Below are 44,942 nucleotides of genomic sequence, written 5' to 3' on the forward strand. Positions count from 1 at the left end.
GCCCCAGCGCCCCCCCGGCCAGACCGCCCAACCCCGCCACCAGCGCCGCCTCCATCAGGAACTGCCGCTCGATGTCGGCGGCGCGGGCGCCGACGGCCATGCGGATGCCGATCTCGCGGGTCCGCTCGGTCACGCTGACCAGCATGATGTTCATGACCCCGATGCCGCCGACCAGCAGCGTGATGACCGCGGCGCAGCCGAGCAGCAGCGTCATGGTGTCCTGGGTCTCCGCCGCCGCCTGGATGCGCGCGGTCCCGTCGTGGATCTGGAAATCCTCCTGGCCGTGACGCCCGGCGATCAGGGCGTGGATGGCGTCGCGGGTCTGCGCGATCCGCCCCACGTCGTGCACCGAGACGAGGATCAACTCCAGGTCCGGCTTGCCGATCAGCCGTTGCACGCCGGTGGACAGCGGCACGAACACCCAGTCGTCGGTGCTCTGGTTGCCGGTCAGGTCGCCCTTCTGCGCCATCACGCCGGTGACCAGGAAGGGAATGTTGTTCACCAGCACATGCTTGCCCAGCGGCGACTCCCCGCGCGGGAACAGCCGTTCGGCGACGCGGTGGCCGAGAACCGCCACCGCCGCCCCGGCCCGCTCGTCGGCGCGGGTGAAGAAGGCCCCTTGGGCGACTGGCCAGCGGTGGGTCAGCGGCAGCGACGCCGAGGTCGCCAGCACTTCGGTGCGGTGGTCGATGTTGCCGTGGCGGGCCATCACCGGCGCGGCGAGGAAGGGCATCACGCTCTCGACGTTGGGCAAGTCCAGGATGGCCTCGCCGTCCGCCTCGGTCAGCGGCGTGGCCGGCAGGCGGGGGTCGCCGCTGCCCGCCACGACATAGACCAGATTGACCCCCAGCGCGCCGACCCGCGCCATCACCGCCTGCTTGGCGCCCTCACCGATGGCGAGCAGGGCGATCACCGAGGCCACGCCGATGACGATGCCGAGCAGGGTCAGCGCCGTGCGGAAGCCGTTGGCGCCCAGCGACCGCAGCGCCGCCGACAGGGCTTCCGCCGCGTCGGTCCACAGGGAGGCGCCGGCGTCCGGGCGCTCCGCCGGGGCGGGGGAGGGGGCCGCCGGCGACGGGGCCGCCAGTGACGGGGGTGGGCGACCGCTGTCGGCGACGATGCGGCCGTCGCGCATTTCGATCACCCGGCCGGCGGCCTCCGCCACCTTGCGGTCGTGGGTGATGAGGATCACCGTGCGCCCGGCGGCGGACAGCTCGCGCAGCAGCGCCACCACCTCCGCCCCGCTGGCGCTGTCCAAGGCACCGGTCGGCTCGTCGGCCAGGATCACCGGGGCGTCGTTCATCAGCGCCCGCGCGATCGACACGCGCTGTTGCTGGCCGCCCGAAAGCTGGTTGGGGCGGTGATGGCGCCGCTCCTCCAGCCCCAGGCGGCCGAGCAACTCCACGGCGCGGCCTTCGCGCAGCGCGGCGGGCAGGCCCGCGTAGCGGCCCGGCATCTCGACATTCTCCTGCGCCGTCGTGCCGGGGATCAGATGGTAGTGCTGGAAGACGAAGCCGAAGCCGTCCCGCCGCAGCGCCGCCCGCTCGTCGCCCTCCAGCGCCGTCACGTCGCGCCCGTCGACGCGGTAGCGTCCGGAGGTCGGGCGGTCGAGCCCGCCGAGAATGTTCATCAGCGTCGACTTGCCGGAGCCGGAACTGCCGACGATGGCGACGAACTCCCCCGCCTCGACGGTCAGGGAAACGCCGCGCAGCACCTCGACGGCCAAGCCGCCGCCGCCGGGGCCGCCGCTGGTGTAGGTCTTGCGGATGTCCTCCAGGACGAGAAGCGGGCCGCTCACAGCCGGAACCCGATCTTGGGCGGGCGGCCGTCGTCGGTTTTCCAGCCGACCACGATTCGCTCGCCTTCGGCCAGCCCATCCAGGATCTGGGCGTTGAAGCGGTCGCGCACCCCGACGCGGACCTCGCGGGTCTCGATGGCGCCGCCGCTGCCGATCAGCGTCACGCGGTGCCGCTCCGCCGCCTCGTCGGACGGTGTCAAGGCGGCCGGGGGCGGGGCAACCGGGTTCAGGGCGGCGACCGGCACCGTGACGGCGTCCTTGGCCGCGGCGGCCACGAAGAAGACCTGGGCGGTCATGTCCGGGCGCAGCTCCCCCCGGTCGTTGGCGATTTCGAACAGCGCGGTGTAGAGCACGACGCTGTTGGCGGAGCCGCCGCCTCCGGTGGCGGACGAACCGCCGTTGGCCGAGGCGGGCGGCTTCGGCGGGGCGGGCAGGATCTCCTGCAGGCGCGCGGTCCAGCGCCGTCCGGGATGGCCGAGCGTCGTGAAGTAGAGCGGCATGCCGTCCCTCAGCCGTGTCACGTCGGCCTCCGACACCTGGGTCCACACGGTCATCGCCGACAGGTCGGCGATCCTCATCAGCACCGGTGCCTCGTAGGCGGAGTTGATGGTCTGGCCCTGGCGGGCGTCCACCGCGATCAGCGTGCCGCTCATCGGCGCGTAGATGCGGGTGTAGCCGAGCTGCGCCTCGTCGGCCTGGAGGGTCGAGTCCGTCTGGCGGATCTGAGCCTGGGTGGCCTCGACCTGGGCGGCGGCGATGCGCGCCTCCATGCGGGCCTGGTCGTACGCCTCGCCGCGCCCCGACCCGCTGCGCCGCAGCGCCGCCTGACGGGCGAGCTGGGCCTCGGCGAAGTCGGCGCGCGCCCGCTGCTCGGCCAGCAGGGCGGTCAGGCGGGCGCGTTCCGCGCGCCCGGCCTCGACCTTGGCCTGTTGAAGGGCGGGGTCGATCTCGGCCAGCAGATCGCCCTCGCGGACCATCTGCCCGACCGTCACGTGCAGCCGGGTCAACTGGCCGGACACCTGAGCGCCGACATCGACGTAGGCGCGCGGCTGGATCTTGCCGAGCGCGGTCACCGTGTCCTCGACCGTGCCGCGGCCGACCACCGCCACCTCCGCCAAGGCGGCGGGATCGGCCGGGCGCAGCAGGGCGGCGGAGGCCAGCCCGCCGAGCACCAGCGCGGCGGCGGCGAGGCCGCGGCGGACACCGCGCCGGGAACCGGAAGCCGCCGCCGACCGCCGCGCCGTCATCACCACGTCGCCCGCAGGGACAGCAGGACGTTGCGCGGCTCGCCGTAATAGCCGGAGACGTCGATGTTGCTCAGATACTTCTTGTCGAACAGGTTGTTGACGTTCAGCGTGGCCGACACCTTGTCGGTGATCTGGTAGCGGGCCATCAGATCGACCACCGCGTAGCCGTCGCGGTCGTAGCGCTCGGCGCCGGTCCCGGCGTAGACGTCGCCTTCCCACCGGAGATTGCCGCCCACCGTCAGGCGGTCCCAGGCGCCCGACAGGCGGTAGGTGGTGAACAGCTTGACGCTGTCGCGCGGCACATAGGTCATGATCCGCTGGCCGTCGGCGTTCTTGACCGCGCTGTGGCTGTAGCCGCCGCCGACCTGCCAGCCGGCCATCACCTCGCCGGCGATCTCCAGGTCGAAGCCCTTGCTTTCCGCGCCCTTCACCGCTCGGTAGGCCTGCGTGCCGTCCGGGGCGAAGCGGCCGGGATCGACCTCGCCCAGGTTGTTCTGCTTGATCAGGAACACGGCGGCGCTGGCGTTCAGGGCGCCGCCGAAGAACTCGGCCTTCACGCCGGCCTCGTAGGCGTCGCCGTCCAGCGGGTCGAGGGACCGGCCGCTGGCGTCCTTGTAGTTCTGCGGCTTGAAGATGCTGGTGTAGCTGGCGTAGACCGACCAGATGTCGGTCAGGTCGAGCACGACGCCGGCGTAGGGCGTGAACACGCCGTTCTCCGCCCGCTTGCTGTAGCTTCCCGCTCCCGCGTTCGGGCTGCTCTTCTCGATCTGCTCCCACCGGCTGATGCGGCTGCCGAGGATGACCGACAGCGCGTCGAGCGGGCGCAGGCGGGTCGCGGCGTAGGCGGCCATCTGCCGCTCGTCGGTCTGCGACCGGCCGGTCGGGTTGAGCGTCGGCTGGGCGATGCTGCCGTTCCAGGTGAAGTAGTTGGAGATCGAAGGATCGTAGCCGGGAATGTACCAGAGCGGATGGCTGAGCCCCTCGCGCTTGGCGTAATAGCCGCTCACGCCGGCCATCAGGTCGTGCCGCCGCCCGAACAGGTCGAAGCCGCCGTTCAGGTCGGCGCTGACGGAAGTCTGCTCCAGGTCCGAATTCCAGCGGCCCGCCCAGACGCCCATGCCGGTGCCGTCGCGGTTCAGGTCGCCGCGGGTGCCGAAGCCGAGCAGGCTGTCGTACTCGCGGTTGTTGCGCTCCACGTTCAGCGTCGCCGTCCAGCCGTCCCCGAAGCGGTGCTTCAGCTCGCTGAAGATCGTCAGGTTGTCGTGCATGTGGTAGGCCCAGCGGGCGCCGCTGTTGTAGGAGCGGGGAAGGTCCGTCTTCGTCCCGTCGCTGTAGAACAGCGGGAAACCGGCGTTGGAGGCGTTGTCGGAGCGGTGTTTCTGGTACTCGACGCCGACCGTCCAGGTGGTGTCGTCGGTGACGTCGGCCTCCAGGACTCCGTAGAGCACCTTCTTGCGCCCGTGCAGGCGGTCGATGAAGCTCTCGTTGTCCTGATAGGCGCCGACGACGCGCCCGCGCAGGCGGCCGTTCCCGGTCAGCGGACCCGACAGGTCGGCCTCGCCGCGGTAGCGCTCCCAGGACCCGATCTGCCCCTCGGCGTAGCCCTGGAGGGTCGGGGTCGGGCGCTTGCGGACCAGATTGACCGAGGCCGACGGCTCGCCGATGCCGTTCAGCAGGCCGGAGGCGCCGCGCACAACCTCGACCCGGTCGAACACCGCCATGTCGGAGATGGAGTCGTCGAACCCGTACACGGTCGAGCGCGGGATGCCGTTCACCTGATAATTCGTCACCGGGAAGCCGCGGGCGTAGACCTCGTCCCCGTCGCTGCCCATCGCGCCGCGCTGCATCCGCGTCACGCCCACCGTCTGGTTGAGCACGTCGCGGATCTCGTTCAGGCCCTGGTCCTCCATGCGCTGGCGGGTCATCACGCTGACCGACTGCGGCGTTTCGCGCGGGGACAGGTTCAGCTTGGTGGCGCTGTTGGTCGATCCGATGGTGTAGGACCCGGTTCCCTCGCTGCGGCCGGGGTCGCCGGACAGCCCGCCCTGGACCGTCACCGGGTCGAGCACCGCCGCTCCCCCGGACTGGGCCGGCAGCTTCTCCAGCGTCACCGTGTCGGGATCGACGAAGCGGGCGATCAGGCCGGTGCCGGCCAGCAGGCGGATCAGCGCGTCCTGCGGCGCCAGGGTGCCGGTCACCCCCGGCGAGGACACGCCCTGCGCGATGTCGGAGGGGTAGAGGACCTGGAAGCCGGTGGCCTGCCCATAGGCGGCGAGCACGCCGGGCAGCGGGCCGGCGGCGATGGCGAAGCTGACGGTCCGGCCTTGCTGGGCCACCTGCGCGGGCGCCTCATGGGATGTCACGGGCGCCGCCAGGGCGCCGTGCAGCGCGGTCGACGCCAGCAGCATGCCCAACAGCGCCGGAGTCCAACCGCCCCGCAGCGTGTTCCCCCGCACCGTGTTCCCGCGCGCCGTCTGCCCCCGCAGCCGGCGTCCCCCAACATCAATCATCACCAAGACCCCGTCATTTTGCGAATGAGTTGCATTTTCGTGTATGCAAGTCACGACGTTGTCCGGCGGGAACCACCTCACCTTGATTTTGAAAAAATTTGATGCGGACCGGCTAGATGGAACGGATGATGACCAGACCGGGAACGGGGCGCAGCGTGCGCAAGGGAAGCGTGCGGAGGATGGCGTTCAGGGCGGCGTCCGGCCGGCTGATGTCCACGCTGCCGTCGAAGCGCAGGCCGGCGAGCGGGCGGTCCCACAGCACGATGCGGGCGGGGTGATAGCGGTTGAGATCGGCGATCACCGCGTCGAGCGGCTGCCCCTGGAAGACCAGCCGGCCGTGCCGCCATGCGTTCTCCACCGCCACGCCCTGGCTCAGCAGCGGGCCGGGACCATCGGGGCCATAGGACCGGCTTTGTCCGGCGGCGATGGGAAGGGGGGGCGCCATCCCGGTGGTCAGGCTGGCCGTTCCGGACTCCACCGCCACCACCACGGAGTCCAGGCAGCGGTGCACCACGAAGCGGGCGTCGGCGGTGGCGATCCGCCCGTCGGCGCAGGTGACGACGAAGGGGCGCCCCGGGTCGGGAGCGGTGACGAAATGCGCCCGCCCCCCGGTCAGACGGACGCGCCGTTCCGCGGGGGTGAAGGCGACGGACAGCGCGCTGTCGGCGTCCAGGGTGAGGACCGAGCCGTCGTCCAGCGCCACCGTCCGCCGCTCGCCGATTCCGGTCCTCAGATCGCCCGGCCAGCCGGTCAGGACGGTCACGCCGCCCAGCGCCGCGGCGCAGGCGGCGGCACCGCCGACGGCGCCGAACGCCAGGAAGCGGCGGCGCGTCGGCGCGGCGCGGCGGTCCTTGCGCGGATCGGGCACCCGGTCCAGATCGCCCCACAGCCCGGCCAGCCGGTCGTATTCGCGGCGGTGGGCCGGATCCCGCGCCAGCCAGGCGTGAAAGGACCGGCGGTCCGCCGCGTCGGCGTCGCCGGACTCCAGGCGCACGAACCACGCCAGGGCGGCGTCCCGCGGGGTGTCCGGTAAGTCCGGCTGGTCGCGATCGCGCTCCATCACAGCGCCAGCCGGTCGCGGCAATGGGCCAGGGCCTTCATGACATGCTTCTCCACCATGCTGCGCGAGATGCCGAGGCGGGCGGCGATGTCGGCATGGCTCAAGCCATCGAATTTGTGAAGCAGAAACACCTCCCGGCAGCGCGGCGGCAGTTCGGCCATGGCCTGGCTCAGCCGCTCCAGCCGCTGCTTGTGCTCCAGCGTCGCCTCGGCGTCCGGCTCGTCCAGCGGCCGGTCGAGACCCAGCTCCGCCGGGGCGAAGCGGCGCCCCCGACGGGCTTCCGCGCGCATCCGGTCCAGCGCGATGTTGTCGGCCATGCGGTACAGGTAGGAGCGCGGGTTGTCGATCTCCGGCAGGGCGGTCAGGCTGCGCAGGCGCAGGTAGGTGTCCTGCACGACGTCCTCGGCCAGGCACAGCGACCCCAGGCGCCGGGCCAGATGGCCCGTCATCTCCTCGTAATGGTCGAGCAGCAGACCCAGCAGGGAAGACCGGTCTCGTTCAGCCATGACCTCGGCAACACCCGTTCCCAGAACCGTGAAGGCCACTCCTAATCATGAATGCGAATCATTCGCAATCGATAGATCGATGGGAGGACAAATCTTTGCCATGAGACGGTGAGGGGGTGGCGGCCGGCGAACGTCCTGTTGTCGAGGGGCGTTGCGCCGTCGTTGACCTACCCCTCCGGCTTGACGGTCAGCAGATAGCCGAGCCCATGGACGGTGACGATCTCCACCGCGCTTCCCGCCAGCCGGCGGCGAAGGCGCGACACCAGCACGTCGGCGGTGCGGTCCCCATACACCCACTCCCGCCCGCAGATCGCCTTGCTGATCTCCAGCCGGTCCGACGGCCGGTCGAGCGTGTGGATCAGATGGACGAGCAGCCGGCTTTCGGCCGGGGACAGGACCTCGGTCCGCCCGTCGACCGACAGCCGCCGGGTCTGGGTGTTGAGCTGAAGGGCCGTGCCGACGGTCACGACCCTGTCCTCGGGCGCTTCGCGCGGCGCGTCGATGTGTTTGGCGATGCGCGCCCGCAGCAGGGCCGGCTCGACCGGCTTGCAGATGTAGTCGAGGGCTCCCAGCCCCAGGCCGAGCAGCTGGTCGTGCGAGGCCGACAGGCTGGACAGCACGATGAAGGGCGCCCTGGCGTCGGCCTGGATGGTCTGGGCGAGCAGGAGGCCGTCGGTGTCCGGCAGCCGGCGGTCCAGGATCACCAGATCGAACCGCTGCCGTTTCAGCGCGGCCCGCGCCTGGGCGCCGTCGGCGGCGCAATGGAAGCGGTGCCCCATCTGCGCGACCACATCCTCGACCATCAGCTGGATCAGGACGTCGTCGTCGACGAGGAGAATGTCGGCGGTCTCGGTCACGCTGAGGCGTCCTCCGCGAAGCGGTCCCGCCAATCCGGCGGCAGGGAGCATGCGAGCAGGGCGCCATGCTCGTTCGCCCGCGTCGCCGCGTCGACGGCGCCATCCTCGTGCGCCGCTTCGATCCGGCGCAGCCGGCCGGCGATTGCGTCCAGGCCGAAGGTCGCCGCTCCGCTCGCCAGCTTGTGGGCGAGGGCGGCGAGGGCGGCGTTCCGTTCCGCCGGGTCCGCAGCCTCCAGCATCGTCCGGAACTCCGTCCATCCGCGGGTGAACGCCTCCGCCATCCGCCGCCGGGCGGTCGGCGACAGGCCGTCGAGCAGCCCGCCGCCCGCGCCCGCCGCCGGGCGCGCCGTCTTGCCGTGGATGGCTTTTCCCAGCGCGGTCGCGTCCAGCGGCTTCTCCAGGATGGCCTGGAACAGCCCGGCGTCCTCGGGTGAGGCGCGGACCCAATCGGCGTTGGCGCTCAACAGGATGATCGAGGCCTCCGCCAACGCCGGATCGCGGCGGATCTCGCGGGCGAAGTCCGGTCCGGTGCCGTCGGGCAACCGGTAATCGAGGAGGAAGACGCCATAGGCGTCCGGGGCCGCCAGCAGCAGGGCGCGCGCCTGCTCCAGGGTCTGGGCGTGGTCCACCGACAGGCCCATGCGCTCCAGCATGGCGGCGGTGACCTGGGCGTTGATCGGGTCGTCGTCGACCAAGAGGCAGTTCTGGTGGAGACGGTCCTCCGGCGCGCCGGGGCGGGCGGGCCGCTCCGCCGGGGATGCCGCGGCCAGCGGCAGGCGCACCTCGACGGCGGCGCCCTCCGCCGGGTCGAGGACGGCGATGCGGCCCCCGAGAGCCAGCGTCATCCGCTGCGCGATGGCCAGGCCGAGCCCGCACCCGTTCTGTCCCGTCCGGCGCGGCCGCAACCCGGCGGGCTCGTGCGCCAGCATGTCGCGGATCTCCTCGGGCATGCCCGGCCCATGGTCGGCGACCTGGAAGACCAGCGTGCCGTCCTCCGCCCGCAGGCCGACCAGAACCCCGCGGCCGTCGTCGTGGCGCAGGGCGTTCTGGATCAGGTTGCCCAGGACCTGCTGGGTCATCGACCAGTCCAGCCGGACATGCTCCGGCAGGTCGGGCGACATCTCCAGCCGCAGGGGCACGCCCTGCCGGCGGGCGGGAATGTCCTTGATCCGCACCAGATCGCCCAGGGCCTCGCGCAGGCACACCGCGACCGGGCGCGGTTGCGGCGCCTGATGCTCGAAGCGCGAGAAGCTCAGCACATTCTCCAGGGTCGTGTTCAGCGACCGCGCCGCGATGTCCAGCAGCCCGACCAGCTCCTCCTGCTTGTCCGGGCTGGCCCCTTTCATCAGGCTTGCCGCGCCCAGGACGCTGTGGAGCGGCGCGCGGATCTCATGGGACATCGCCGCGAGGAAAAGCGACATGGTGCGCTCCGCCTCGCGCGCCCGGCCGATCGCCTGATGATGCTCGGTCACGTCGTGCAGAAGCATGATCTGCCAGCGTTCCAGCTTGTGCACCGTGTCCTCGACGGTCCGCAGGCGGATGTCGAAGCAGCGGCTGCCCTGGCGGGTCTGCATCCAGATCGAACGCCATTCCGTGCCGGGGGTGGCGACGATCTGGTCCACCACCGCCTGGAGTTCGCTGCGGTGCGGTTGCAGGGCCAGACGGTAGGTCAGGGCGCCGGCCTCCGACATGTCCAGGAAGAATTGCAGGGCCGCCTGGTTGGCGGTCAGCAGCTCGCCGTCCTCCTCCAGGATGAACACCGGGTTGCGCAGGCTTTCCAGCGCGGCGAAATACTGGTCGCGCTCGCGGGTCAGCCGGCGCAGGCTGTCGCTCAACGCCGCCTCTTGCGGCGCGACGACCGCCCAGGGGGCCAACATCGCCAGCTCGACCTCGTCGAAGAAATCGTCGAGCCTCGCCCGGAAGGCGCCGTCGCTGTCGCCGTCGCCGCCGAACTCCCGCGCGCCGTCCGGCAGGTCGCCCAGCCGGTTGCGATAGGCGCGCCGGTACAGCTTGAGCAAGCCGTTGTTCAGTTCCAGCGGGATTCCCGCGTCGTGGTGCGCCTGCGCGATGTGGCGGAGCCGGTCGAAACGCGGGTCGGTGCGATAGTTGTTGTGGCCGCTGTGCCCATCCCGGCGCAACGGATCGGACAGATAGGCGGCAAGGCTGTCGTTGAGCGCCACGGTGGCTTCGGTCCAGGCCGCCCGCATGGAGCTGGTCTGGTCGGCATAGCCCTTCTGCTTGGCCAGCCGGATGATCTCATCGACCAGCGCGTCGCATTCGGCCCGAAGGGCGTCGGCCAACCACTCGACCCGCCGGTTCATCCGCACCCATCCCTCGGCCGTTGCAGCGTCCGAGGCTCCCGACCCCGGCTCCAGACGGCCAGCTTACGGCCGGTGCGGCCGGTGTAAAGGGCGTCGTCGTTTACATCGCGTTTACATCTTGCTCACAGGCGTGACGCCTATGGGGCCTCCCCCGTCGCTACGCTGCTTCCATCGGTCGGTACCATTCGAAGGAAGCACACGACATGGCACTTCATCGCAGGACCCTTTACCGTCTCACCGGGGGCGCGGCGCTGCTGGGCGTGCTGGGCTTCGTGGTGCTGACCTCGCCGTGGACATGGTCCGCCACCCATCCGGGCCGGACCCTGCCGGACGAGGGCGGAGCCGACCTCGCCAACGGGCGCAAGGTCTTCGTCGCCTCCGACTGCGCGACCTGCCACAAGACCCCCGGCCAGGAGGACGACACCGTCCTCGGCGGCGGCTGGGCGCTCGACACGCAGTTCGGCGTGTTCCACATGCCCAACATCTCCCCCGACCCGCAGACCGGGATCGGCGGCTGGACGCTGGCGCAGTTCGACCGCGCGCTGCGCGAGGGCGTCGGACCGGGCGGCGCCTGGCCGGATGGGCGGAACCTGTATCCGGCCTTTCCCTACACGTCGTACCAGCGGATGACCGGCACCGACGTGCGCGATCTCTACGCCTATCTGCGCAGCCTCCAGCCGGTCGACAACAAGGTGCAGGACCACGAGCTGAAATTCCCCTATGCCATGCGGCGCGGCGTCGGCGTCTGGCGGCTGGCCTTCCTCGACGGCAAGCGCGGCGAGGAAAGCCCGGTTCCGGCCGGTGTCGACGCGGCCCAGTACCGGCGCGGCGAATATCTGGTGGAGGGGCCGGGCCATTGCGCGGAATGCCATTCGTCGCGCGGCCTGATGGGGAACGTGATCGGAAGCCAGCGCTACGGCGGCGGCAAGTCCCCCGACGGCGTCGACTACTTCCCCAACATCTCCCCCGACGAGACGGGGATCGGCTTCTGGTCGGTCAACGCCATCGCCAACTACCTGCACACCGGCGTCAGCCCCATCGGCCGCACGGCGGCGGGCGACATGGCGGAGGTCGTCAAGAACACCGCGCAGCTTCCGCGCGAGGACCTGCTGGCGATGGCCGTCTACCTGAAGCATCTGCCCGCCGTCCACAAGCCCGCGCCCGGCATGCCGGAACCCAACCGGACCGACACGCTGGTGATGCTCCGCAACGCCGTCGTCGCCGCGCCGACGCTGCCGACCACGCCGGAGCAGGCCATCGCCCAGGGCGGCGACGCCTGGGTGGTGGGGACCAAGCCGGTGTGGCTCGATCAGGCCGGTGTCGGCGGGTCGGCCCCGGAACAGGGCAAGCTGCTGGGCGGCGCGCCGGTGCATGTCGCCGCCCGCAACGCCGACCGGCTGGAGCTGGTGCTGAAGGGCTGGCAGATGGCGGAGGCGCCGTCGGTCGTCTATCAGTCGAAGGGGCATCGCGTGATGCTCGCCGTGCTCGACGGGGCGGCGGCGTCGGCCGTGAAGCGCGGCAAGCCGGAAACCGACGCCGACACCGGCCAGTCCTGGGTCCCGGTCGAGGTCACCCTGTGGTCCGACGCCGCCAACCTGAACGCGGACCGCAAGGCGCTGTGGGATTACAGCCAGGCGACCTACCAGAAGGCGTGCTCCGCCTGCCACGTGCTGCCGGACAAGCAGCACTTCACCGCCAACCAGTGGGTCGGCACGCTGAAGGCGATGAAGCGCTTCACCTCCTTCAACGACGACCAGTACCGGCTGATCCTCACCTACCTGCAGAACCACTCGAAGGATCTGCGTCCGAACGGCAAGGAGGCGGCGAAATGAGCGGAGCCACGACGCACGCCGTTTCCGGGGGGCCGGACCTCGCTCCGGTCGCCGACTGGCTGGCCCGGCAGTTCCTGTCGCCCCCCACCATCGAGCAGGTCGAGGCGGCGCGCACGGTGCCGGGGCAGATCGCCCTGCGCCGGTTCGGCGAGGAGCTCGGCCAGCCCGCCGCGGCGGACGCCCTCTGCCAGCTGCTTGCCGCCGGTCCGGCCGCGGAGGTGACCCTGGCGGTGCAGCGGCGGCACACCGCCCTGTTCGAAGGCATCTTCCGCCAGCGGTCCGTTCCGCCCTACGCCAGCCTGTGGGACGGCACCGGGCGGCTCTGCGGCCCGGCCGTCGACCGCATGCGGGCGGCGCTGCGCGATCTCGACATGCGGGTCGGGGCGGACTGCGCCGAACCGCCCGACCATGTGGCGATCCAGCTGGCGGCGCTGGCGGAGGCGATGCGGCAGCGGCGGACCGCGACGGTCGCCGATCTGCTGGACCAGATGCGGGTCTGGACCGGCCGCTTCGCCGGGGCGCTCATCAGGGCCGACGGCGTCGGCTATTACGGCAATCTCGCGCGCTTCCTGCTCTCACTGCTCGACCGGGCCGCGGACGGCTCCGCGACGGTCGCCCATGACGGTGCAGCCGCAGCGATCTGAAAGGTCAGACCATGAACACGACAAAGAACTTGACGATGACCGGCGGTCCGCGGCTTTCCAAACGGACGTTCCTCAAGGGTTCGGCGGCGGCGCTGGGCCTCTCCGGCCTGCCGCTGCTCGCCCGCGGCGCCCTCGCGCAGGCGGCGCCGCGCAAAATCCTGTCCGGCTGCCACTGGGGCGTCTTCTACGGACAGGTCGCGGACGGCCGCGTGACCGAATTCATCCCGTGGGAAGGCGATCCGGCGCCGTCGCCGCAGCTGCCCGGCGTGATGGACTCGATCTATTCGGAATCGCGCATCCGTTACCCGATGGTGCGCCGCGCCTGGCTGGAACAGGGCCCCGGCGCCGATCCGGACGGGCGCGGCAGCGGCGATTTCGTCCGCGTGAGCTGGGACAAGGCCATCGAACTCGTCGCCGGGGAGATCACCCGCGTCCGCGCCCAACACGGCCAACAGGCGGTGTTCGCCGGCTCCTATGGCTGGAAGAGCCCCGGCAAGCTGCACAATTGCCAGACGCTGCTGCGCCGCATGCTGAACCTGACCGGCAGCTACACCAACAGCTCCGGCGACTATTCGACCGGCGCCGCGCAGGTGATCCTGCCCTACGTGTCAGGCTCGATCGAGGTGTATGAGCAGTGCACCACCTGGAAGAACCTCGCCGAACATTGCGAGCTGATGGTCTTCTGGGGTTGCAACCCGCTCAACAGCTCGCAAATCTCCTGGCAGGTCGCCGACCATGGCGCCTGGCCCGGCATCGCGCTGATGAAGGCGGCCAAGACCAAGGTCCTGTGCATCGACCCGATCCGCACCGAGACCTGCCAGGAGCTGAACGGCGAATGGCTGGCGCCGCGTCCGCAGACCGACGTGGCGATGATGCTCGGCATCGCCCACACCCTCTACACCGAGAAGCTGCACAATCAGGACTTCCTCGACCGCTACACCAACGGCTTCGACAAGTTCCTGCCCTATCTGCTGGGCAAGACCGACGGGACGCCGAAGAGCGCCGACTGGGCCGCCGGCATCTGCGGCCTGCCCGCCGACACGCTGCGCGATCTGGCCCGCCGGTTCGCCGCCAAGCGGACCATGCTGGCGCTCGGCTATTCGACGCAGCGCCAGCATCATGGCGAACAGATCCATTGGATGCTGATCACGCTGGCCGCCATGCTGGGCCAGATCGGCCTGCCGGGCGGCGGCTACGGCCTCAGCTATCACTACGCCTCCGGCGGAGCGCCGACCCACACGACGCCGATCCTCAAGGCGATCGACGATGCCTCCGGTCAGGCGAGCGACGGGGCGGCCTGGCTGTCGCAGAGCGGAGCGGTGTCGATCCCGGTCTCGCGTCTGGTCGAGACCCTGCTGAATCCCGGCAAGACGATGGCGTTCAACGGGCATGAGATCACGCTCCCGCTGATCAAGCTCGCCTACTGGGCCGGCGGCAACCCGTTCTCCCACCAGCAGGACCGCAACGAGATGCTGCGCGCGTGGCGCCAGCTCGACACCTTCATCGTGCAGGATGTGCAATGGACCGCGTCGGCCCGCCACGCCGACATCGTGCTGCCGGCGACCACGTCCTACGAACGCAACGACATCGAGCAGGTCGGGGACTACGCCCTGAGCCACATCGTCCCGATGAAGAAGATCGTCGACCCGGTGTTCGAGGCGCGCAGCGATTTCGACATCTTCGCCGCCATCGCCGACAAGCTGGGCAAGGGCTACGCCTTCACCCAGGGCCTCAGCGAGATGGACTGGATCCGCGGGATCTACGAATCGGCCAAGATCGAATCCCGCGCCAAGGGCATGGAGATGCCGGTCTTCGACGTCTTCTGGAACAGCAACAAGCCGCTGGCCTTCCCGCTCGGCAAGGAGCAGGCCGACTTCGTGCGCCATGCCGACTTCCGCGCCGATCCGCTGCTGAACGCGCTGGGAACGGCGTCGGGCAAGTTCGAGCTGTATTCGACGGCCATCGAGAAGTACGGCTACGACGATTGCCCGCCGCACGCCACCTGGATGGAGCCGGTCGAGCGGCTGGACGGACCGACGACCCGCTATCCCCTGCATGTGGCCGCCAACCACCCGCAGATGCGCCTGCACTCCCAGCTCTGCGGCACCGTCAATCGGCAGAGCTACGCCATCGCAGGCCGTGAGCCTTGCTGGATGAATCCGGAGGACGCACGGGCGCGCGGGTTGTCGGACGGTGACGTGGTGCGTGTCTTCAACGACCGTGGCCAGATCCTCGCCGGTCTGAAGATCACCGACGACATCTGCCGCGGCGTGATCCGCATCAACGAAGGGGGCTGGTTCGACCCGGCGAACGCGCGGGAAATCGGCAGCCTGTGCCGGTACGGCGACGTCAACAACCTGACGACCGGGCTGTCGACCTCGAAGCTGGCGCAGGCCAACTGCGGGCACACCGGGGTCGCCGAGGTGGAGCGGTTCAAAGGAAGCCTGCCGCCCGTTGTGGTCTTCAGCCAGCCGGCGTGAGGACCGGGGCGTTTCCAAACGGTCTCTGAGACCGACCCGGGATCACGAGGCGGCAACCCACATGTCCGTCTCACGGAGTGGGGCCCGCCGCCGATCCCGGGTCGCCGCCCTTGTCCAGCCTCAGGCCGCTTCGCCGATGGTCAGCGCGATGGTGCCGACCTGGGCGATCGAGCCTTCGATCCGGTTGCCGGGCCGGACCGGGCCGACGCCCTCCGGGGTGCCCGTGTAGATCAGGTCGCCCGGTTGCAGGTGGTAGAGGGTGGACAGGTGGGCGATCAGCTCCGGGATCGACCAGATCAACAGGGTCAGGTCGGAGGACTGCTTGGTCTCGCCATCGACCCGCAGTTCGAGCGTGCCGCTGGTCGGGTGGCCGCACGCCGCCACCGGGACGATCTCCGACAGCACGGCGGAGTCTTCGAAATCCTTGCCGATGTCCCAGGGCCGCTGCTTGGCGCGGGCGGCGAGCTGCAGGTCGCGCCGGGTCATGTCGAGGCCGCAGGCATAGCCGTAGACCACCTCCAGCGCCTGTTCCCGCGCGACGCGGAAGGCCGGCTTCCCGATGGCGACGACCAACTCCATCTCGTAATGGTAGTTCTCGGTGGCCGGCGGGTAGGCGATGGCCGCCCCGCTCGGGACGTAGGTGCCGGGGGACTTGGTGAAGTAGAAGGGCGCCTCGCGGTCGACCGGCACGCCCATCTCGCGGGCATGGGCCTCGTAATTGCGGCCGACGCAGAAGATGCGGTTGATCGGGAAGCGGGCGTCGGTGCCGCGGACCGGGGCGGCGGGAAGCGGCGCTGGATCGATGACATAGCGGGTCAAGTCGGTTCGTCCTTGGATGGGGTTCACGTTACTCGGCGTCGGGCTGGCGGCCGGGCTCCGCGGCCTGGAAGGCGGGCAGGGCGCGCGCCGCTGCGGCGACGCGGCGGATGGTGGGATAGGCGTCGAGCGGGCAGTTCATCCGCTCGGCGTTGAAGACCTGCGGGACGAGGCAGGCGTCGGCCAGCGTCGGCTCGTCGCCGAAGCAGAAGGCGCCGGGCTGCGGGCTGGCCGCCAGCATCGCCTCCAACCCGCGGAAGCCTTCCGCCACCCAATGGGCGTACCAGGCGTCGCGCGCCTGCTCGTCCAGGCCAAGATCGTCGCGCAGGTGGTTCAGGACGCGCAGGTTGTTGACCGGGTGGATGTCGCAGGCGATGGCCAGCGCCACCGACCGCACCCAGGCGCGGGCGAACGGGTCGCGCGGCAGCAGGGCCGGGGTGGGATGGGTCTCGTCGAGATACTCGATGATGGCGAGCGACTGGGTCAGCGCTCGGCCGTCCTCGACCAGCGCCGGCACCAGCCCCATCGGGTTGACGGCGAGATAGCCGGCTGCGCGTTGCTCCTTCCGGCGCAGGTGGATGAAATGCTGCTCCGCCGTCAGTCCCTTCAGGTTGAGCGCGATGCGCAGCCGGTAGGCCGCGGACGACCGGAAATAGCCGTAGACTTCCATCGCCATGCTCCTCAGTCCTTCACCCGGTTGCCGCGGTCTTCGCGCCACAGCCCGAGCTTCTGTTGGGCGATGCGGTCGGAATAGCTGAAGATCACCGCATCCTCGTCGGCGTGGTGGCTCACCCATTTCCAGCTCGGCACCACGAACACGTCCTTCGGCCCCCAGGCGAAGGGCTGGCCGTCGATGGTCGTGGTGCCGCGGCCCTCGACCACCGCGAAGATGGTGGCGTCGGTGCTGCGATAGGCGCTGCTTGCGAAATCCTTGGGCAGGAGCTGCATGAAGGCCGACATGGTCGGCATCGGCGAGCCGCCGTCCACCGGATTGACGAACCGCATCTTCAGCCCGTGGCACGGGTCCCAGTCCTGCTGGCGGCGCATCGTCTCCAGCGCCTCGCGGGTGCGGTCATAGGGATAGTTGAAGATGGGGGAGGAGGGCTGCGTTGCCTCGTAATCCACCGGCAGCATGTTGGCGCCGAATTGCGCCATCGAGTGGCCGACCGGGCGGGTCACCGGTCGTTCGTCCTCCGGCGAGGATTCGGCGAAGGAGGCGTCGTAGAAGGAGACGGTCGGGATGTCGAGCCCGTCGAGCCAGATCATCGGCTCGTCGCTGTGGTTGCCGTGGTCGTGCCAGGCGCGCGGCGGGGTGATGACGAAATCACCGACTTGCATGATGGTGCGCTCGCCGTCCACCGAGGTGTGAGCCCCGGCGCCGTCCAGCACGAAGCGCACCGCCGACTGGCTGTGGCGGTGGGCCGGCGCCACCTCGCCCGGCAACACCAATTGAAGCCCGGCGTAGAGCGAGGTGGTGATGCGGTTCTGGCCGGGCATGCCCGGATTCTCCAGCATCAGCACGCGGCGCTCCGCCTCCTTGGCGGTGATGAGGGAGCCCGCTTCCAGCAGCAGCTCCTTCATCTCGGCGAAGTTCCACAGATGGGGCACGCAGGCGCTGCGCGGCTCGCGGGTGATGATGGCGCCCATCACCGACCACAGAGGGTTCAGGTTGCGTTTGCTGATCTTGTCGTAATAGGCCTGCCGCTCGGGCGTGTCGGCGGGCGGTCCGGAGATGGACATGTCCTCTGTTCCTTTCTGTCATACCGGCGGCGCATGAACACTTCCAGTGCGCGCCGCCGGTAAAACCCGACAGATCAATGCCATGGCATTGATCGAGAGGGTGATACGGACGACGCCTTCAGGCGCCGTCCGTATCAGATGGCCGCACCCAGGCCGGTCACGCCGTAGAGCCAGGCGACGCGGTCGTAATGCTGCTCGCGGCTCGAATTGCCGAGAACGGCGTTGCGCAGCGCCGCCTGGCCGCCCGCCGGGTGGTAGACATATTCGCCCATGAGGCGGGAATTGAGCTGGACCCGGCCGGTGCGGGCGAAGCGGTCGCGGTTGTAGGCGGCGAAGGCGGCGTCCAGGTCGCCCTCCGCCTCCGCCATGTGGTGCGACAGGTTGACCGCGTCCTCCAGCGCCATGCAGGCGCCCTGCGCCAGATATTGCAGCATCGGGTGGGCGGCGTCGCCCAGCAGAACGGCACGGCCGTCCACCCAGCCGGGCGTCGGATCGCGGTCGCACAGCACCCACAGCTTCCAGTTCTCGCCGCGCTCGATGATCCGCTTGGGCCGGTCGGCGATGTGGCCGAAGCCCTCGTACACCACCTCCCTGGTCACCGGCACGCCGGCCACCGCCTCGGCGGCGTCGTTGTGGCAGGTGACGACGAGGTTGAAGACCTTGCCGCCCTTCAGCGGGTAATGGACGATGTGGCATTTCGGGCCGGCCCACAGCGTCGCCGCGTTCCAGCGCAGATCCTCCGGCATCTGCTCGGTCGGGATGACCGAGCGGAAGGTGGTGTGTCCCGACACGCGCGGCTGGGCGTCGCCGACCACCTGGGCCCGCACTTTGGAGCGCAGCCCGTCGGCGCCGATCAGCGCCGAGCCGGTCAGCCGCCCGCCGTCGCCCAGCGTCACGGTGATCGACGCGCCGTCCTGTTCGTAGCGCTCCACCGACGAACTGGTGCGCAGCTCGATCAGGTCGCTGGTCCGGCAGGCGTCGAGCAGCACCATGTGCAGGTCGGCGCGGTGGACGACGGCGTAGGGATTCTTGAAGCGCCGGCGGAACGGCTCGTCGAGCGGGATGGCGGCGATGCGCTCGTCGCGGACGGCGTCCATCAGCACAAGATGGTCGATGTAGACGGCCTTGGCCCGCGCGGCGTCGCCGACGCCGAGATAGTCGAAGGCGTGGAAGGCGTTGGGGCCGATCTGGATGCCGGCGCCGATCTCCCCCAACGCGGGGGCCTGTTCGAGCACGATCGAGCGGAAGCCCTTGCGGGCCAGCCCCAGCGCGGCGGCCAAACCGCCGATGCCGCCTCCGGCGATCAGGATGGGACGGTCGGGCATGTGTGTGTTCCTCTGCGTGATCTCTGGTCTTTCACAGCGTGGCGAGCAGCCCGCCGTCCACGGGGATGACCTGTCCGTTGATGAAGCCGCTGGCCGGGCCGGCGAGGAAGACCGCCACCCCGGCGATGTCGTCGGGCGTTCCCCAGCGCCGCGCCGGCACGTCGCTCTCGATGTAGCTCTGGAAGGCCGCGTTCTCCTGCATCGCCACGGTGAAGCCGGTGGCGACGAAGCCGGGGGCGATGGCGTTGCAGGCGATGCCGAGCGGCCCGTATTCCACCGCCAGCGCCCGCGTCATGGCGGCCAGCCCGCCCTTGGCGGTGGCGTAGGGGCTGATGGTGCCGCGCGCGCCGAAGGCCGCGACCGACGCCATCAGCACGATGCGCCCGCCGCGCCGCTCCACCATCGACGGCAGCACCGCCTGGCAGAGGTTGAAGGCGCCGTCGACATGGGTCCGCCACAGCGACGCCCACTCCTCCGGCCGGTAGTCCAGGAACGGCTTGCGGATCTGGTTGCCGGCGTTGCTGAACAAGCTGTCGACGCGGCCCCAGCGGTCGAGCACCGCGGCGACGCCGGCCCGCACCGCCGCCGGGTCGGTGACGCTGAAGGGCACGGCCATCGCCTCCAGCCCGTCGTCGCGCAGGCTCGCGGCGGCCTGCTCCGCGCGGTCCGCGTCGAGGTCGTTGACGGCGACGCGGGCACCGGCCTGCGCGGCGGCGCGGGCGGCGGCGAAGCCGATGCCGCCGGCCCCGCCGGTGACGAGGAAGACGGAGCCGCCGAGCCCGAAGCGGTTTTCCAGAAAGGCCTGAGCGGACATGCGCCGGCTCCTGTCGGTGGAGAGGGGAGGGAAGGGAGGATCAGAGCTTCTGCAGCTTGCAGGCGCCCGACGGGGCGGGGGTCGCCTGCTCGGCCGGGAAGGACATCGTCACGACCGGGCGCAGCTTGCCGCCCGTCTCGGCGACATGGCCGAAATAGTTGGGCAGGATCAGCTGGTTGTCCTCGGGCCGGAAGGCGACCCGGCCGAGGATGGTGTCGAAGCTGCCGCCGCTCATCGCGCGGGCGATGTCGATCGGCTTGACGCTCTTGGCCTTTTCGACCGCCTGGAAGATGACCTGCATGCCGAGATAGGTCTCGCCCTCGAAGTTGGAGGGCTGGTCGCCGTTGTAGTGCTTGGCCCAGGCGGCGACGAAGCTCTTGTTCTCCGGCGTGTCGAGGGTCGCGCTGTAGTTGATGATGCCGTGGATGCCCTTGGCGGTTTCGCCCATCGCCTGCACGGTGTTGTCGGTGACGAAGCTGACCCCGGCGGTGAAGACGCTGTCGAGCAGGCCGAACTGGCGGGCCTGGGTGGCGAAGCTGACGGCGTCGCGCCCGGCCAGCGCCACCCACAGCCCTTCGGCGCCCGACGCCTTGATCTGCTGGATGTAGGCGGCGTAATCGGTGGCGCCGAGCGGCGGGTAGAGTTCGGCGACGACCGATTTGCCGTTGGCGGTGGCGGCCTCCTTGAAGCCGGTACCGGAGCCGCGGCCCCAGGCGCCGTCCATGCCGATGATCGCCCATTTCTGTTCCTTGCGGCCGGCAAGCCAGGGATTGACCACCGCCGCGTCCTGCGCGTCCTGGTGGTTGACCCGGAAGGCGCGGCGGACGCAGGAATCGCCGGTGATCTTGTCGCTCTTGGTCACGGTGGCGACATAGAGCGCGTCCCAGCGGTCGAGCATCGGCGCGATGGCCAGCGCCTCGCCGGACGCGATGACCCCGGTCAGCACCTTGTAGCCTTCCAGCGCCAGCCGTTCGGACTGCTTGCGGGCGAGGTCGGGCTTGGCCTCGGTGTCGAGGATCTTGGCCTCGACCTTGTGGCCGGCGACGCCGCCCTTGGCGTTGACCTCGGCGATAGCGAACTCGACGGCACGCTTGGCCTGGTTGCCGAGGTCGGCGTAGGTGCCGGACATGGCGGTCGGCACGCCGATCTTCAGCATGTCCTGGGCGTGTGCGGTGCCGGAAAGGGTCAGCGCCAGCGCGCTGGCGGCGCCGAGGGCGCGAAGCTTGAGGCTGTTCGTCCGGGTCATCGTTTCCTCCATGATTTTGTTTTCTTCCGTCTCCCGCTCCGGGAGAGGGCATTCACACCGCGATGTGCTTCTTCAGGCTTTCCTTGGTCAGGCCGGCCATGGCGCCCTGTTCCGCCACCTCGCCCTTGGACAGCACGTAGTAGCGTTCGGCCACCCGGCGGACGAGGCTGTAGTTCTGCTCGATGATCAGCAGGCCCGTGCCGCCGTCGGCGACGTGGCGCAGGTTGTCGGCCAGCTCGTCGACGATCACCGGGGCCAGCCCCTCGCTCGGTTCGTCGAGCACCAGCAGATGCGGGTTGGCCATCAGGGCGCGGCCGATCGCCAGCATCTGCTGCTGCCCGCCCGACAGCGCCGTCCCCGGCGTATCGGCCCGCTCCTTGAGGATCGGGAACATCGCGAAGACCCGCTCGACGGTCCAGGCGCCCTTGCGGCGGACGGCGGCGCCCAGGATCAGGTTCTCGCGCACCGTCAGGTTGGGGATGATGCAGCGCCCCTGCGGCACGACCGAGATGCCGGCGCGAGCGGCCGTGAAGTGGCGGATGTCTCCCACCGCCTTGCCGGCCAGCCGGATTTCCCCCTGCATGCGCCGGGCGATGCCGAGGAAGGCGTTGACGATGGTCGTCTTGCCGACCCCGTTGCGGCCCAGCACGGCGACCCGCTCGCCGGCGTCGATGCGCAAATCCAGGTCGTGCAGGATGCGGGCGCCGCCATAGCCGGCGACGACGTTGCTGAAGGCCAGAAGCTCGCTCATGCCGCGCTCCCGAGATAGGCGGTGACGACCTCGGGCGAGCGCCGGATCTCGTCCGGCGTGCCTTCGGCCAGGACGCGGCCCAGTTGCAGGACGGTGATGCGGTCGCAGATGGAGAAGACCACCTCCATGTCGTGCTCGACGATCAGGACGGTCACCTTCCAGCGCTGCGCCAGATCGCGCAGCAGGGTGGCGAGCCCCAGCGATTCCCGCATCGACAGCCCGGCCGCCGGCTCGTCGAGCAGCAGCACGCGCGGGCGTCCGATCAGCGCCAGCGCCAGATCGAGCCGGCGCTGCTCGCCATAGGCGATGTCGCGCGCCCGCGCGTCGCCCAGACCGGTCAGCCCCAGCTCGTCCATCACCTCGTGGACGTTGGGCTTCTCGGCCTGCCGGGCGGCGATGTCGAGCTGCTCGCGCACCGACAGCTCGGGGAAGATGTTGGTCTTCTGGAAGGAGCGGGCCATGCCGTGGCGGCGGCGCTCCTGCACGCCCATCGCGCCGATGTCGCGGCCGTCCATCCTCACCTGCCCGGACCAGACGGCGGCCCGGCCCGACAGCACGTCGATCAGCGTCGACTTGCCGGCCCCGTTCGGCCCGATCAGGCCGCGGATTTCGCCGTGGGGAACCGCGATGTCCACCGTGTTCACCGCGAGGAATCCGCCATAGGGACGGGTCAGGGCCGTTCCCTCGATGGCGTAGGCGCCTTTCATCGATCCATTCATCGGCCCGCTCATGCCCGGCCTCCCGTCCTGCGCAGAAGGCGCCCGGCCAGTTCCGCCAGGGTGCCGGCGATGCCGGCCGGCATCAGCACGGTGACGACGATCACGGTGACGCCGATCATCGCCGGCCAATGCTCGGTCAGGTTTCCCGCCAGGTCCTTGAGGAAGAAGAAGATCACCGCGCCCAGCGCCGGCCCCCACAGCAGCCGCGAGCCGCCGATGACCGCCATGATCAGCGCCGAGCCGGACAGGCTCCAGTGCAGCACCTCGGGCGAGACGAAGCCGTTGTAGAGCGCGAAGAGAAGCCCGGCCAGCGCCGCCACGAAGGCGGAGATGGCGTAGGTCGCGGCGCGCGGCAGCACCGTGCGGTAGCCGATGAAGCGGGCGCGCTCCTCGTTCTCGCGGATCGCCTCGGTCAGCCGGCCGAAGGGGCTGCGCACGGTGACGTAGAGGCCGAAGATGACCAGCGCCAGCAGGCTCCAGCACAGGACGAACATCGTCTCGGGTTGCTGCACGGCGGCGATCGGCAGGCCGAACAGGGTGTCGGGCAGCGGGATGGCGAAGCCGTCGTCGCCGTTGGTCAGCCCCTGCGCCTTCATCGAGAATTCGTGGAAGGCCTGCCCCACCGCCAGAGTCAGCATGGAGAAGGCGACGCCGGGAACCCGCACGATCACCAGCCCGAGCAGGAAGGCCGTCAGCGTCGGCACGGCGAGCGCCAGAACCAGCGCCAGCTCCGCCGGAAGCACCTCGTGGCGCAGCAGCAGGCCGAAGCAGTAGGCCGACACCCCGTACCAGGCGGCGTGGCCGAAGCTGACGACGCCGTTCTGGCGGATCAGGAAACCGACGCCGACCGCCAGCATCCCGCCGATCACCGCCTGGGTCAGCAGCGTCAGCACCAGCACCGAGGCGACCACGCCCGGAAGGCCGAAGCCGGCGGCCAGCGCCACGGCGAGCAACAGCCAGGACACATGCGACAGGCGGGGGGCGACGACGCGGGCGCCGGTGAGGTTCATGGTTGCGCGGCTCATACGTGGCTCCCTGCGAATCCGGTCGGCCGCCACACCAGGACCGCGACCATCAGGAGGAAGGGCACCATCGTCGCCGCCCAGGGGACGTAGATGATGCCGAGATTGTGGATCTGGCCGATGGCGAGCGCCGCGATCAGCGCGCCGGAGAAACTGCCGAGCCCGCCGACCACCACGACGATGAAGGATTCGATCAGGATCGACCCGCCCATCGACGGCGACAGCGCCAGCAGCGGGGCGGCGATGGTGCCCGACAGCCCGGCCAGCCCGGTGCCGACGGCGACGACCAGCGCGCTGACCCGGTCGGTGTTAACCCCTTGCACCGCCGTCGTCACCGGATCGATGCTGGAGGCGCGGACGAACAGGCCGACGCGGCTGAAGCGCAGCCACAGCGCGAGCCCGACGCCGACCGCCGCCGCGACGGCGATCACCATCAGCCGGTAGGCCGGGAAGGGCTGGCCCAGGATGTCGACGCTGCCCGCCAGCATCTCCGGCAGCGGCAGGGTGTGGGTGTCCTTGCCCCAGACGGTGTGGGCGAGATCCTCCAGGATCAGCAGCAGCCCGAAGGTGACCAGCACCGTGGCGATCGGGTCCTGGCGGCGCAGCGGCCGGAACACCGACACGTCGAGCAGGACGCCGGCCACCGCCAGCACCACGGCGGCGCCCAGGACGCCCGCCCAGAAACCGGCCACGGTGGCGATGCTGAAGCCGACATAGGCGCCGATCATGAACAGGCTGCCATGGGCGAAGTTCACCACCCGCCGCAGCCCGAAGATCAGCACCAGACCGACCGACACGATGAAGAGCAGGCCCCCGTAGACGAGGCCGTTGAGAACTTGGATCAGCAATGCGTTCGCCATCTTGGGAAACCCCTCCGATGCCGGTCAGCGCAGATAGGCGCCGCCGTTGATGTCGAGCACGACCCCGCTGAGGAAGGAGGCGGCGGGCGAACAGAGGAAGGCGATCGGCCAGGCGATCTCGTCCGCCGAGGCCACGCGCGGCACCAGCTGCGCCGCCACCGCCGGGGAGGGCTGGCCAGCGATCATCGCCGTCGCCGTGGCGCTGGGGGCGACCGCGTTGACGCCGACGTCGGGCGCCGCGCGGCGGGCCAGCCAACGGGTGAAGGCGTGGACACCGCCCTTGGAGACGACGTAATGCGCGCCCGTGGTCGACATGGTGCCGCCGGTCCAGCCGGCGACCGATCCGACCAGCACGATCCGCGCGCCGCCGCGCGTCCGCATGCCGGGCAGGAAGGCGCGGGCGAACTGCATCGGGGCCAGCAGGTTGACGTGGATGATCTCGTGGAAGGACTCCTCCCACTCCAGCGAGTCCCAATCGTCGAAGGCGATGGCCCCGGCGTTCAGCACCAGCCCGTCGACGCCGCCGACGGCGTCGGCCAGCGCGTCGATGGCGGCACGGTCGCGGACGTCGCAGACATGGGCGGTGGCCCCGTCACCGACCGGCGCCAGCTCCTCCGCCAGGGCCGAGCAGTCGCGGATGTCGGTCAGCACCAGTTCGGCGCCCAGCCGTGCGCAGGCCCTGGCCGTGGCCGAGCCGATGCCGCCGGCCGCCCCGGTGATGAGCACGCGCTTGCCCTTCAACGCGAAGGGCGTCGAACCGCATGGAAACGTCATGGCGTCCCTTTCCCTCTGTTTTCTCGCGGAGCTTCGCGCAAGGGGGCAGGGCAGGAGGCATCCGGCAGCCGGCCTGCCGCCGCGCCTGTGGGCCTTGCCCGCCGGGGGATTCGTCGTCCCCGGCCGTGCCTTGGCTGTCCGCTTGTTTTCTGAAAGACCGCTTCTTCTGGAAGATCGCTTTTGAAAGACCGTCCGCTGGACGACCGCCGATCCCTTCGGCGATGCTCCGGCCGACGCGTCTCGCGGGCCAATTCATAAGTATGCTGTCAGAAAGCTAACTGTCAGTATGTATACTGTCAATCAGTTTTTCAGAAGATCGGAACCGCGGATTGTCAATGCGACGGATCGACGCCGGGAGGGTTAGGATCGCGCCATTCCCCACACACCCCCACACACAAGGCAGGAGGCCTCCATGCACCGCGCGTTCAGCCATGACGCCGCGTCGATCGGCATCGTCGGGGCGGGCACCATCGGAAGCGGTTGGGCCGCGCTTTTCCTCGCCACCGGACGGCGCGTGACGGTGGTCGATTCCGACCCGCAGGCGATGGCTCGCCTGCGGCCCGCCATCGAGGCGGCGGCCGGTGATCTGGTGGCGCTCGGCGTCGGCGATCCGCGCGCCCATTGGGACCGGCTGACCGCGGCCGGCGGCGACTGGAGTTCGCTGGCCGGCGTCGATCTGGTCCAGGAGAACGGGCCGGAATCCCTGGCCGCCAAGCGCGCGATCCACGCCGCCGTCGAGGCGGTGGTGCGGCCCGAGGCCCTGATCGCGTCGAGCACCTCCGGCCTGATGCCGAGCGATCTGCAGGACGGGGCCCGCCATCCCGACCGGATCCTGATCGGCCACCCCTTCAACCCGCCGCACCTGCTGCCGCTGGTCGAGCTGGTGCCGGGCCGGCAGACGGCGCCCGAGGCGGTGGCGGCGGCCGAGGCGGTCTATCGCGCCGTCGGCAAGGTGCCGGTGGTGCTGCGCCGGGAAATCGCCGGCCATCTGGCAACCCGCCTCGTGGCGGCGTTGTGGCGCGAGGCGGTCTATCTGGTGGAGCAGGGCGTCTGCGATCTCGACGACATCGACCGCGCCATCGCCGCCGGGCCGGGACCGCGCTGGGCGGTGCTGGGGCAGGGGCTGTCCTACCATCTGGGGGGCGGGGCCGGCGGGTTGGCCCGCTTCCTGGAGGTGTTCGACGCGCCGATCCGCTCCTGGTGGGACGATCTCGGCACCCCGGTCTTCGACGCCGACAGCAAGCGGGCGCTGGTCGCCGGGGCCGAGGCGCTGGAGGCGTCGGTGGGCGGGCGCGACGCGCTGATCCGCCAGCGCAACGAGGCGCTGCTGGCCGTGTTGCGCGCGCCGGGTCCGCTCTCGGCCCGGCGTCCGGACGGAGAGCGGGCACCGGACTGATCCCCTGTGCTCCGGGACGGGAATGGGCGGCGTCAGCGCGCCGCCGCCCGCTCCTCCCGACCGGCCATGGCCTTGCCGGGGGCATCGCTCTTGCCCGCCGCGTGCATGGCCACCCGGTAGGCGAAGACCAGGGCCGGGCCGAGCGTCGTCCCCGGGCCGGGATAGGTGCCGGCCATGATCGAGGCCATGTCGTTGCCGCAGGCGTAGAGCCCCCGGATCGGGTCGCCGGACTCGCCGAGCACTTGGCCGTCGGCGTCCGTCGCCAGTCCGGCGCTGCAGGCGATCTCCGCCGGCCAGACCGCGACGGCGACGAAGGGAGCCGCCTCGATCGGCTTGAGGCACGGGTTCGGCTTGTTCTCGGGATCGCCGTTGAAGCGGTTCAGCTCGCTGTCGCCCTTGCCGAAATCGAGGTCGCTGCCGGTCCGCGCGAAGCCGTTGTGCCGGCGCACGCTGTCCGCCAGCCCGGCCGGATCGACGCCGATCTTGCGCGCGAGTTCCTCCAGCGTCGGGGCGGTGGTCAGATAGCCGCTCTTCTCGTGCGGCGCCAGGTTCCGGGTGCCGGGATGCACCACGCCGAGACCGTACTTGGCGACGAAGGCGGAGTCGCAGACCAGCCAGGCCGGCATGGTCGGCACCAGCTTGTGCGAGTCGAACATCGCCTCGACGAAGTCGTGGTAGGACGCGCCCTCGTTCACGAAACGCCGGCCGGCGGCGTTCACCGCGATCAGGCCGGGCTTGGCGCGGTCGAGCGCCAGATGGGGGAACAGGCCCCTCCAGTTCCCCGTCCGGCGCGTCACCGACACCGGCGTCCAGAAGGCGCCGCCGCGATGCTGCTCGCCGTCGATCTTCGCGCCGGCCGCCTGGGCCAGGGCCAGCCCGTCGCCGGTGTCGGTCTCGCAGGCCAGCGAATGGACCGGAACCGGCTGCGGCATGAAGGCCTCGCGGAATTCGCGGTTGTGGGCGAAGCCGCCGGTCGCCAGCACCACCCCCTTGCGCGTCCGCACCCGCAGCGTCCGGCCGCCGCTGTCCACCACGGCGCCGATCACGCGACCGTCTTGGCGGCCATCCTGGCGGCCGTCCTCCCGCACAAGCTCGCGGATGGCGGTGTCGAGCCGGATGGGCACCTTGTGCTTGCGCAGGCTGTAGAACAGGCGGGCCACCAGCGCGTTGCCCATGGTGATGCGCGTGCCGCGCGGGTATGTCAGCCGGTCGGACAGGTAGCGCAGGAACAGCTTGGCCGAATAAGTGAAGTTGGCCGCCGATTTGAAGCGGCCGATCAGGCGGGGGATGTCGTCCTTGCCGACCATCATGCCGCCGAAGATCATGAACTCGCCGATGGGCGGCCGGACCAGCCGGAAATCCTCGCCGAGCAGGCGGCCGTCGAACGGCTTCGGCACGATCGCCCGTCCGGTCACCGCCGCCCCCGCCATGTTCTGCTGATAGTCCGGGTGGCGCCCGCAGGGCAGGAACTGGACGTCGGTGCGGCTGTCGTAATAGTCGATCGCCGCCGGCCCGGTCTCCAGATAGACGCTGCGCAGGTCGCGGCCCTTGGTGCCGCCGACCAGCCGGTCCATGTAGATCTCCGCCCGCTCCGGGCTGTCGTCGTAGCCGGCCCGCCGGCTCTGCGTGTTGCCGGGTATCCAGAGAGTCCCGGCGGAGGTGGAGGCGGTGCCGCCGATCTGTCCGGACTTCTCGCAGACCATCACCTCCAGCCCTTCCAGGGCGCCGACCAGGGCGGCGGCCATGCCGCCCGGCCCGGCGCCGGCCACCAGAAGATCGACCTCGGCGTCCCACGCTGTAACGTGTGCCATTCCTTGTGCTCTCCGTTTCCTCCCGCGCGGTCGAAGGTTCTTATCGTCGTTTGACCTTTCGACCGGCTGCGGCCTTGCCGCGTTTCGTGTTTCCATCGGTGACGGCGGGCGGTGCACCGGTGTCCTCGGCCGTCTCGCGGTCGACGACCAGCCGCAGCGACGATGGCAGGGTGTCGTTGTGCAGGTTGACCAGCTGCGTCAGGAGCTGGATGAACGTCTTGCGGTCGGCCGGACGCAGGGGTTCCAGGATGCGTTCCTGCACCCGCTCGACCGCCGCGGTGACGGTGACCAGCATGTCCCGCCCGGCCGGCGACAGGTACAGCAGCTTGATCCGCTTGTCCTCCTCGCTCGGGCGGCGATAGATGAGGTCCTTGGCCTCCAGCCGCTCGATGACGCCGCCCAGCGTCGAGCGGTCGAAGGCGATCAGCCCCGACAGCCGGGTGGCGTCCACCCCCGGATTCTCGTCGATGGCGACCAGGGCCGCATATTGCACCGAGGTCAGATCGTGGACCGTGCACTCTTCGGTGAAGAGGGCCGTCGAAATCTGCTGTGCCCGCCGGAGAAGATGTCCGGGCTTGGCGTAAAGTTCATCCATGGCCATGCGCGCACCTGTCGATCCTGTTCATGTTGCGGTGATACTCCCATACGGAAGCCGCTGGCAGCACAACCCGCATGACCTGTATCCGTATTCTTTCGCAATCCCGGCCGCAATTCCCGGCGGTCGGCGGGCGCCCCGTCCCTTGGGTGCGGAACCGTCCGTCCCTCCCACGATATTGACAGGATGCAATCAGTATGTAAGCTGATATTACGTATGCTGTCAATATCGCGATGCCCGCATCCGGCGTCCCGGCTGGACCAAAGGTGCCGGTGCGGCGCCGTTCCGGAGCATCGCTGTTCCGCCCGCCATCGGGCTCCCAACCGAGGAACCTCGCATGTCCCCCCTTCGCATCGCCGTCGCCGGTGCCGGCGTCATCGGCAAGACGCACATCGACGCCATGTCCGACCCCCGGCAGGACGCGCATCCATGCCGGCTGGCCGCCATCGTCGATCCGGGCGAGGGTGCGCGCGCGCTCGCCGAGCGGCACGGCGTGCCGCACCATGCCGACATCGGGGCGCTGCTGGAGTCCGGTGAATTGCCGGACGGCGTCATCGTCGCCACCCCGAACGCCACCCACACGCCGATCGGCATCGCCTGCATCGAGCGCGGCATCCCGGTGCTGGTGGAAAAGCCGATCGCCGACACGGTGGAGGCGGCCCGGCGGCTGACGGATGCCGCCGAGCGTGCCGGCGTGCCGCTGCTGGTCGGCCATCACCGTCGCCACAACCCGATCCTGCGGATGGCGCGCGAGGTGATCGGGCGCGGCGATCTCGGCGCGCTGGTGACGGCGACGATCCTCTACACCTTCCTCAAGCCCGACGGCTATTTCGACGCCGTTTGGCGGCGGGAGGAGGGCGGCGGCCCGATCCTGATCAACCTGATCCACGAGATCGACACCCTGCGCTTCCTGTGCGGCGACATCGAGAGCCTGCAGGCCTCAAGCTCCAACCGGACCCGCGGCTTCGCGGTGGAGGACACCGCCGCGGTGCTGCTGCGGCTGCGCAACGGGGCGCTGGCGACCGTCAGCCTGTCGGACGCCGCCGCGACCCCCTGGAGCTGGGACATGACCACCGGCGAAAGCCCGCAATTCGCCCGCCAGCACGTCCCCACCCACTTCTTCTCGGGCACCCACGGCTCGTTGACGGTGCCGACCCTCGAACTCTGGCGCTACGAGGGCGGGCGCGGCTGGCTCGATCCCTTCACCCGGACGGCGTTGCCGCTCAAGCCCGGCAACCCCTACGCCCTGCAACTGGCCCATTTCGCCCGGGTGATCCGCGGCGAAGAGGCACCGCTGGCCGGCGGCTCCGACGCCACCGAGACCCTGCGCGCGACCCTGGCGGTCAAGGAGGCCGCGGCCACCGGCCAGCCGGTCCGGCTGCTGGATGCCTGACCGGGCCGCCTGACCCGGCGGAGCTGCGCGCCGCCGCGCAGCTCCGCCCCTCTTCCTCGGGTCAGGCCAAGGCGGTGTCCGGCTGCCCGGTCGTGACCGGCAATTCGCGGATGGGCGAGAAGGAGGTCGGATACAGGATCCGGTTCTCCATGGTCATGATCATCGGCCGGATCTTGGCCAGACAGCCCTGCCATTGCGCGTTTCCGGCTAGCCGCGCCCGCCTCGCCCGCCGGTCCTCCAGGTCGGCGTAAGCCCAGAGATGGACGAGCTGGTTCTGGGTGCCGAACTCGGTCACGAAATAGCCGAGGAAACCGCCCAGGATCGGCTTCTGCGCCGGCAGCCCCTCCGTCTCGTAGATGCGCAGATACTCGGCGAGGCTGACGCTGGTGTGCAGGACATACGTGCGTTCTTCGACGACCACTGGAAACTCCCTGTCGATGCTGTGCCGATGTTTGGGGTGGCCGGCCGGTCCCGGCGTCATTGCTTGGCGACGAGGCTGCAGGCCGGGTCGGGCGCCTTCCAGGCCTCGTCCGTCGGAATGGTCGAGACCAGCGTGTAATAGTCCCAGCGCTCCTTCGACTCCTGCGGGGCCTTGACCTGGAACAGGTACATCGGGTGCAGCTTGCGCCCGTCGATGCGGACCGAGCCCTGGCCGTAGGCGTCGTCGTCGGTCGGCAGCTCCTTCATCCGGGCGACGACGGCGCGGCCGTCGGCGTCGCTGCCCAGTGACTTGACCGCTTTCAGGTAATGCGTCACCTGCGAATAGACCGAGGCTTGGTAGGCGGTCGGCATCTTGCCGTGGCGTTCGAAGAAGCGCTTGGAGAAGGCGCGCGTCCTGTCGTTCAGATCCCAGTAGAACGGAACGCTGAGCAGGGTCCCCTGCGCCGCATCCAGCCCGAGCGCATCGATGTCGGTCAGGTACACGGTCAGGCCGGCGAATCTCTGGCCGCCGTCGAGGATGCCGAACTCCCGGCCCTGCTTCACCGTGCTGGTGAAGTCGGCGGTGGCGTTGGCCAACCCGATCACCTTCGCGCCGGATGCCTGCGCCTGCAGCAGGTAGGAGGCGAAGTCGGCCGAATTCAGCGGCGCCCGCACCGAACCGACCACCGTGCCGCCGGCCTGCTTCACGATCTCTCCGGCCTGCTTCTCCATGTCGTGGCCGAAGGCGTAGTCGGAGGTGATGAAGAACCAGGAGGTTCCGCCCTGCTTGACGACCGCCCGCGCCGTGGCGTTGGCCAGCGCGTAATTGTCGAACGCCCAGTGCACATGGTTGGGCGAGCAGGAATCGCCGGTCAGCCGGTTGGTGTTGGAGCCGGACACGATGGCGACCTTGTTCTTGTCGCGGGCGATCTCGACCACCGCCAGCGCGACCGAGGAATTGGCGATCTCCGCGACCATGTCGACGCCCTGGACGTCGTACCATTGCCGCGCGATGGCGGCGCCGATGTCGGGCTTGTTCTGGTTGTCGGCGGCGATCACCTCGATCGGCGTGTCGCCGATGCGGCCGCCGAAATCCTCGACCGCCATGCGGGCGGCCGTCACCGATCCCTGGCCCATGATGTCGGCGTAGAGGCCGGACTGGTCGTTGAGGACGCCGATGCGGACGACGTTGCCGGTGTAGGCGGCCGATGCGGTTCCGCTGGCCGGCGGACCCAGGGTCAGGCCCAGGGCCAGGCCCAGCGCGAGAGCGCGCGTGTTCATGATGTCCCTCCCACGGTACTGCTTGTTTTTGGATGGCGGCGTGCGCTCACCGCTCAGCAACCGTCGCATATTGACAGTATGCGTATAATCAGTGTACATCACGATTGCGTGCTGTCAATAATCAGCTATACGGCGTTTCCCGCCGCCCCATCGGCCCAGCCGGTCCGGCTTCCAGACCGCAGCCGCAGGCCCGACGTCTCCGCACCACCCCCGCAAACTTGGGATCAGGGACCATGTCGCCAGAACAGAACTATCCGGCGGTTCGCTTCGTCGTCCGACACGGCTTTTGGCTGGCCGTCGTCGCCGGGCTGGCCCCGCTCTTCGTGGCGGCGGTGGCGCTGCTGTCCGGCTGGGGCGGCGGCGCCGCGCTGGTCCTGGCGCTGAGCGCTCCGCTGCTGTTCCTGGTGATGAAGGCGTTCGCGGAGCTGGTCGCCATCATCTCCGACATGCTGCTGCCGAAGTAGGCGCCGGGCGGCAGGCTCACACGCAACCGACGGGCAAAACGCCCGCGACGCACATTCCGGGAGGGAAGAGACCGCATGAAAACCGATCTGGTCGTCATCGGCGCCGGCATTGCCGGGCTGGTCACCGCGAACCGCGCCGCCGAACTCGGACTGGGCGTCGTCGTCCTGGAGAAGGGCAGCGACGACCGCTACCTTTGCAACTCCCGCTACACGGGCGGCGCCTTCCACATCGGCATGCGCAGTCTGAACCGCCCGGTGGAGGAGGTGAAGGACACCATCCGCAGCGAAACGGACGGCTTCGTCGACGAAGCCCTGGTGACGATGCTGGCGACCGAGGCGCCGCGCGCCGTCGATTGGCTGCGCCGCCAGGGAATCCGCTTCATGAAGGCGGGCCCGCGCGACTGGCAGGACACCGTGCTGGCCCCGCCGGCGTTGCCGCAGCCGGGATTGAACTGGGAAGGGCGGGGCGGTGACACCCTGCTGCGCACGCTGGGCGGCGCGCTGGAGAAGCGCGGCGGCCGCATCCACCGCGGGGTGCGCGCCCGCGACCTGATGATGGAGGGGGGCCGCTGCGTCGGGCTGCGGGCCGAACGGAACGGCGAGACGCTGACGGTCGAGGCGCGGGCCGTGGTCATCGCCGACGGCGGATTCCAGGGCGACCCGGACCTCGTGCGCGCCCATGTCTCGCCGGTTCCCGAGGCGGTCCGCCAGCGCGGCGCCGGCACCGGCGGCGGCGACGGGTTGCGGATGGCCGCCGCCGCCGGGGCCGCGCTGCGCGGCACGCCCTATGTCTACGGCCACATCCTGTGTCAGGACGCGCTGACCAACGACAAGCTGTGGCCCTATCCATGGCTCGACGAACTCGTCATGGCCGGGCTGGTGGTGGACCGGAGCGGCGCCCGGTTCGTCGACGAAGGCCGCGGCGGCGTCTATGTCACCAACCGGATCGCCAAGCTCGACGACCCGCTGGGGGCGACGGTGATCTTCGACCGCCCGATCTGGGACGGGCCGGGGACCGAATCGATCATTCCGGCCAACCCGCACCTGCCCCGCGCCGGCGGAACCATCATCGAGGCCGACACGCTGGAGGGGCTGGCGGAGAAGCTCGGGATTCCCGCCGACCGGCTGGTGGCGACGGTCGCCGCCCACAACGCCGCGGTGGATGGCGGCGACACCGCCGGCCTGACGCCGCCGCGCAGCACCGGCCGCGCGCGTCCCTTCCCGATCCGCAAGGCGCCGTTCCAGGCGATCCGCCTGGTTGCCGGCATGACCTACACCATGGGCGGCATCGCCATCGACGAGCACGGCCGGGTCAGGCGCGAGGACGGCACGCCGATCGGCGGCCTGTTCGCCGCCGGGGCGACGACCGGCGGGCTGGAGGGCGGCGACGCCATCGGCTATGTCGGCGGCCTGACCAAATCATCGGTCACCGGGCTGCGCGCGGCCGAGGCCGCCGCCGCCGAGCTAGGGCACAATGGGCTTGACGGGAGCGGGGTGGGGCGGTGAGGCCGGGGATGGAGAGCCCGTCCACCGGCGAAACACCGGCCGCGTTGCCACGGCTGTGCCAACCGGTCGCCCTGCGCGGGACGACGCTGCGCAATCCCATCGTCATCTCGCCGATGTGCCAGTATTCGGCGGTGGACGGCGAGGCCGGCGACTGGCACCGGGTGCATCTCGGCCGCTTCGCCATGGGCGGCGCCGGCATGGTGATGGTCGAGGCGACGGCGGTGACCGCGCAGGGGCGGATCACGCCCGGCGATCTCGGCCTGTGGGACGACCGGCAGATTCCCGGCCTGCGCGGCATCGCCGGAACGCTGAAGGGGCTCGGCGCGGTTCCCGGCATCCAGCTCGGCCATGCCGGGCGCAAGGCGGCCACCCAACGGCCCTGGCAGGGGCATGGCCCGCTCGCCGCCGCCGACGCGGCGCGCGGGGAGCCGCCCTGGCCGGTGATCGCTCCGAGCCCGCTGCCCGTCGCCGATGGCTGGCCGGTGCCGGCGGAGCTGGACCGCGCCGGTCTCGCCGCCCTTGTCGAGGCTTGGCGGACCGCGGCGGCGCGGGCGCTGGAGGCGGGGTTCGAGGTGGTGGAGCTGCATTGCGCCCACGGCTACCTGCTGCATCAGTTCCTCTCGCCGCTCAGCAACCGGCGGACCGACGGCTATGGCGGCGATCCGGCGGGGCGCTGCCGCTTCCCGCTGGAGGTGGCGGCGGCGGTGCGTGCGGTCTGGCCGGCCGACCGGCCGATGTTCGTCCGCCTCTCGGCGACCGACTGGATCGAGGGCGGCTGGACGATCGAGGACAGCGTGGCCTTCAGCCGCGACCTGCGGGACCTCGGGATCGACGTGATCGACTGCTCCTCCGGCGGCATGACCGGGGTTTCGGCCACCGCGGCGGCGGTGCCGCGCCATCCCGGCTTCCAGGTGCCGTTCGCCGGTCGGATCCGGCGGGAGGCCGGGATCGCGACCATGGCGGTCGGCCTGATCCTCGACGGCCGGCAGGCGGAAGCGATCCTGCGCGATGGGGAGGCCGACCTCGTCGCCATCGGGCGGGAGGCGCTGGACGATCCCAACTGGCCGCTGCACGCCCGGCAGCAGCTGTGCGACGGACGCTTCGACGGCTGGCCGGAACAGTCGGGCTGGTGGCTGGCCCGCCGGGCGCGGACGCTCGACCGCAAGCAGGACTGACGCAAGCGGAACCGACGACGCCGGTATCGGACAACGACAGGTGGCGGACCGGCGCGCTCCCCGTGGCGCGGCGGAGGCCTACCCATTGGAAAAGGGATCGACATGAACGCGGATGTTGTTCGCGAAGAGACGGACATCGTGGTGGTGGGCGGCGGCGGCTCCGGCCTGACGGCCGCCATCTTCGCCCGCCGGGAAGGCGCGCGGGTCATTCTGCTGGAAAAGCACACGGAGCTGCGCGGCAGCACCGGCCTGTCGATCGGATCGATCACCGCCACCGGCACCCCCCATCAGCGCCAGGCGGGAATCGTCGACGATCCGCAGGCCCATTTCGAGGATATGGGGAAATTCGCCGTCAAGCTCGCCGGCGACCGTGCGGCGGCGGCCGACAACGAGGAACTGCGGCGCATCCTGGTGGAGAATGTTCCGGCCAGCGTGGACTGGCTGATGTCGCTGGGGGTGACCTTCTATGGTCCGATGCCGGAGCCGCCGCACCGGCAGCCGCGCATGCACAACGTGCTGCCCAACTCGCGGGCCTACATCTATTTCGTGGGGCGCGAGGCGCGCCGCGTCGGCGTCGACGCGCGGGTCAACGCGACGGTGGAGCGGCTGCTGGTGGAGGATGGCCGCGTGGTCGGTGTGGCGGCCCGGATCGACGGGCGGCCGCACGAGTTGCGCGCCCGCCGCGCGGTCGTCCTGGCGACCGGCGACTACTCGTCCAGCCCGGACTGGAAGCGGCGCTTCAACCCGGCGGTCGCCGAGGTGGACGGCGTGAACACGACGAATGTCGGCGACGGGCACCGGTTCGGCGAGGAACTCGGCGCCGAGGTGAAGTTCGGGGAGATCGTCTACGGCCCGAACCTGCGCTTCATGCCGCCGGCCAAGCCCAGCGCCCTCCTGCGGCTGCCGCCGCACCGGCTGCTGACCGGCGCCATGCGCCTGGCCCTGGAAAGGCTGCCGACCTGGAGCCTGCGCCCCTTCATCCTGTCCTTCGTGACCACCTATCTCAGTCCGGAGCCCTCGCTGTTCCGCGAGGGGGCGATCCTGGTCAACAAGCGCGGCGAGCGCTTCACCGACGAGCTGGACCGCCCGAACTACGCCCTGGCCGAACAGCCCGACAAGGTGGGCTATATCGTTTTCGACGACGCGGTGGCGCGCAAGTTCGGCAAATGGCCGCACTTCATTTCGACCGCCCCCGGCGTCGCCTACGCCTACCTCCAGGACTACAAGCGGACGCGGCCGGACCTCTACCATCGCGGCCGGTCGATCGAGGAGCTGGCGGCCTCCATGGGGGTGCCCGCCGCGGCGCTCGGCAAGGCGGTCGGCGCGCACAACGCCTCTCCCGGCGCTCGGCCTCCCATCGGCAAGGGGCCGTTCCATGCGCTGGGACCGGTCAAAAGCTGGATCATCCTGACGGACGGCGGCCTGACGGTGAACCGCAACCATCAGGTGACGCGCGGTGATGGGCAGGCGATTCCGGGCCTCTACGCCGTCGGGTCGGTCGGGCAGGGCGGTCTGCTGCTGGAAGGGCACGGCCATCATCTGGCCTGGGCCTTCACGTCCGGCCGACTCGCCGGCATTCATGCCGCCCGCAACGAGTCCGGGATCACGACGCGAATGTGATTTCGGGCTGTGTCGCGTGAGCGGAACCAGCGCGCACCGGCGCCACGTGGGGCAGCAGCAGGGTGAACGCGGTTCCGGCACCGTCACGGCTGTCGACCTCGATGCGTCCGGCGTGCGCTTCCATGATGCGCCTGACGAGATAGAGGCCGAGGCCAGCCCCGGCACGCCGCCCGACGTTGGGCGACCGGTAGAACTTCTCGAAGATGTGGTCACGGTCGGCCGGCAAGATCGCCGGTCCCGGGTTGTGAACACGCAGCCGCACCGTGCCATCCTCGACCGACAGGGTCACGGTGACCACGCAGGGATTGGAGTATTTGACCGCGTTGTCGATCAGATTCGACAGAGCCACCGACAGCAGCGACGGATCGGCCATGACGGTCGTCGGCCCGTTCGGCAGATCGACGGCAAAGGCGGCGTGACGGTGCAGCAAGGCCAAATCGGCGCACAGCGATCGCGTCGCGTCCACCGCGTCCAGCGGCTGCAAGGCCGGGGTCAGGCTCGCCGCCTCCAGCCAGTCCTCGGCGAGGCAGTCCTCGACCAGCTTGTGCATGCGTTGCGCGGCGCGTCGGATGCGGGCCAGCTTGTCGATGCTCTTTCCCGCCGACCCGTTCCCCATCCCGGTCAGGTCATCCACCGCCACGTGGATGACGGCCAGCGGGTTGCGGAACTCGTGAGACACCATGGCGAGAAAGTTGCGCTGCTCCGCCATGGCCTTGCGCTGGATTTCCAAGGCCGTCTCGGCCTTCCGGCGCGCGGCGTCCAGACTCTGTTCCAGATCCTTGTGGACGGAGATGTCGTTGAGGTTGACGATCAGCGCTTCGCGCCGCGCGAATCCCACCGCGGCGGCGGACACGCGCAGCCACAGCCGCCGGCCGTCGGGCAGGCGGGCCAATGTTTCCGACTCCCATGGCTCGCCCGGCGGACGGCTCCGGGCCTGGAGCATGGTGTCGGGCTCTCCCGCCGCGCCCAGGTCGATCAGATCGGGCAGCCGCGCGCCGATGGCGGAGCCTTGGATGGGGGCCAGGAGGTCGGCGGCCCGCTGGTTCAGGAAGGCGACCGTCAGGCTGTCCGGAAACACCACGAGGATCGGTAGCGGCGACGAGCTGACCAGATCGCTCAATTGCCGCTCGCTCTCCGCCAGCAGCCGGGCGACCCGTTCCCGTTCCCGCACCTCGCCGGCCAGGAGTTCCGCCCGCCGGGCCTCCTGGGTGGCCAGCCGCTCGGCGACCATCAGCACCATGCCGGCGCAGCCGATGAAGGTGAAGGGAATGTTCCAGATGAACAGGACCAGCGCCATGGCGCCGCCGCCCCCGGCGTTCGGCACCATGGTCATCGAACTGCCCAGGGCAAAGGCGACGCGAACCGCCAGGATCGCCGCGTTGACGGCGAACAGGCCGATCACCAGCCGCCGGCCGATCACGCTGCCGTCGTCCCGTCCCACCAGCGCGGCGACGGTGGCGATGGACAGGACGAGCAGCCCGGCGCTGACCAGCGCGACCCGCGCGTTGCCGTCGTCCAGCAGCCAGAGCAGGGGCGTCCCCACCAGAAAGGCGGCCAGATAAGGAACGGCCGGGAGGGGCGGCAGACCGACGAACCGCCGCATCCCCGTGTAGATGAAGCCTTGGCCCAGCAGGAGGATGCCGTTGGCGACGGCGATGCTCAGCCACTCCGGCACCGGGGCGGGGAGCATGCGCAGCAGGAAGAAGACGCCCACCAGGATGTTGCCCCACGCCCAGCCGCGCGGACCGGGCACCGAAGTGTGGAGCTTGTAGAGAAGCGTGGCCACCAGAGCCGACAGGAAGATCATCCCGCCGGTCATGGCGAACAGTGTGTTGCCGTCCAATTGCATGGGCCGCCCCTTGTCCCGCCCGCCGCCGCCTCGAAACCGCGCCGCTGCCATCCGCGTCCCCGCACGCAGGGCGACAGGCGACAGGCGTCGGGCACGAGCACGCCCTCTGCTTTAATTCCTGTTGTCACTCTATCGAGCGATGGCTTAGAGACACAGCACCGTCTTTTTTCACACGCCGCGATTCGCGTAAAGGACAGTTATGACGCCCGACGACGTTTCGGTTTTCCTCGTGGAGGACGACGAAGATTTCCGGGACGCCCTCGCTGATTGTCTTGACGGGGCGGGCTTTCAGGTCCGTGCTTTTGCGGATGCGCTCAGTTTCTACAAGGGTTCTCTGTCCCTGCGACCGGACGTTGCGGTGATCGACATCAACCTGCCGGACGAAAGCGGGCTTGAGGTGCTGGGCCACGTCACCGCTCTGGGCGTCGGCGCCATCCTGCTGACCGCGCGCGGCACCACCAGCGACCGGGTGGCGGGGTACGAGGCCGGGGCCGACATCTATTTCGTCAAGCCCGTGGACACGCACGAGTTGATCGCGGCGATCCGCGGGCTGGCCGCCAAGGGCCGTCGCCGCCTGGAGGCCGCCGGAAGGGGCGCGGAAGCCCCGGCGTCCGAAGGCACCCCACCGATCTGGCGGCTGAAGCAGCGGTCGCATCTGCTGGTCGGTCCGGACCTGCAGGTCGTCCGTCTCGCCGACCAGCAAACCCGGCTCCTGGCTGCGCTCGCCCTGCACGCGCCCAACGCCGCGCCGCGGGACGACCTGCTCGCTGCGCTCGGGCACAACCCGGAATTCAGCGACCGGCAGATCCTCGACTCCGCGATCCGCCGGCTGCGCCGCACCGTCGAGGTGGCCGCCGGCATTCCTCTCGCCGTAACCACCATTCCGCGGGTGGGCTACGCGCTGGGCGATGGCATCGTCCTCGATCCGAACTGAACGTCACGGACGTCGCCGACACTGTCAAGCCGGTCAGAAACCGGTCAGATCCGCGTCACCTTTTGTCCATGTGATTGGTGCGGCTTCTTCTCTATCGTCCAAACCGCCACTTTTGGTGTGCGCAACGCAGCTGAAAGTCGTGGATTTGGCACAATTCTCTAAGAAGACCAGAGAATAAGTGAAATGAAGCCGGATTTTTTAAAGCACCCGCCACGCAATCCGTCCAGCTTTACTCTGAAACCTGCGCTCCTGTTGCGCAGGGACCCGGCGGCATAAGCGGGGCAGACCCGTTCCCGGCGCCTGAGAACTCCAGACTTTGAACACCGACCGAGGCCTCCGCCGCTCGGAGAGCCTTCGCGCATCCTGACCGTCCTTCCGAGGGGAAACACGACCATGGCCGATCCGAATTTCACGCTGCTTGGCACCGCCCTGTTCGGCATCGGAAAAGTCGGACCCAACGGCGTGGCGGGACAGGCCACCCCGGTCTTCGTCGACATCGACGGCGACGGCGATCTCGACGCGCTGATCGGCGATGTGAACGGCGGGCTCACGCTCTACCGGAACGTCGGGACGAACACCTGGCCCTCCTTCACCCTGGCCGGCACGAACCCCTTCGGCCTGAGCAACGTCGGCGGCTGGTCATCCCCGGCCTTCGCCGACCTCGACGGCGACGGCGACCTCGATCTGTTGATCGGCAGCGATTCCGCGAACAGCACCAACGGCTCCCCGCTCACCGGGCGCGGCTACCTGTTCTATTTCCGCAACGTCGGCACGGCGACCGCCCCCAGCTACGTGCTGGCCGGCACCAACCCCTTCGGCCTCAGCAGCACCGGCTTCTACGCCAAGCCGACCTTCGCCGACCTGGACGGTGACGGCGATCTCGACGCCATCATCGGCAGCGGCAGCGGCGACCTGTACGTCTACCGCAACGTCGGCACCCGGACGGCGCCCAGCTTCTCCCTGGTCGGCGTCAACGCCTTCGGCCTTGGGAAGGTCGGCAGCGAGAGCATCAACATGTCCTCGCCGACCTTCGCCGACATCGACGGCGACGGCGACCTCGACGCCATCATCGGCACCAACGCCGGCGACACGGTCGTCTACCGCAACATCGGCACCCGGACGAACCCGAACTTCTCGCTGGTCGGCACCAACCCCTTCGGCCTCGCCGACAGCGGCAGCTACGCCCGTCCGGTCTTCGCCGACCTGGACGGCGACGGCGATCTCGACGCGCTCGTTGGCGAGCAGGGGGGGCGGATCGTCGCCTACTGGAACGGCCCGGCCCCCGTCGCCCCGCCGACCGGCCTGTCGCTCAGCGTCCTGACGGACAGCGGCCTGCGCGGCGACCGCATCACCAACAACACCAAGCCGGCCATCACCGGCACGGCGGTCGCCGGCTCGACCGTGGTCCTCTACGACGGCACCACGGCCATCGGCACCGCGACGGCGGGCAGCGGCGGGCAGTGGACGATCACCCCGACGGGCACGCTGGACGCCGGCGGCCACACGCTGACCGCCAAGACCAGCCTGAACGGCGGCACCTCCTCCGCCTCCACCGCCCTGGTCGTGACCATCGACCTCACCGGCCCGACGCTGGTGTCGGCGACGGTGAGGGGGACGATCCTCACGCTGACCTACTCGGAGACGCTGTACAGCGACATCATCAACAAGTCCGCCTTCACGGTGACGGTGAACGGCGTCGCGGTCGAGATCAGCAACGCCTCCGTCAACGGCTCGCGGATTCTTCTGACCCTCGCCAAGGAGGTCATCCGCTACAAGACGGTGACGGTGGACTACACGCCGCCGCAAACGGGGTCGATCCAGGACGCCAGCACCAACCCCGCCGGCGGGCTGACCGGACAGGCGGTGGTCAACAACTCGCCGGGCGATCCGAACTTCCTGCCCCCCTCCACCAACCCGCTGGGGCTGGGCAACAGCGGCAGCAAGGCCCGGCCGGCCGTCGCCGACCTGGACGGCGACGGCGACCTGGACGTTCTGATCGGCAACGCCAACGGCGATACGCTCTATTACCGGAACGTCGGCACGCCGACGAACCCGACCTTCACCCTGGCCGGCACCAACCCCTTCGGCCTCCGCAACCTCGGCACGTCCGCCACGCCCACCTTCGTGGACATCGACGGCGACGGCGACCTCGACGCGCTGGTCGGCGATCAAAGCGGCAACATCTTCGTCTACCGCAACGTCGGCAGCCGGACGGCGCCCAGCTTCACGCTGGTCGGCACCAACCCCTTCGGTCTCGGCGGGGTCGGCAGCGCCGCGGCCCCCGCCTTCGCGGACATTGACGGCGACGGCGATCTCGACGCGCTGATCGGCAACACGGCCGGAAATCTGGTCCTCTACCGCAACATCGGCACCGCGTCGGCGCCCAGCTTCGTGCTGGAAGGCACCAATCCCTTCGGGTTGGGCAGCGTGACCGGCGCCGCCGCGCCGACCTTCGTGGACATCGACGGCGACGGCGACCTCGACCTGCTGGTCGGCGACGCGAACGGCGACACGGTCGTCTTCCGCAACGTCGGCTACAGCTATTTCCCCAGCTTCACGCTGGTCGGCACCAACCCCTTCGGCCTTGAGACGACGGGGAACCGGGCGACGCCGGTGTTCGCGGACATCGACGGCGACGGCGACCTCGACGCGCTGACCGGCAACGCGGACGGCAACCTGATCGTCTCGCGGCAGGTGCCGCCGCCCGACGCGCCGGAAGGGCTGACCCTCGACCCCGCGTCGGATCTCGGCGCGGCCGGCGACCGGATCACCGGCGACGCGACCCCGACCATCACCGGCACGGCGCTGGCCGGGCTGACGGTGGTGCTGTACGACGGCGCGACGGCGCTGGGGACCACCACCGCCGACAGCGACGGGCTGTGGACCATCACGCCGGGCACCGCGCTGGCCGACGGACCGCGGACGCTGACCGCGAAGACGACGAACAGCGACGGCACCTCGGCGCCGTCCAAGACCCTGGTCGTCACCATCGACACCACGCTGCCGGTCCTGTCCTCGGCAACGGTGAACGGCGCCATCCTGACGCTGAGCTACAACGAGGCGCTGGACCTGATGTCCAAGCCGGCAGCCTCGGCCTTCACGGTGAAGGCGGGCGGCGCGACGGTGGGCGTGACCAACGTCGCCATCACCGGTTCGGTCATCACCCTGACCCTGGAATACGCGGTCCTGCGCACCGATACGGTGACCGTGGACTACACCCCGCCGCAGACAACTCCGGCGCGGGACGTCGCGGGCAACGGCACCGCCACGCTGACCAGCCAGCCGGTGAGCAACCAGACCGACCCCTACTTCAACCTTCTGGGCACCAACCCGTTCGGCCTCACCAACGCCGGGGCGAACGCCACGCCGACCTTTGCCGACATCGACGGCGACGGCGACCTGGACATGCTGGTCGGCATCCGGAGCGGCGACTCGATCTTCTATCGAAACGTCGGAACAACGACGGCGCCCAGCTTCACGCTTGAAGGCACGAACCCGTTCGGCATTGGAAACGTCGGCTCCTACTCCTACGCCGCGCCCACCGTCGCCGACATCGACGGCGACGGAGACCTTGACGTCTTCATCGGCAACGCGTCCGGCAACACGATCTTCTATCGCAACGTCGGGACGGCGGCGGAGCCCAGCTTCACGCTGGTCGGCACCAACCCGTTCGGCATTGGCCAGAACAATTATGCAGCTCCGACGTTCGCGGACATCGACGGCGACGGCGACCTCGATCTCTTCGTCGGCGGCATGTACGGCAACGTCCACTTCTACCGCAACGTCGGGACAACCGCGGCGCCCAGCTTCACGCTGGTCGGCAACAATCCGTTCGGCCTTACGAACATCGGCGGCGAAGTCCGGCCGGTCTTCGCGGACATCGACGGTGACGGCGACCTCGATGCCATCATCGGAAACAACAACGGCGACGACGTGGTCTTCCGCAACGTCGGAACGACGGCGGCGCCCAGCTTCACGCTGGTCGGCACCAACCCGTTCGGCCTCAAACCCCACGGCTACCAGGTCCGGCCAACCCTCCTGGACATCGACGGCGACGGCGATCTCGACCTCGTGATCGGGAACAGCGGCAACATGGTCGTCTACCTGCAGGCGCCGCCGCCGCCCGGCGCGCCAAGCGGCCTCGGCCTTGCCGCCGCGTCCGACAGCGGCGTGGCCGGCGACCGGATCACCAACAGCACGGCTCCCGTCATCACCGGCTCGGCCGCGTCCGGAGCGACGGTGGTGCTGTACCAGGGCGCCACCGCGATCGGCACCGCCACCGCGGTCAACGGGCAGTGGACCATCACGCCGACCGGCACCCTCGCCCAGGGCAGCCACACCCTGACCGCGACGGCCACCCGCGATGGCAGCACCTCCCCGGCATCGACCGCTCTCACCCTGACCATCGACACCACGGCGCCGAACGCCCCGGCGGTGACCAGCGCGGCGCTGACCAACAGCACGGCGCCAACCCTCGCCGGCACGGCGGAGGCGAACAGCACGGTCACCGTCACGGTGGGTGGGGCGACCTACACCACCACGGCCGCCCCGGGGACCGGCGCCTGGAGCGTGGACCTGTCCTCGGCCACCCCCGACTCGGGCACGCTGAGCCTGAACGCCAACGGCGCCAACCCCGTGTCCGTCACGGCGACCGACGCCGCGGGCAACACCTCTGCGGCCGGCACCCAGTCGCTAACCATCGACACGACGGCGCCGGATGCCCCGGCGGTGACCAGCGCCGCCCTGACCAAGGCGGTGAAGCCGACCATCAGCGGCACGGCGGAGGCGAACAGCACGGTCACCGTCACGGTCGGCGGCGCCACCTACACGGCCACCGCGTCGGGAACCGGCGCCTGGAGCGTCAACCTCGCCACGGCCATTCCGGCCTCCGGCTCGCTGGGTCTGAACGCCAACGGCACCAACGCCGTGTCCGTCACCGCGCGCGACGCCGCCGGCAACGTTTCCTCGGCGGGGACGCAGACGCTGACCATCGACACGACGGCGCCGAACGCTCCCACCGTCACCAGCGCGGCACTGACCAACAGCGCGGCGCCCACCCTCGCCGGCACGGCGGAGGCCGGCAGCACCGTCACCGTCACCATCGGCGGGGCGACCTACACGACCACGGCGACCGGCGGCACCTGGTCCATCGACCTCGCCACCGCGACGCCGGTCA

At 70.0% G+C, this 44,942-nt stretch carries 34 protein-coding genes; 11 read left to right on the top strand and 23 right to left on the bottom strand.

Features of this window, described 5'->3' with window-relative positions; genetic code table 11:
• The 7 genes from DXK32_RS23420 to DXK32_RS23450 all read right to left on the bottom strand — a co-directional run.
• Positions 1-1,798, bottom strand: a 1,798-nt coding sequence (locus DXK32_RS23420) for an ABC transporter permease (protein WP_114860706.1), incomplete at its 3' end; no start/stop codon positions are given.
• Entirely contained in the window at positions 1,795-3,045 is a 1,251-nt protein-coding gene (locus tag DXK32_RS23425) for an efflux RND transporter periplasmic adaptor subunit (RefSeq protein ID WP_247877307.1), read from the bottom strand. The genes DXK32_RS23425 and DXK32_RS23420, both read right to left, overlap by 4 nt.
• Positions 3,045-5,555, bottom strand: a complete 2,511-nt coding sequence (locus tag DXK32_RS23430; RefSeq protein ID WP_114860708.1) for a TonB-dependent siderophore receptor — start codon at positions 5,553-5,555, stop codon at positions 3,045-3,047. Before DXK32_RS23430 ends, DXK32_RS23425 begins: the two co-directional genes overlap by 1 nt.
• Positions 5,556-5,667: 112 nt before the next feature.
• The gene (locus DXK32_RS23435; protein WP_114860709.1) at positions 5,668-6,615 is read right to left on the bottom strand and encodes a FecR family protein; all 948 of its coding nucleotides are present in this window, start codon (positions 6,613-6,615) and stop codon (positions 5,668-5,670) included.
• Complete coding sequence (locus DXK32_RS23440; RefSeq protein ID WP_040137678.1) at positions 6,615-7,121, bottom strand: sigma-70 family RNA polymerase sigma factor; 507 nt, start codon at positions 7,119-7,121, stop codon at positions 6,615-6,617. The genes DXK32_RS23435 and DXK32_RS23440 overlap by 1 nt, the downstream gene beginning before the upstream one ends.
• Before the next feature lie 167 nt (positions 7,122-7,288).
• Positions 7,289-7,978: a response regulator transcription factor gene (locus DXK32_RS23445; protein ID WP_162801322.1), complete on the bottom strand. Its 690-nt coding sequence runs from the start codon at positions 7,976-7,978 to the stop codon at positions 7,289-7,291.
• On the bottom strand, positions 7,975-10,299 hold the full coding sequence (locus tag DXK32_RS23450) for a hybrid sensor histidine kinase/response regulator (protein ID WP_205215814.1): 2,325 nt from the start codon (positions 10,297-10,299) through the stop codon (positions 7,975-7,977). The genes DXK32_RS23445 and DXK32_RS23450 overlap by 4 nt, the downstream gene beginning before the upstream one ends.
• Positions 10,300-10,502: 203 nt before the next feature.
• Between DXK32_RS23450 and DXK32_RS23455 the strand changes: the two genes are divergently transcribed.
• The 3 genes from DXK32_RS23455 to torA are packed head-to-tail and all read left to right on the top strand — an operon-like array spanning position 10,503 to position 15,255.
• The gene (locus DXK32_RS23455) at positions 10,503-12,131 is read left to right on the top strand and encodes a c-type cytochrome (RefSeq protein WP_114860711.1); all 1,629 of its coding nucleotides are present in this window, start codon (positions 10,503-10,505) and stop codon (positions 12,129-12,131) included.
• Positions 12,128-12,775 (top strand): TorD/DmsD family molecular chaperone, encoded by a 648-nt coding sequence (locus tag DXK32_RS23460; protein ID WP_114860712.1) that lies wholly within the window; start codon positions 12,128-12,130, stop codon positions 12,773-12,775. Before DXK32_RS23455 ends, DXK32_RS23460 begins: the two co-directional genes overlap by 4 nt.
• Positions 12,776-12,786: 11 nt before the next feature.
• The gene (gene torA, locus DXK32_RS23465; RefSeq protein WP_114860713.1) at positions 12,787-15,255 is read left to right on the top strand and encodes a trimethylamine-N-oxide reductase TorA; all 2,469 of its coding nucleotides are present in this window, start codon (positions 12,787-12,789) and stop codon (positions 15,253-15,255) included.
• Positions 15,256-15,375: 120 nt separating this feature from the next.
• On the opposite strand, the gene DXK32_RS23470 is transcribed toward torA, so the two are convergent.
• From DXK32_RS23470 to DXK32_RS23520, 11 genes are all read right to left on the bottom strand, one after another.
• On the bottom strand, positions 15,376-16,074 hold the full coding sequence (locus DXK32_RS23470; RefSeq protein WP_114860714.1) for a fumarylacetoacetate hydrolase family protein: 699 nt from the start codon (positions 16,072-16,074) through the stop codon (positions 15,376-15,378).
• A 28-nt stretch (positions 16,075-16,102) separates the two neighbouring features.
• Positions 16,103-16,741, bottom strand: a complete 639-nt coding sequence (gene maiA, locus DXK32_RS23475) for a maleylacetoacetate isomerase (protein WP_114860735.1) — start codon at positions 16,739-16,741, stop codon at positions 16,103-16,105.
• A gap of 11 nt (positions 16,742-16,752) precedes the next feature.
• Positions 16,753-17,811, bottom strand: a complete 1,059-nt coding sequence (gene gtdA / locus DXK32_RS23480; protein WP_114860715.1) for a gentisate 1,2-dioxygenase — start codon at positions 17,809-17,811, stop codon at positions 16,753-16,755.
• A gap of 134 nt (positions 17,812-17,945) precedes the next feature.
• Positions 17,946-19,136 carry a 3-hydroxybenzoate 6-monooxygenase gene (locus tag DXK32_RS23485; protein WP_114860716.1) on the bottom strand — a complete coding sequence of 397 codons (1,191 nt, stop codon included), beginning with the start codon at positions 19,134-19,136 and terminating at the stop codon, positions 17,946-17,948.
• Positions 19,137-19,167: 31 nt separating this feature from the next.
• Positions 19,168-19,950 (bottom strand): SDR family NAD(P)-dependent oxidoreductase, encoded by a 783-nt coding sequence (locus DXK32_RS23490; RefSeq protein ID WP_114860717.1) that lies wholly within the window; start codon positions 19,948-19,950, stop codon positions 19,168-19,170.
• Between the two features lie 40 nt (positions 19,951-19,990).
• Entirely contained in the window at positions 19,991-21,196 is a 1,206-nt protein-coding gene (locus DXK32_RS23495; protein ID WP_162801323.1) for an ABC transporter substrate-binding protein, read from the bottom strand.
• 52 nt (positions 21,197-21,248) lie between these two features.
• Positions 21,249-21,947 (bottom strand): ABC transporter ATP-binding protein, encoded by a 699-nt coding sequence (locus DXK32_RS23500; protein ID WP_114860719.1) that lies wholly within the window; start codon positions 21,945-21,947, stop codon positions 21,249-21,251.
• On the bottom strand, positions 21,944-22,678 hold the full coding sequence (locus DXK32_RS23505; RefSeq protein ID WP_247877308.1) for an ABC transporter ATP-binding protein: 735 nt from the start codon (positions 22,676-22,678) through the stop codon (positions 21,944-21,946). The genes DXK32_RS23500 and DXK32_RS23505 overlap by 4 nt, the downstream gene beginning before the upstream one ends.
• On the bottom strand, positions 22,675-23,691 hold the full coding sequence (locus DXK32_RS23510) for a branched-chain amino acid ABC transporter permease (protein WP_114860721.1): 1,017 nt from the start codon (positions 23,689-23,691) through the stop codon (positions 22,675-22,677). Before DXK32_RS23510 ends, DXK32_RS23505 begins: the two co-directional genes overlap by 4 nt.
• Positions 23,688-24,548, bottom strand: coding sequence for a branched-chain amino acid ABC transporter permease (locus DXK32_RS23515; RefSeq protein WP_114860722.1), 861 nt, complete (start codon positions 24,546-24,548; stop codon positions 23,688-23,690). Before DXK32_RS23515 ends, DXK32_RS23510 begins: the two co-directional genes overlap by 4 nt.
• A gap of 24 nt (positions 24,549-24,572) precedes the next feature.
• Positions 24,573-25,322 carry an SDR family NAD(P)-dependent oxidoreductase gene (locus tag DXK32_RS23520; RefSeq protein WP_114860723.1) on the bottom strand — a complete coding sequence of 250 codons (750 nt, stop codon included), beginning with the start codon at positions 25,320-25,322 and terminating at the stop codon, positions 24,573-24,575.
• Positions 25,323-25,734: 412 nt separating this feature from the next.
• Here DXK32_RS23520 and DXK32_RS23525 point away from each other — a divergent pair, with 412 nt between their 5' ends.
• Positions 25,735-26,718, top strand: coding sequence for a 3-hydroxyacyl-CoA dehydrogenase family protein (locus tag DXK32_RS23525; RefSeq protein ID WP_114860724.1), 984 nt, complete (start codon positions 25,735-25,737; stop codon positions 26,716-26,718).
• Between the two features lie 32 nt (positions 26,719-26,750).
• Here DXK32_RS23525 and DXK32_RS23530 read toward each other — a convergent pair whose 3' ends face one another.
• Both DXK32_RS23530 and DXK32_RS23535 read right to left on the bottom strand, forming a co-directional pair.
• Positions 26,751-28,529, bottom strand: a complete 1,779-nt coding sequence (locus tag DXK32_RS23530) for an FAD-binding protein (protein ID WP_114860725.1) — start codon at positions 28,527-28,529, stop codon at positions 26,751-26,753.
• A 40-nt stretch (positions 28,530-28,569) separates the two neighbouring features.
• Positions 28,570-29,124 (bottom strand): MarR family winged helix-turn-helix transcriptional regulator, encoded by a 555-nt coding sequence (locus DXK32_RS23535; protein WP_103039421.1) that lies wholly within the window; start codon positions 29,122-29,124, stop codon positions 28,570-28,572.
• 337 nt (positions 29,125-29,461) lie between these two features.
• Here DXK32_RS23535 and DXK32_RS23540 point away from each other — a divergent pair, with 337 nt between their 5' ends.
• Positions 29,462-30,517 (top strand): Gfo/Idh/MocA family protein, encoded by a 1,056-nt coding sequence (locus DXK32_RS23540; protein WP_114860726.1) that lies wholly within the window; start codon positions 29,462-29,464, stop codon positions 30,515-30,517.
• A gap of 61 nt (positions 30,518-30,578) precedes the next feature.
• On the opposite strand, the gene DXK32_RS23545 is transcribed toward DXK32_RS23540, so the two are convergent.
• Both DXK32_RS23545 and DXK32_RS23550 read right to left on the bottom strand, forming a co-directional pair.
• Complete coding sequence (locus DXK32_RS23545) at positions 30,579-30,938, bottom strand: NIPSNAP family protein (RefSeq protein ID WP_051141116.1); 360 nt, start codon at positions 30,936-30,938, stop codon at positions 30,579-30,581.
• Positions 30,939-30,994: 56 nt separating this feature from the next.
• A complete protein-coding gene (locus tag DXK32_RS23550; RefSeq protein WP_114860727.1) occupies positions 30,995-32,218 on the bottom strand; it encodes an ABC transporter substrate-binding protein in 1,224 nt (407 codons plus the stop codon).
• Between the two features lie 233 nt (positions 32,219-32,451).
• On the opposite strand from DXK32_RS23550, the gene DXK32_RS23555 reads away from it, so the two are divergent.
• The 4 genes from DXK32_RS23555 to DXK32_RS23570 all read left to right on the top strand — a co-directional run bounded on the left by DXK32_RS23555 (position 32,452) and on the right by DXK32_RS23570 (position 36,983).
• On the top strand, positions 32,452-32,682 hold the full coding sequence (locus tag DXK32_RS23555; RefSeq protein ID WP_114860728.1) for a hypothetical protein: 231 nt from the start codon (positions 32,452-32,454) through the stop codon (positions 32,680-32,682).
• 75 nt (positions 32,683-32,757) lie between these two features.
• A complete protein-coding gene (locus DXK32_RS23560) occupies positions 32,758-34,188 on the top strand; it encodes an FAD-dependent oxidoreductase (RefSeq protein ID WP_114860729.1) in 1,431 nt (476 codons plus the stop codon).
• Between the two features lie 8 nt (positions 34,189-34,196).
• A complete protein-coding gene (locus tag DXK32_RS23565) occupies positions 34,197-35,363 on the top strand; it encodes an NADH:flavin oxidoreductase/NADH oxidase (protein WP_114860730.1) in 1,167 nt (388 codons plus the stop codon).
• Positions 35,364-35,465: 102 nt separating this feature from the next.
• Complete coding sequence (locus DXK32_RS23570) at positions 35,466-36,983, top strand: FAD-dependent oxidoreductase (protein WP_114860731.1); 1,518 nt, start codon at positions 35,466-35,468, stop codon at positions 36,981-36,983.
• Here the strand turns inward: DXK32_RS23570 and DXK32_RS23575 are convergent.
• A complete protein-coding gene (locus DXK32_RS23575) occupies positions 36,967-38,832 on the bottom strand; it encodes a sensor histidine kinase (protein WP_114860732.1) in 1,866 nt (621 codons plus the stop codon). The genes DXK32_RS23570 and DXK32_RS23575 overlap by 17 nt on opposite strands.
• Positions 38,833-39,031: 199 nt before the next feature.
• Here DXK32_RS23575 and DXK32_RS23580 point away from each other — a divergent pair, with 199 nt between their 5' ends.
• On the top strand, positions 39,032-39,766 hold the full coding sequence (locus tag DXK32_RS23580; RefSeq protein WP_114860733.1) for a response regulator transcription factor: 735 nt from the start codon (positions 39,032-39,034) through the stop codon (positions 39,764-39,766).
• Positions 39,767-40,159: 393 nt separating this feature from the next.
• Positions 40,160-44,942: beta strand repeat-containing protein (locus DXK32_RS23585; RefSeq protein ID WP_205215815.1), on the top strand; the 4,783-nt coding region annotated here is incomplete at its 3' end.

Origin of the sequence: Azospirillum brasilense, from assembly GCF_003349955.1 — a bacterium.
GTDB classification, from domain to species: domain Bacteria; phylum Pseudomonadota; class Alphaproteobacteria; order Azospirillales; family Azospirillaceae; genus Azospirillum; species Azospirillum brasilense_B.

Coding starts and splice junctions, on each gene's coding strand:
- DXK32_RS23490 (WP_114860717.1), bottom strand. CDS start 19,950: ATGTCCGCTCAGGCCTTTCTGGAAAACCGCTTCGGGCTCGGCGGCTCC.
- DXK32_RS23580 (WP_114860733.1), top strand. CDS start 39,032: ATGACGCCCGACGACGTTTCGGTTTTCCTCGTGGAGGACGACGAAGAT.
- DXK32_RS23550 (WP_114860727.1), bottom strand. CDS start 32,218: ATGAACACGCGCGCTCTCGCGCTGGGCCTGGCCCTGGGCCTGACCCTG.
- DXK32_RS23520 (WP_114860723.1), bottom strand. CDS start 25,322: ATGACGTTTCCATGCGGTTCGACGCCCTTCGCGTTGAAGGGCAAGCGC.
- DXK32_RS23560 (WP_114860729.1), top strand. CDS start 32,758: ATGAAAACCGATCTGGTCGTCATCGGCGCCGGCATTGCCGGGCTGGTC.
- DXK32_RS23435 (WP_114860709.1), bottom strand. CDS start 6,615: ATGGAGCGCGATCGCGACCAGCCGGACTTACCGGACACCCCGCGGGAC.
- gtdA (WP_114860715.1), bottom strand. CDS start 17,811: ATGTCCATCTCCGGACCGCCCGCCGACACGCCCGAGCGGCAGGCCTAT.
- DXK32_RS23575 (WP_114860732.1), bottom strand. CDS start 38,832: ATGCAATTGGACGGCAACACACTGTTCGCCATGACCGGCGGGATGATC.
- DXK32_RS23540 (WP_114860726.1), top strand. CDS start 29,462: ATGTCCCCCCTTCGCATCGCCGTCGCCGGTGCCGGCGTCATCGGCAAG.
- torA (WP_114860713.1), top strand. CDS start 12,787: ATGAACACGACAAAGAACTTGACGATGACCGGCGGTCCGCGGCTTTCC.
- DXK32_RS23530 (WP_114860725.1), bottom strand. CDS start 28,529: ATGGCACACGTTACAGCGTGGGACGCCGAGGTCGATCTTCTGGTGGCC.
- DXK32_RS23535 (WP_103039421.1), bottom strand. CDS start 29,124: ATGGATGAACTTTACGCCAAGCCCGGACATCTTCTCCGGCGGGCACAG.
- DXK32_RS23515 (WP_114860722.1), bottom strand. CDS start 24,548: ATGGCGAACGCATTGCTGATCCAAGTTCTCAACGGCCTCGTCTACGGG.
- DXK32_RS23460 (WP_114860712.1), top strand. CDS start 12,128: ATGAGCGGAGCCACGACGCACGCCGTTTCCGGGGGGCCGGACCTCGCT.
- DXK32_RS23425 (WP_247877307.1), bottom strand. CDS start 3,045: ATGACGGCGCGGCGGTCGGCGGCGGCTTCCGGTTCCCGGCGCGGTGTC.
- DXK32_RS23565 (WP_114860730.1), top strand. CDS start 34,197: ATGGAGAGCCCGTCCACCGGCGAAACACCGGCCGCGTTGCCACGGCTG.
- DXK32_RS23485 (WP_114860716.1), bottom strand. CDS start 19,136: ATGCCCGACCGTCCCATCCTGATCGCCGGAGGCGGCATCGGCGGTTTG.
- DXK32_RS23455 (WP_114860711.1), top strand. CDS start 10,503: ATGGCACTTCATCGCAGGACCCTTTACCGTCTCACCGGGGGCGCGGCG.
- DXK32_RS23495 (WP_162801323.1), bottom strand. CDS start 21,196: ATGACCCGGACGAACAGCCTCAAGCTTCGCGCCCTCGGCGCCGCCAGC.
- DXK32_RS23505 (WP_247877308.1), bottom strand. CDS start 22,678: ATGAGCGGGCCGATGAATGGATCGATGAAAGGCGCCTACGCCATCGAG.
- DXK32_RS23450 (WP_205215814.1), bottom strand. CDS start 10,299: ATGAACCGGCGGGTCGAGTGGTTGGCCGACGCCCTTCGGGCCGAATGC.
- maiA (WP_114860735.1), bottom strand. CDS start 16,741: ATGGAAGTCTACGGCTATTTCCGGTCGTCCGCGGCCTACCGGCTGCGC.
- DXK32_RS23555 (WP_114860728.1), top strand. CDS start 32,452: ATGTCGCCAGAACAGAACTATCCGGCGGTTCGCTTCGTCGTCCGACAC.
- DXK32_RS23440 (WP_040137678.1), bottom strand. CDS start 7,121: ATGGCTGAACGAGACCGGTCTTCCCTGCTGGGTCTGCTGCTCGACCAT.
- DXK32_RS23430 (WP_114860708.1), bottom strand. CDS start 5,555: ATGATTGATGTTGGGGGACGCCGGCTGCGGGGGCAGACGGCGCGCGGG.
- DXK32_RS23510 (WP_114860721.1), bottom strand. CDS start 23,691: ATGAGCCGCGCAACCATGAACCTCACCGGCGCCCGCGTCGTCGCCCCC.
- DXK32_RS23500 (WP_114860719.1), bottom strand. CDS start 21,947: ATGAGCGAGCTTCTGGCCTTCAGCAACGTCGTCGCCGGCTATGGCGGC.
- DXK32_RS23525 (WP_114860724.1), top strand. CDS start 25,735: ATGCACCGCGCGTTCAGCCATGACGCCGCGTCGATCGGCATCGTCGGG.
- DXK32_RS23570 (WP_114860731.1), top strand. CDS start 35,466: ATGAACGCGGATGTTGTTCGCGAAGAGACGGACATCGTGGTGGTGGGC.